Below are 57671 nucleotides of genomic sequence, written 5' to 3'. Positions count from 1 at the left end.
AGGGACGGCATGACGAAGGCGTCGAACGCTTTCACATACTGCAAGGCATCGTTTTTCGCCCCGAGAAGCAGAACACGCTCCTGCAGCCCCAACTCCACGATCAACGCTTCAAGCTCAGCTCGTGACCGCCCTTCACCAATGATCACCAGCAAGGCTGTCGGACTGGCATCCTTGATCTCAGCGAAAGCCCTTAACAGGGTGCCATGGCCCTTGACGGGCACCAGCCGGCCTATGGCGCCAAATACGAACGCATCGCCAGGAAGGCCCAACAAATTGCGGGCCTTTTCCCGTGGGTGCTGCAGACTTTCTGCACGCTCGATATCGATGGCGTTATTGATCTGCACGGTGTTCGACGTGTCAAAGCCTGCATCGCAACCGATCAGGTAGTCCCGCACCGCTCGCGAAACCCCGACGACCCGCCAGTTATCACTCAACAAGCGCCGAGCCTCCCAGCGACGGTAGGTGCGATCGAAATCGCCAATACCGTGCTGAACGCCAATGCACAGGGGAATGTGCAACACCCGGTTGAGCAACATCATCATGTTCATCGGCTTGAAGCGATGAGCGATCACCACATCGAAGCGCTCCGCCCGGATCAATCGATACAGGCACCAGAGCGCGCGCAGTCTCAACCCTTTCAGGTCCGACTGGCTGAAGTCCATGTAAATTGAACGGGCAGCCCGGCTTTCGGGCTCGCCCGGCCCCGGCCTGCCACGCAGGAAAACGGTAGTGACCTCGAAACGCTCCGCAGGAAGCCCCTGAATCACCTGCTCGGCCAGATCCGAGGCGTTGACGTTGTAGCGGTTCTGCATTTGCAGAACCTTGATCTTGCGATTCATACGCCCTTCCCAAGCCACAGGCGTATCGCCTTGCGCATATATGACCCTTTGAATATCACACGCCAGTCACAACGGAAGGCTGCACTGAAATACTGTTTGGCGGCATCTGCATCGCCCGCCAGGTACGCACTGCGAAACAGCGACAGGCTGCGCTGCACGTAAAATTCAGGCTTAAGCCCCTGAAAGCGCGCATCCAGTCGACGGGGAGAGAACACTTCATCGACCAGCGCCAGCCCGCCCGCCTTGGCGTGACTGAACTGGTGGCGCAGGCTGTCGTCATGCTTGTGAACCAGCGCCAAAGGCCGGTCGATCAATGAACAGGGGTAGTTGGCCAGCGCCTGGGCAAACACCGGAATATCTTCAGCACTGCGGAATTGTTCGGGGTAATCACCCCGCTCGAACACGTCGCGGTGCATGACACAGGCGCCGTTGGACAGGGCCAGGCGCTTGTCCAGCAGATAGGCGCGTAGCCGCTGTACCGGATCATCGGGAAGGTATTCCGGAACATGCTCACGGCGCTTGCCATCCGGCGATACGCCAATGTGGCCGCCAATGACCAATCGCGAATAAGGATGGGCAATCAGGTGTTCAGAAAGGGCCTGTAATGCGCCAGGCGCCAGCTCATCGTCGGCATCCAGAAACAGGAGGTATGTTCCTTTCGCCTCTCGGATACCGGCGTTGCGTGCAGAAGACGCTCCGCCGTTACCTTTGCGAAGCGCACGAAAGCGCTCCGGATAACGAACCAGCAGTTGTTCCAGCACCTCGACGGTGTCATCGGTCGAGCCGTCATCGACGACGAGCAATTCAACCGAGCCAGCGGATTCGGCCTGGGCCAGCACAGACTCGATTGCACGCGGAAGCACTGCCGCATAGTTGTAGGCAGGAATTACCACAGAAATCGTGACGCCCGGGCTGTCGCCAGCAATGCCCATCAAACATTTACCTCACTCGTGGCAACCAGCCGCTCGAATGCCCGCTCTACCTGTCCAACGCTCAAAAAATACATCCAGGCATTTTTCACCGCCCCAAGCGAAATGTATGGGCGTACCACCGCATTCGTTCCCCAGCCTGGCCGCCAGCAGAAACCATCTCGACGCTTGCGATACACCGTCAGCACCGGCACCCCAAGGGCTGCGGCCAGGTGTCCGACGCCGGAATCGTTACCGATTATATAGCCAGACTCGTAGAGGTAGGCCGCCAGCTCGCGGGCATTGGCGAAATGAGGAATCGGAAAGGCATCGCCCAGGTGCTCGCCCCACTCTGCTCGCTCCTTCGGCGAGAGAACGAACTGCGGATCGTAACCCTGCCGCTTGAGACGATGGGCGAGGCGCAGGTACTTGCGGGCCGGCCAGTTCTTTTTTCGATTGTAGGAGGTTGGGTGCAGCATGACGCGCTGGGGATGGCGGCGCGCTGCATGGTCGCCGGGAATCATGAAACCCGGATCGCATGACGCATTTTCGAGCCCCAACTTGGTCCGACAGAACGCCACGGCCTGCTCGACCATGGTCACGCACGGGTCGTCGATCACCCGCAACGGGCCGGAACAGCGGGACAGCGCCTGCAAAAGTGCCGCCTTTTCCGCCCCACAGCGCTGCAGAACGCGCGCGCTGTGGTCGTGGATCAAGGCCGGGGCGACCCGCAACGTACCCACGAACACATACTGCTTCGCCAGTTGCGCCATATCCTGGTCAAGGCCGACCACGATCCCGCCGCAATCGGACAGCACGAGGTCGTAGTCCTCAGCGAGGCTCTGCGTTTCCTCAGGCGGGGGAAACGGCAGAACGGCGAAATTCGGCAACCACTCGGCAAAATGCGCCAGGTGATTACTCAACATCGTCACGTGGTAGCCGGCCCGCGCCAGGTTATTGGCCACGACCAGGTAGATCAGGCTGTCGCCCAACCCGAGAGAGGGCACCAACGCGATGCGACAGTCGGAGTGACTGACTTGCGTTCCTTCGCGTGCCTGCAACGTCCCTTTATGCACGTCCACTGTCATCCACCCACTACTCTTTCACGACAAGAATGTCTTCCATGATCAGGTACTGCAGATCCGAGCCGTAGAACATGTTCAGCGCATCCGTCGGTGAACAGATCATGGGCTCGCCGCGGCGGTTGAGGGAGGTGTTCAGCGACACGCCGTTGCCGGTGAGTTTTTCCAGCTCCAGCATCATGTCGTAGTAGCGCGGGTTGTACTCGCGCTTGAGCACCTGGGCGCGGGAGGTGCCGTCTTCGTGCACGACCTCGCTCACGCGTTCTTTCCATTCTTCGTTCACTTCGAAGGTGAAGGTCATGAACGGCGAAGGGTGGTCGACCTTGAGCATCTGCGGGCCGACGGTGTCGAGCATCGACGGGCAGAAGGGGCGCCAGCGTTCGCGGAACTTGATCTGCTCGTTGATGCGGTCGGCCACGCCCGGGATGCTCGGGCAGCCGATGATCGAGCGGCCACCCAGGGCGCGCGGACCGAACTCCATGCGGCCCTGGAACCAGGCGACCGGGTTGCCGTCGACCATGATCTTGGCGATGCGCTGCGGCATGTCGTCGATCTGCTGCCATTTCGGCGCATTCGGGTGGCGCGCGCAGGCCGCGATGACGTCTTCGTTGCTGTAGGCCGGGCCAAGGTAGACGTGCTCCATCTTCTCCACCGGCACGCCGCGCTTGTGCGACACGTAGGCGGCCGCACCGACGGAGGTACCGGCATCACCCGAAGCTGGCTGGACGAACAGCTCCTTGACCTCCGGGCGCGCGATGATCTTCTGGTTCAGCTTGACGTTGAGTGCGCAGCCGCCAGCGAACGCGATCTTGCCGGTTTCCCGCAGGATGTCGCCCAGGTAGTGGTCCATCATCTGCAGTGCCAGTTTCTCGAACAGCGACTGCATGCTGGCCGCGTAGTGGATATACGGGTCGTCGGCGATATCGCCTTCACGCTTCGGCCCCAGCCACTCGATCAGCTTCTTGGAGAAGTAGAAACCCTTGCCGTTTTCCTTGTAGCGGCGCAGGCCGATGACGTTGGCGTACTCGGTGTTGATCACCAGTTCGCCATTCTCGAACGTCGCCAGACGGGAAAAATCGTACTTGGAAGCATCGCCATACGGCGCCATGCCCATGACCTTGAACTCGCCATCGAGCATCTCGAAGCCGAGGAACTCGGTGATGGCACCGTACAGGCCACCCAGCGAGTCCGGGTCGTAGAATTCCTTGATCTTGTGGATCTTGCCGTTTTCACCGTAACCGAAGAAGGTGGTGGCGTACTCGCCCTTGCCATCGATGCCCATGATCGCGGTCTTCTCGGTGAAGCCGGAGCAGTGGTAGGCGCTGGACGCGTGGGCCAGGTGGTGCTCGACCGGCTCGATCTTGATCTTCTTCGGGTCGAAGCCGAGTTGTTCCAGGCACCAGACGATTTTCTTGCGGTAGCGCTTGTAGCGGCGATTGCCCATCAGAATCGCATCGAGCGAACGGTCCGGGGCGTACCAGTAGCGCTTGGCATAGTGCCAGCGCGCCTTGCCGAACAGGCTGATCGGCGCGAACGGGATGGCCACCACGTCGACGTCCGACGGTTTGATACCGGCCTGCTCCAGGCAGAACTTGGCCGACTCGTAGGGCATGCGATTCTTCGCGTGCTTGTCACGTACGAACCGCTCTTCTTCGGCGGCTGCGATCAGCTTGCCGTCGATGTACAACGCCGCGGATGGGTCATGACTGAGAGCGCCGGAAAGGCCGAGAATCGTCAATGCCACAGGAAAAGCCTCTTCAAATCCGCCGCTGCATCAACACAGCGGCCTCCGTTAATTAGGGCCCCGTCTCGGGGCAGCACTGCCGGCTCACGCTTCAGGCGAAGGGCCGGTCAGGGGTATACGTGCATCGAGCAGACGGTACAGCACGCTGTCCGCCGGCCAGTTGCGCAAGAAGCGCGCCCGGTCACGGGCATACGCCGGCGCAAAGCTGCGGTCGCTGCGGTGCTGGCGCATGGCGTCCAGATCGATCAGTGACCAGCGGCCCGCCTGCCACAGCACGTTGGTCCCCTTGAGATCACCGTGACTGATGCGCTCGCGCAACAAGGCGCCAAACAGTTCATCCAGTGCTTCAAGCTCGGGCTCTGGCGGCGCGCAGGCCTCGTCCAGGTACGGCTTGAAACGCGCGATTATATCCTCACCGGCCGCATGTTCGGTAATCAGATACGCGCGGCGGCGTAACCAGAACGTCCGCAACTCCAGCATGCCGAGCGGCTTCGGGGTGGCGATGCCGACGAAACCCAGGCGATTGCCTTCGCGCCAGCTGTGCCAGGCACGGCTCGGCTGCAGGCAGCGCTTGAGCCAGTGCAGCAAGCCCTTGATGTTGTAGCGCTTGACCACCAGCCGGCGCCCTGCTGCTTCGACCAGCGCCACGGTGGACGAACCGCCCTGCTTCAGCGGCTGGCCGGCAGCGAGGGCTGCATCGGCCCGGTCCAGCAACGGCCCGACCAGGGCTTCGTCTTCGCGGCGCATCGCACGGAACATCGAGCTGCTGCGATGTACGCTGAACAGGCTGCAATCCCGAGCGATCTTGCGCAGATAATCGCGCAGCCGCCAGCGCCGCACGGCCGCCACTTCCTTGAGCAGCGCCTCCAGCGGCAGGGCATGCTCGCCATTGACCAGCAGGTAATGCACCAGCAGCTCTTCCAGGTGCGTATCGAGCTCGGCCGGCAACTGGCCGAAGAACACGCCGAGATTGCTCAGCACCTGATCCCGCGACAGCGGCTGCCCGGGCGTCTGCGCGCGCACGCCGCCGCCGTCAATCAGCCACAATTGGCCGTCATGACGCAGCAGGTTGTCCAGGTGCAGGTCATCCTGCCACAACCCTTTGAGGTGCAGCTGGGCGATAGCGGCCAGGGCCTCGCCCAGCAGTGCCTGGCGCTCATCGCTCAGACCGCTTTGCGGCGCCAGCGCCGCCCACTCATCACCCAGGCTCCGGGCGCTTTCGAGAAACTCGAACAACAGCCAGCCGCCATCAGCGCTCGTGCCCTGGGCCAGCAGTGCCGGCGTCTTCATACCCTGCTCGGCCAGCAGGCGTGCGCCCTCGACCTCCCGGGCGAAATGACGCTCGGCCTTGCTGCCCACCAGCAACTTGGCCAATACCGTGCGCCCCTGCCACTGCGCGCGGGCCACATAACGCTGCCCTGGCAGGACGCGCAGCAGCTGCTCCAGCCTCAGCGGCGCCTCGGCAATCGCGTCGATCGTCAGGGGCATGGCAGGCGTGCGCCCGGCCTGCTGCAACTCAGCCAGCTTCATCCACGCGACTCCTTGTTGCGCTGACGCCGTACCAGTTGCTCTTGCCACTGCTCCAGCTCCTGTTCCTGCGCAGAGTCCAGGTAGGCCTCCAGCAGGCCGCGTATGTCCTCGTTGCTCCAGGCCGACGCCCGCCGAACCAGGGGTTCGAGGTCTTTGACACGGTCACGCTTGCCCAGCAGCAACGAGCGCGTCTTTTCCAGGTCGATCAGCTGAGCCGCGAAGTTATCGCCCTGGGGTTGCAGAAAGATGTGCTTGGGGTAAAAGCAGCCGTGCACCTGGCCGCAGCCATGCACCTGGCGCGCAAGCTGCCCACAGGCTTCGACGATCCCCTGGCGGGTTTCGGCGGACAGCCCGGACCAGCCGTGCAGCCACTCGTGCAGGTCCTGCCAGCCATCCAGGGCCCGGGTCATCAGGATGGCCCGGTGCTCACCCGCCACCTTGCGCTCGGCGAAAAACACGGCCTGCAGGGCGGGGATGCCCAGTGCCTGGTAACGCTGAATATTGCGAAACTCGCGGGCGAAGGTCGGCTCGCCGAACGGGTGCGTCAGGCTGCGCGACAGGTAGTTGCTCTGGCGTTTGAGGTAGAACGCGGCGCCGTCCAGCTCCAGTCGGTACACACTGCTCCAGCCACCCCGGGCATTGTTCGGTTCGTCGACCGCTTCCAGCTTGAGTGCCCACAGCGCCTCGAAGCTCGCCAGACCATGCCGTTCGAGCAGAGCCTGCTCTTCCTTGGCGATAAAATCCTTCATTCGCGTCCCTCGAAAAATTTGACGATCCGCCGAATCCGCGGCTTGTCCTCGGGCGTCAGCGTCGGACGCCCACAGTATTGCAGGTAGAAACGCAGACGCTGCGTTCGTGACAGCTTGTACTTGGCCACTTTGTCCAGGCAGGCCAGGTCTTTGATGATGCGGTGGCGCAGCAGGCTGCCCCACCAGAAGCTGCCCGTCGGGCAGTCGATCAGGAACAGCCGCCCTTCGGTATCGACCAGCAGGTTGCGCCACTTGAGATCGTTGTGCGCAAAGCGCCGCTCGTGCAGGGTGCGCGTAGCAGCCGCCAACTGCCGACTGACGCGTTCGACCCAGCCACGATCGGCCAGCCGCGGGTCATTGCGCTGCGCCAGGTGCGCCAGGTCATCGGTGCCCACCAGTTCCTGGGTGATCAAGGCGCCACGCCCGAACGTCAACCCGTGGCGCTCCAGCCCGTAGGCCACGATGGGCGCGGTGGCGATGCCCCACTTGGCGAAGTACCGGAGGTTCTGCCACTCGGCCTTGACCCGCGGCCGGCCGATGAAGCGCCGCAGGCCCTTACCCGCACCGTGGTAGCGCTTGACGTAGTAGCGGATCCCTTCGATCTCGACGCGGATCACGTTGGACAGCGGGTCCTGGGTGATCGGCTCTCCCTGCAGGGCGAACACTGCATCCAGGCTGGCAAAGGCCTGCTGCACCGCCGGCGAGGCGCCCTCGACGACCCGCCACTCACTCATTGCCAGCTCCCGGTGCGTATTTGCGGGCGTATCGCTCCAGCAGCTTGTCAGCTCGCCGCTGCAGCCAGGTCAGCAACACCGCTTCTTCCGCCAGGATCTGGCGCAGGGGCTTCCGGAAGTACGCCCGCAGGAAGCGCAGTTTGTCTCGCTGGGTCAGACCGATGTTCAAGGCCGAGAAATACAGCCCGGCCAGGTCCTTGTCGCGCCAGCGGCGCGGCACCTGGTCCCGCACCTGGGCGCGGTGCAGATCGATGACCGACAGGCGCAAGGTATCAACCGCCAGTGGCACATCGGTGTGCAGCAGGAAATGGCAGATGTAGCAGTCGCGGTGATTGACCCCCGCACGGTGCATGGCACCGGTCATCTCGGCCACCCGCTGGATCAGCGCGCGCTTGAGGGTTGGTTGCGGCGGCTGCTCGAGCCAGTTCAGGGTCAGCTGTTCCAGGTCGGTGGTTGGCGCCAGCTCTTCGGTCACGATGAAGGAATGCTGCGCCGCCGGGTTGCTGCCGCGCTCGCCATAGGCCAAGGCGGTCATGGTCGGCACGCCGACCTCGGTCAGGCGCTGGATGGCGCGCCATTCCTGCCCGGCACCGAGCACCGGCAATCGCGTGGAGAGCAGGTTCTTGACGATCTCACCCCACCCGATGCCCCGGTGAATCTTCACAAAGTAGCCGCGCCCCGCAACTTCCGTGCGCAGCGTACGGCGCCCTTCCAGCTCGCGGTAGACCTGGCCCTGCAAAGCCTCCACGGCGACGAAGGGGTCCTGCCCGGCCCACAAGGTCTTGAACGGTTCGCTCAGCAGCAGCTTCATGGGCGCTCCGCGAGGATGACGTCGGCCGCCCGCTGCGGCATGGAATAAAGATCCGCGGTATCCGCGAACGCCAGGCCGTTCTGCTGCCAGCGCGCGCGCTGCGCATCGTCGGCGAGCATCTCCACCAGCAGGCGGTTGAGCCGTTCCTGCTCGAAGGGGCTGGCCAGCACTCGACCGGCATCGGCCTCGGCAATGTAGTGAGCGTAGCCGCAGACATCAGTCACCAGCACCGGCAGCCCGGCGACCAGCGCCTCGAGCAGCACAGTGCCGGTGTTCTCGTTATAGGCCGGGTGGATCAGCAGATCGGCCCCCAGCAGGAAACGCGGAATGTCGCTGCGCCCCTTGAGGATCTGCACGTTGTCGGAAATACCCAGGGCCTTGACCTGCAGCAGGAATGGCTTGGGGTCATCCTGGCCGATGACGATCAGCCGGGTGCGCTTGCGCAGCTCGCGCGGCAAGGCCGCGACGGCCTTTAGGCTGCGGTCCAGGCCCTTGGTCTTGAAACCCGAGCCGATCTGCACCAGCAGCAGGTCATCATCGGCCAGCTTGAACTCCCGGCGGAACTCGGCGCGGATCTCGGCGGCATTGGCCGGCGCCCGACGGTCTGCAGCAATCCCGGGCGGAAGCAGGTGAAAGCGCGCCGCCGGGGTGGCGTAATGTTTGACGAACAGCGGTTGCTGCACCTCGGAAATCATCAGGATTTCGGTCTTCGACTCCGGGGCGAACACCGCACGCTCGTAGTCGGCGAAATGCCGGTAGCGCCCCCAACGGCGGTACAGCGGGTTGCGCAACGTCTGCGCCTTGTCCTCGAAGCAGCCGTCGGCCGCGTAGTACACGTCCAGCCCGGGCATCTTGTTGAAACCGATGACGCGATCCACCGGGCGCCTGGCCAGGTCGGCCTCGACCCAGGCGGTCAGCTTCTCGTTGCGCTTGTGGTTGAACAGCGCCTTGACCGGCACCACCACGACCTCGAAACCCGCAGGAATCTCGCCTTCCCAGATCGGCGTGTAAACACGGATGCTGTGCCCGCGCTGCTGGCATTCCAGGGCGATGCGCATGAAGTCGCGCTGCAGGCCGCCGAAGGGGAAGTACTTGTACAGGATGAAGGCCAACTGCATCAGGCTTGTCCCTCGAACACGCTGGACGGCGCCAGCAACAATGCGTGCAACTCGGTCGCCACGCGCTCTGGCAACAGGTCATCGAAGCAGGGCTTGTGGCGATCACCCCGCCCTGCATCGGGGCCTGTCGCGCACAAGTGAATCTGCGAACGTCCGTAGGCTCCGACCCGGCCCGGCAGGGTCGGCCCGTACAGGGAAATGCTCGGTACGTCGAGGGCGGCAGCCAGGTGGCCAAGTCCGGTATCCACTGCCACACAGGCCGTGGCGCCAGCGATCACCCGTGCCACACCCGCCAGGTTCAGCTTGGGCAGCAACGCGGCGTGCTTGAGGCCGGCGACGATGCGCTCGGCCCTGGCCTTCTCGGTGTCGTTGCCCCAGGGCAGGCGTACCGCCCACCCCAGTGCGTCCATCCGCTCGGCGAGCTCGCGCCAGTAGGTTTCCGGCCAATGCTTGCTGGGCCAGGTGGTGCCGTGCAGAAACACCAGGTACGGCTGCTCGGCCGGCGCGGCCAACTGGGCGCGGTTCAGCCCGTAGTCGCCGATGGTCGACGGCACCGGGTAGTCCAGGGCCTGGGCGAACAGCTGACGCACCCGCTCCAGGGCGTGCTGGTCGCGCGCCACGGTGTAACGCCGGTCGTAGAAACGCGCCGCCACGGGTTCCCGGGCCGAATCACGGTCCAGGCCAGCGACCGGCGCCTTCACATAACGGGTCAGCCAGGCGCTTTTCAGCAGACCCTGGGCGTCGATCACCAGGTCGTAGTGCGTCTCGCGCAGGCGCGCCTTGAAGCGCGACCACTCGCCGGTTTTCAGGGTTTGCCACAGGTGCTTGCGCCAACGACGGATCGCCACCGGGATCACCTGGGCCACGGCGGGGTGCCAGGCCGGAATTTCGGCAAAGCCTTCTTCCACCACCCAGTCGAACTGGATGCCCGGGATCGCTCGCGCCGCATCGGTGAGCGCCGGCAGGGTATGAATCACATCGCCGAGCGACGAGGTCTTGATCAGCAACACCCGCATCAGTCGATCTCGACCGGATCGGGCGCCAGGCGGTTTAGGGCCTCGACCACCGGGCGTGGTTTCAGCTCACGCAGGCAGTTGTAGTGGCCGAACCGGCAGGTGCGGTCAAAGCAGGGGCTGCAATCCAGACCCAGGCGCACGATCTCCACCTGCTCCGCCAGCGGCGGGGTGAACTCCGGCGAGGTCGAGCCATACACCGAGACCAGTGGGCGGTTCAGCGCAGCAGCCACATGCATCAGGCCGGAGTCGTTGGACACCACGGCGCCAGCGCAGGATAGCAGGTCGATGGCCTCGGCCAGGCTGGTGTCGCCGGCCAGGTTGACCGCCTCTTCACGCAGCCCGGGAATCAGCCGCTCGCGAATCGCTTCGCCCACCGGGTGGTCGTTCTTCGAGCCGAACAGCCAGACCTGCCAGCCCGCGCGAATCTTCAACTCCGCGACCTTGGCGTAATGCTCGCTCGGCCAGCGCTTGGCCTCACCGAACTCGGCGCCCGGGCACAGGGCCAGGACCGGACGGTCCAGGGTCAGACCGAACTTGCTAAGCGCCGCATCGCGGGTAACCGGGTCGATGCGCAAGTCCGGGCGCGGGTAGACCGCCGGCAGCTCGGCGCCCGGCTCGTAGGCCAGCGCCATGAAGCGCTCGATCATCAGTGGGTAGCGGCTCTTGTCCAGGGTGCGCACGTCATTGAGCAGCCCGTAGCGCATCTCGCCCTTCCAGCCCGTGCGTTTCGGGATGCCGGCGAAAAACGGCACCAGCGCCGACTTCAGGGAGTTGGGCAAAAGAATCGCCTGATCGTACTGGCCAGCCAGGGACTTGCCGATCCGCCGACGGGTCGCCAGCTCGAGCACGCCATGGCCCAGGGGAAAGCTCAGGGCTTTGCGCACCTCGGGCATGCGTTCGAGAATCGGCCGGCTCCAGTCCGGCGCCAGCACGTCGATCTGGCAGTCGGGATGGCGCTGTTTCAGACACTGGAACAGGGTCTGTGCCATCACCATGTCGCCCACCCAACTGGGGCCCACGATCAGTATGTTCATACGGTATCCAGAAACGATCAGGGAGGCTTTCGCCTCCCGGACATGCTCGTCATGCAGGTCGTGGCAGTGTGAACCGGCCGGGGATCAGCCCGTCCGGGACACCGCCTGGACCGCGCTCGGCCTTACTTGACCAGCGTACGCCACTCGGCATGGGCACTGGTCTTGCCTGTTACCAGGTCGAAGTAGGCGGTCTGCAGTTTTTCGGTGACCGGGCCACGGCGGCCTTCGCCGATCTGACGGCCGTCGACTTCGCGGATCGGCGTCACTTCAGCGGCGGTGCCGGTGAAGAACGCTTCGTCGGCGATGTACACCTCGTCACGGGTGATGCGCTTCTCGACCACCGGGATGCCCAGCTCTTCAGCCAGGGTCAGGATGGTGTTGCGGGTGATGCCGTTCAGGCAGGAGGTGACTTCCGGGGTGTACACCACGCCATTCTTGACCAGGAAGATGTTCTCGCCGGAACCCTCGGCCACATAGCCTTCCGGGTCCAGCAGCATGGCCTCGTCGGCACCGCCGGAAATGGCTTCCTGCAGGGCCAGCATCGAGTTGATGTAGTTGCCGTTGGCCTTGGCGCGGGTCATCGAGATGTTGACGTGATGACGGGTGAAGGAGCTGGTGCGGACCTTGATGCCGACCTTCAGCGCTTCGTCGCCCATGTAGGCGCCCCAGTGCCAGGCCGCCACGATCACCTGGACCTTCAGGCCGCTGGCGCGCAGACCCATGGCTTCGGAACCGTAGAACGCCATCGGACGGATGTAGGCGCTTTCCAGGTTGTTCTCACGCACCGCGGCGCGGGTAGCCTCGTTGATCTCGTCCTTGGTGAACGGGATCTTCATGCCCATGATGTGCGCGGAATCGAACAGGCGGTCGGTGTGCGCTTCGAGGCGGAAGATGGCGGTGCCATCGGGGGTGTTGTAGGCACGCACGCCTTCGAACACGCCCATGCCGTAGTGCAGGGTATGGGTCAGCACGTGGGTGGTCGCGTTGCGCCACGGCACCAGTTCGCCGTCATACCAAATCACGCCATCACGATCGGCCATCGACATAGTTGCCTGCTCCTCAAATTGGGTTCTTGCACACCGAGCCGGGCGCCGCAGCACCCCACTCGCTCAATTCAGTCCCAGCTCACGCCAGATGCGCAACACGCTGCGACGCTCGTCGTGAAACTGGTCACCACTGACCACGCCCGGCTGCTTCTGCAGCGCCTGGCGGTGCGCGGCGGACCGGTAGGCCTTGTAGACCTCACGCAGCAGCCGGGCATCGTCACCGTTCAACAACCCCGTACGCTCCAGGCCTTCCAGGATGCGGATGTTGTCGGTGAACGCGTGCAGCTCCGGGTACTGGTGCGACCAGGCCAGGGCCGCGTATTGCACCATAAATTCAATATCGACGATACCACCGGCGTCCTGCTTCAGATCGAAGGGGGACGCGGCTTCGAAGGCATTCGCCGCCGTGCCGGCCGCCGTGATGGCAGTGCCCAGGCTGCTGCGCATCTTGGCCCGCATCTCGCTGACTTCCGTGCGCAGCCCATCCAGGTCGCGCTGGCGCTCCAGCACCGCCGCCCGGACCGCTTCGAAGGCCTTGCCGACCCGCGGGCAGCCCACCAGCACCCGGGCCCGCACCAACGCCTGGTGCTCCCAGGTCCAGGCCTCGTTCTCCTGGTAGCGCTGGAACGCCCCGAGCGAGCTGACCAGCAGGCCGGACGCGCCAGACGGCCGCAGGCGCATGTCGACCTCGTACAGCTGGCCGGAGTTGGTCTGGGTGGTCAGCAGGTGGATGATGCGCTGCCCGAGGCGGGTGAAGAACTGCGCGCCATCGATGGACTTGGCGCCGTCGGTCTCGGCCTGTGGGTCACCGTCATGGATGAACACCAGGTCCAGGTCCGAACCGTGCCCGAATTCCAGGCCACCGACCTTGCCGTAGCCGACGATGATGAAATCCGGGTCGCAGGCCGTGCCATCCGGCCGGCGCGGCGTTCCGTGGCGGGCCACCGTATGCCGCCAGGCCAGGGCCAGCACTTGGTCGAGGATGGCCTCCGCCAGCCAGGTCAGGTAATCGCTGACCTTCATCAGCGGCAACGTGCCGGCGATCTCCGAGGCGGCTACCCGCAGGCTGTGGGCCAGCTTGAAATGACGCAGGGCCTCCATCTGCTGCTCCAAGTCATCCTCGGGGATGCGGATCAGCCGCTCGCGCAACTCGGCCACCAGTTCCGGCGCCTGCGGCGGACTGAACAGACGCCCCTCGTTGAGCAGCTCGTCGAGCAGCAACGGGAAGCGAGTGATCTGCTCGGCGATCCACGGGCTGGCCGCGCATAGCGTCAGCAGGCGCTGCAGGGCGCTAGGGTTCTCGGTCAGCAGCACCAGGTAGGCCGAACGCCGCGCCACCGCTTCGACCAGGGGCAACACACGTTCCAGCACCAGGTCCGGGTCGTCGTGTTCGACCGCCTGGGCCAGCAGACGTGGAATAAAGGCATCGAGCCGCTCGCGGCCCAGGCGCTGCATGGCGCGGACCTGGTTGCCGTTGCGCAGGCCCGCCAGGCGCTGCCAAGCGGACTGGGCATTGACGAAGCCGGCCTCGGCCAACTGGCGGCAGGCGGCCTCTTCGTCCTGGGCATCGCTCCACAGCGGCATCCACTCGCCACCGACCGTTTCCTCGATGCAGCCCTCTTCGTCTTCGTCCGGGTCGGCGATCACTTGGCGGAAGTGCCAGTCGACACGCCCGCGCCAGTGCATCAGGCGCTCATGGAAGGCCTCCCAATTCTCGAAGCCGAGAATAAAGGCAACACGCGCGCGATCTTTCGGGTCATCCGGCAGCATCTGGGTCTGCCGGTCGTCGATGGCCTGCAGGGCGTGTTCGGTGTAGCGCAGGAATTCGTAGCCCTGGAGCAACTCGGCAACCACGGCCGGCGGCAGGTAACCCTGCCCTTCCAGGGTCGCCAGGACCTTCAGCAGCGAGCGTTGCTGCAGGCTCAGGTCGCGGCCGCCGTGAATCAGCTGGAACGCCTGGGCAATGAACTCCACCTCGCGGATACCGCCAGCGCCGAGCTTGATGTTCTCGGCCATGCCCTTGCGCCGGACCTCCTGCTGGATCAGCTGCTTCATGGTGCGCAGGGCTTCGATGGCGGAGAAGTCCAGGTAACGCCGGTAAACGAAGGGCCGTAGCATTTCCAGCAATTGCGCACCCGCGACCTGATCGCCGCCGACCACCCGCGCCTTGATCATCGCGTAGCGTTCCCAGTCGCGGCCCTGGTCCTGGTAGTACTGCTCCAGGGCATTGAAGCTGAACACCAGCGAGCCGGAGGAGCCGTACGGGCGCAGGCGCATGTCGGTGCGAAACACGAAACCATCGACGGTGATGGCGTCCAGCGCCTTGATCAGCCGCTGCCCCAGGCGAATGAAGAACTCCTGGTTGTCCAGGGGACGTTTGACGCCCTCGGTCTCGCCGCCCTCGGGGTAGCCGAAGATCAGGTCGATGTCAGAGGACAGGTTCAACTCGTGGGCGCCCAGCTTGCCCATGCCGAGGATGACCAGGTGCTGGGCCTGGCCGCTGCGGCGGCCGATGGGGGTGCCGAACTGGGTGCAGTGCCGGGGATAGAGCCACTGGTAGGCCAGGTCGATGCAGGTATCGGCCAACTCCGACAGGTCGCGGCAGGTCTCCACCAGATCGGCCTGGCGGCTGATATCGCGCCAGATGATGCGCAGTTGCTGGCGATTGCGGAAACGCCGCAGGGTACGGGAGAGGCTGTCCTCGTCCTCACAGGTTGCCACGCAGTCCGCCAGCTGGCCGCGAAGCTCGCCAGTCTGGAACGAGCGTTCAAGCTCACCACTGTCGGCCAGGTCCAGCAGCATCAGCGGGTCACGGGCCGCCTGCTGCACGACGAAATCGCTGGCGGCGCAGACCCGCTGCCAGGCGTCGCGGCGGGCACCGGACCAGGCATCGAAGCGCGCCGCGGCGCCGACATCGTGCTCGGCGAAGGCCGTACGCAGCGTCTGTTCGGCGCGCGCTGCCAGGGTATCGAGTTCGGCAGATAAAGGAACCAGCACTGGCAGACTCATGGTCTATCCTTTTTTGCGAGCTGCGCCTGGCACATGAAAGCCCCGTGGTATCACGCGTTGCGCGGCCGTCAGCCCGTTGAAATTGTAGTTTTGCTACGAATGATTGTATCCAAAGGGCTGAAATCGTCGTCCATATGTAGTAAAACTACACAGAGCCGGCACTACCCCCGGTAAATCCAAGAATTCACGTGACCCGCCCACAAAGCCGGCCACGCACCCTGGCCTCCGATTCTGGAAGCCTTTCCGCCCTGGAGCAAGCCATGCAAGACCTCGATCCCGTCGAAACCCAGGAATGGCTGGACGCCCTTGAGTCCGTTCTCGACAAGGAAGGCGAAGACCGCGCGCATTACCTGATGACCCGCATGGGCGAGCTGGCCACCCGCAGTGGTTCCCAGTTGCCTTATGCGATCACCACGCCTTACCGCAACACCATTCCAGTCACCCACGAAGCACGCATGCCTGGCGACCTGTTCATGGAACGCCGCATTCGCTCGCTGGTTCGCTGGAACGCACTGGCCATGGTCATGCGCACCAACCTGCAGGACCCGGACCTGGGCGGCCACATCTCCAGCTTCGCCTCCTCGGCCACCCTGTACGACATCGGCTTCAACTATTTCTTCCAGGCCCCGACCGACGAGCACGGCGGCGACCTGATCTACTTCCAGGGCCACGCCTCGCCAGGCGTCTACGCCCGCGCCTTCATGGAAGGCCGCATCAGCGAAGACCAGATGAAGAACTTCCGCCAGGAAGTCGATGGCAAGGGCCTGTCGTCCTACCCGCACCCATGGCTGATGCCGGACTTCTGGCAGTTCCCGACCGTTTCCATGGGTTTGGGCCCGATCCAGGCGATTTACCAGGCACGCTTCATGAAGTACCTGGAAGCCCGTGGCTTCATCCAGCCAGGCAAGCAGAAAGTCTGGTGTTTCATGGGCGACGGCGAGTGCGACGAGCCGGAATCCCTGGGTGCCATCTCCCTGGCCGGCCGCGAGAAGCTGGATAACCTGATCTTCGTCATCAACTGCAACCTGCAGCGCCTCGACGGCCCGGTTCGCGGCAACGGCAAGATCATCCAGGAACTCGAAGGCGTGTTCCGTGGCGGTGGCTGGAACGTCAACAAAGTGGTCTGGGGCCGTTTCTGGGACCCGCTGCTGGCCAAGGACACCGACGGTATCCTGCAACGCCGCATGGACGAAGTCATCGACGGCGAGTACCAGAACTACAAGGCCAAAGACGGCGCGTTCGTGCGTGAGCACTTCTTCAACACGCCCGAACTCAAGGCCATGGTCGCCGACCTGTCCGACGACGAGATCTGGAAGCTCAACCGTGGCGGCCACGACCCGTACAAGGTCTATGCGGCCTACCACCAGGCGGTCAACCACAAGGACCAGCCGACCGTCATCCTGGCCAAGACCATCAAGGGTTATGGCACTGGTGCCGGCGAAGCGAAGAACACCGCGCACAACACCAAGAAGGTCGATGTCGAGAGCCTGAAGTTGTTCCGCGACCGCTTCGACATTCCGGTCAAGGACGACGAGCTGGAAAACCTGCCGTTCTTCAAGCCGGAAGAAGGCAGTGCCGAGTACAAGTACCTGCACGAGCGCCGCAAGGCCCTGGGTGGTTTCGTACCGCAGCGTCGCCAGAAGAGCTTCAGCATCCCGACGCCGCCGCTGGACACCCTCAAGGCCATCCTCGACGGCTCCGGCGATCGCGAAATCTCCACCACCATGGCCTTCGTGCGCATCCTCGCGCAACTGGTCAAGGAAAAGGACCTGGGCCAGCGCATCGTTCCGATCATTCCGGACGAAGCCCGTACCTTCGGTATGGAAGGCATGTTCCGCCAGCTCGGCATCTACTCCTCGGTGGGCCAGCTGTACGAGCCGGTCGATAAAGACCAGGTGATGTTCTACAAAGAGGACAAGAAGGGTCAGATCCTCGAAGAAGGCATCAACGAAGCCGGCGCCATGAGCTCCTTCATCGCCGCGGGTACTGCCTATTCCAACCACAACCAGCCGATGCTGCCGTTCTACATCTTCTACTCGATGTTCGGCTTCCAGCGTATCGGTGACCTGGCCTGGGCCGCTGGCGACAGCCGCACCCGTGGCTTCCTGATCGGCGGTACCGCCGGCCGTACCACCCTCAACGGTGAAGGCCTGCAGCACGAAGACGGCCACAGCCACATGATGGCAGCGACCATCCCGAACTGCCGCACCTACGACCCGACCTACGGCTATGAGCTCGCGGTGGTCATCCGCGAAGGCATTCGCCAGATGGCCGAAGAGCAGCAGGACGTCTTCTACTACATCACCGTGATGAACGAGTCGTACCAGCAGCCCGCCATGCCGGCCGGTGTCGAGGAAGGCATCATCAAGGGCATGTACCTGCTCGAGGAAGACAAGAAGGAAGCGGCGCACCACGTCCAGCTGATGGGCTCCGGCACCATCCTGCGCGAGGTCCGCGAAGCGGCCAAGATCCTTCGTGAGCAGTTCAATGTCGGCGCCGACGTCTGGAGCGTTACCAGCTTCAACGAATTGCGTCGCGATGGCCTCGCCGTGGAACGCAGCAACCGTCTGCACCCGGGCCAGAAGCCGCAGAAGACCTATGTCGAAGAATGCCTGGGCGGCCGCAAGGGCCCGGTCATTGCCTCCACCGACTACATGAAGCTGTTCGCCGAGCAGATTCGTCAGTGGGTTCCGAGCAAGGAATTCAAAGTCCTGGGCACCGACGGCTTCGGCCGCAGCGACAGCCGCAAGAAGCTGCGTCACTTCTTCGAAGTCGACCGTCACTTCATCGTGCTGGCCGCCCTGGAAGCCCTTGCCGACCGTGGCGACATCGAACCCAAGGTAGTGGCCGAGGCCATCACCAAGTTCGGTATCGACCCGGAAAAACGTAACCCACTGGACTGCTAAGGAGCGAAGCGATGAGTGAATTGATTCGCGTACCCGACCTCGGCGGTGAAGGCGAGGTTATCGAACTGCTGGTCAAGGTCGGCGACCGTGTCGAAGCCGACCAGAGCGTACTGACCCTGGAGTCCGACAAGGCCTCCATGGAAGTCCCCTCGCCCAAGGCCGGCGTGGTGAAAGAACTTAAGGTCAAGATCGGCGATCGCCTGAAAGAAGGCGACGAACTGCTGGTGCTGGAGGTCGAAGGTGCTGCCGAAACAGCTCCTGCGCCCCAGGCCGCCGCGCCTGCCGAAGCACCGAAAGCTTCTGCGGCTCCGGCCGCGGCAGCTGCTGCGCCGGCTGCCAGCAGCGTGCAGGACGTGCACGTGCCGGACATCGGCACCGACGGCAAGGTCAAGGTCATCGAAGTCATGGTCAAGGTGGGTGACACCGTCGAGGCCGATCAGTCGCTGATCACCCTGGAGTCCGACAAGGCCTCCATGGAAATCCCCTCGCCGGCTGCCGGCGTGGTGGAAGAAGTCGTGGTCAAGCTGGACGATGAAATCGGCACCGGCGATCTGATCATCAAGCTCAAGACCGCTGGCGCCGCACCGGCTGCAGCGCCTGCCCAGGCGGCTGCCCCTGCCCAACCTGCCGCCCAGGCCGCCGCACCGGCTCCCGCCGCTGCGCCGACCGGCAGCAGCGTGCAGGACGTCCGCGTGCCGGACATCGGCACCGACAGCAAGGTCAAGGTCATCGAAGTCATGGTCAAGGTGGGTGACACCATCGAAGCCGACCAATCGTTGATCACCCTGGAATCCGACAAGGCCTCCATGGAAATCCCGTCGCCGGCTGCCGGCGTGGTGGAAGAAGTCGTGGTCAAGCTGGACGATGAAATCGGCACCGGCGACCTGGTCATCAAGCTCAAGGTGGCGGGGGCCGGCCAACCGGCTGCTGCGCCAGCACCAGCTCCTGCCAGCCAGGAAGTACACCGCGTACCGGAAGGCGCCGCACCGCAAGTGGCTGCTGAAGTGCGCGCCATCGCCTCGCTGTCGGCCGCTGCCGCCGCCGGCTCCGTAGCGCCCAAGCGCGACGGTGCCAAGGTGCATGCCGGCCCGGCCGTGCGCCAGCTGGCCCGCGAGTTCGGCGTCGAGCTGACCGCCGTACCGGGTACCGGTCCGAAAGGCCGCATCCTCAAGGAAGACGTGCAGGTCTACGTCAAGGCCATGATGCAGAAGGCCAAGGAAGCCCCGGCTGCTGCAGCGGGCGCGACCGGCGGCGCCGGCATTCCGCCGATCCCGACCGTGGACTTCAGCAAGTTCGGTGAAGTGGAAGAAGTGCCGATGACCCGCCTGATGCAGGTCGGCGCTGCCAACCTGCACCGCAGCTGGCTCAACGTGCCCCACGTGACGCAGTTCGATTCGGCTGACATCACCGAGCTGGAAGCCTTCCGCGTCGCGCAGAAAGCCGTGGCCGAGAAAGCCGGCGTCAAGCTGACTGTCCTGCCGCTGCTGCTGAAAGCCTGCGCCTACCTGCTCAAGGAACTGCCGGACTTCAACAGTTCGCTGGCCCCGAGCGGCAAGGCGGTGATCCGCAAGAAATACGTGCACATCGGCTTCGCCGTCGACACCCCGGATGGCCTGCTGGTACCGGTCATCAAGAACGTCGACCAGAAGAGCCTGCTGCAACTGGCTGCCGAAGCCGCTGCACTGGCTGAAAAAGCCCGCACCAAGAAGCTCTCGGCTGACGACATGCAGGGCGCCTGCTTCACCATCTCCAGCCTCGGTCACATTGGCGGCACCGGCTTCACGCCGATCGTCAACGCGCCGGAAGTGGCGATCCTCGGTGTCAGCAAGGCCACCATCCAGCCCGTCTGGGACGGCAAGGCCTTCCAGCCGAAGCTGATGCTGCCGCTGTCGCTGTCCTACGATCACCGCGTGATCAACGGGGCTGCTGCCGCACGCTTCACCAAGCGCCTGGGCGATGTCCTGACCGACATCCGCACGATGCTGCTGTAACACCCGCTTAGACTTTCGAGCACGCCACGCTCGTATCCTCAACCCCGCCCCAGTTGGCGGGGTTTTTTTTGCGCAGAATCCGGCGGACGGGACGGGAGGGTGTACGAAGGGCCTCAGCCCTTCTGCAGGTTGCGGATCAGAAAGCTCAGGGCCTTGGCCAGCTCGGCGGCGCCCTTGTGGTCACGCACGATGCTCAGCAGCGGGCGGTCATCGACGGGGTTGTGCAGCACGCAGCTGATGCCGGCCTGCGGGCAGTCGTAGCGGATGAACGGGTCGACGCCGAACAGCTCGACACGCTGGTTGCGCACGGCGATGTCGGTGCCTTTCTCGCCCCGCACTTCCTCGCGCAGAAGCAACTCCCCGGGGGCGCCGAGGCGCAGCTGGTAGAAGAGGTCCTGGCGCTGGGCCTGGCCGACCTGGTAGCCGGCGCGCAGGGCGTAGTTTTTCAGCAGGTCGTTGCTGTGCGCGAGCAGCGCCTGACGCTCGTCCTGGGTCAGGTACAACTGCTTGATTTCACGCAAATAATCGGCCTGCTCGGCGCTGCTCAGGCCACTGTCGGTCTCGTTCGCATGCAGCGGCATCGACAGCACGCCACACCCCAGCAACACGGCGGAAATTAGTTTTCTTGTCAGTCGCAATTGCATGATGCACCCTTACGGAACGCTATAGTGAAGTGGGCCCGGTTTTCGCCGCGGTCAGCATACTGGAAGCCAGCCATCCAATGAAAAGCCATCCCGATGCCGCAAGCCGTCTAGCGGCCGAGGTTGTGACGCAGTTGCCAGTGCCCTCGCGGCTCGGCATGCTGCGTTTCGAGCGGCTGAATGAAGCCAGTTGGACGCTGCTGTTTCTCGACCCTGCCTGCGAACGCCACATCGGCCTGCCCGCCAGCGACCTGTGTGCCCTGATCGACGCCCCCTACGCCAGCCTGATGGAGCCCGAAGCGCGCTATCGGCTGCACGACGCCATCCAGCAACAGCTGTCGCAACGCACCCACTACCTGGTGCATTACGTCCTGCACACGCCGAACGGCCCCCTGACCCTCATGGAGACTGGCGAGGCCTTCAAGCAGCGTGGGCGCCACCTGCTGCGCGGCTACCTGCTGGTGGCCGATGCCCTGACCCTGCCAGGCGAGGCGTCTCCTCAGGACCTCCTGCCGGTGAACAACCCGCAGCTGCAGCATTCCCTGGAGCTGTACCAGCGCAGCCAGACGGAACACCAGCAGCACCAGCTGCGCATCCGCGCCCAGCAGGGCTTGATCATGCGATTGGCCCGGCACCGCTACAACGGCAGCGACCCGCTGCGTGAAGCGGCAGAACTGATCACCCAGGCGGCCTGCGAAACCTACGACGTGGCGCGGGCCGGTATCTGGAACATCAACGACTGCGTGCTCGAACCCGTGGCCCTGTACCGCCACGAAACCGGCGTGCACGAACAAGCCCAGTCCATCGACGCCAGCCGCTACCCGAACTACCTGCATGCCCTGCAGGGCGGTCGCTCGCTCGACGCCCACGACGCACAGTTCGACGCCCGTACCCGTGAACTGAACGAGCAGTACCTCAAGCCCATGGGCATCAGTGCGATGCTCGACGCGAGTATTCGTATAGGCGGGGAAGTGGTCGGCGTGCTGTGCCTCGAACACACGGGTGGTCCCCGGGTCTGGCAGCCGGACGAAATCGCCTTTGCCGGCGAGCTGGCCGACCAGTACGCCCAGGTGCTGATCAACCAGCAACGGCGCCACGCCACCAGCGCCCTGCACCTGTTCCAGCGCGCCGTCGAGCAGAGCGCCAGCGCCTTCATCCTGCTCGACCGCGACGGCCTGGTGGAGTACGTCAACCCGAGCTTCACCGCCATCACCCAATACAGCGCCGATGAAGTGCAGGGGCGCCGCCTGTCGGAACTGCCGGCCCTGGAGAACCTCAGCGACCTGCTGTTCGACTCCGCCTCCAGCCTGTCCGACCACAACAGCTGGCAGGGCGAGTTCAAGAGCCGGCGCAAGAACCTGGAGCCGTACTGGAGCCACCTGTCGCTGTCCAAGGTGCATGCCGACGACGGCAGCCTGACCCACTACATCGGCATCTACGAAGACATCACCGAAGACAAGCACTCGCAGCAGCGCATCGAGCGCCTGGCCTACAGCGACAACCTGACCGGCCTGGGTAACCGCTACGCCTTCATCCGCGCCCTGGAAAACCGCTTCACCCACAGCAGCGGCAAACCGGCGAGCCTGCTGCTGGTCGACATCGACAACTTCAAGCGGATCAACGACAGCCTCGGCCACCAGACCGGCGACAAGCTGCTGATCAGCCTGGCCCGGCGCCTGCGCAACAGCCTGACCCCGAGCGGCATCCTCGCGCGCTTCGCCAGCAACGAATTCGCCATTCTCCTGGAAGGCACCAACGCCGAGGGTGGCCAGCGCATCGCCCAGCAAGTGCTGCACACCTTGGACAAGCCGCTGTTCGTCGACAACCAGTTGATCAGCATCACCGGCTCGGTCGGCCTGGCCTGCGCCCCGGAGCACGGCGACGACCCGCAGACGCTGATGAAGCACGCGGGCCTGGCGCTGCACAAGGCCAAGGCCAACGGCAAGCACCAACTGCAGGTGTTCACCGAAGCCCTGAATGCCGAAGCCAACTACAAGCTGTTCGTCGAGAGCAACCTGCGCCGCGCCCTGACCCAGAACGAGCTGGAAGTCTTCTACCAGCCCAAGCTGTGCCTGAAGACCGGCCAACTGCTCGGACTGGAAGCCCTGCTGCGCTGGCAGCACCCGGAAAAGGGCATGATCCGCCCCGACCAGTTCATCAGTGTCGCGGAAGAAACCGGCCTGATCATCCCCATTGGCAAATGGGTGGTGCGCCAGGCCTGCCGCATGAGCAAGCAGCTGGAAGCCATCGGCCTGGGTAGCCTGCAGGTGGCGATCAACCTGTCGCCCAAGCAGTTCTCCGATCCGGACCTGGTCGGCTCGATCGCCTCGATCCTGCAGGAGGAACAACTCAATCCGTCGCTGCTGGAACTGGAGCTGACGGAAAGCCTGCTGCTGGAAGCCACCGATGACACCCGGCACCAGCTCAGCCGCCTCAAGAGCCTGGGTCTGACCCTGGCGATGGACGACTTCGGGACGGGCTATTCGTCGCTCAGCTACCTGAAAAAATTCCCCATCGACGTGATCAAGATCGACCGCAGCTTCATCAAGGACATCCCGGAAAACCAGGACGACAAGGAAATCACCTCGGCGGTCATCGCCATGGCGCACAACCTCAAGCTCAAGGTCGTCGCCGAGGGCATCGAAACCGCGGCCCAGTTGAGTTTCCTGCGGCGCCAGCAATGCGATATCGGCCAGGGCTACCTGTTCGACCGCCCGATCGCCGGCCGCGAGCTGATGGACAGCCTCAAGCGCTATCCGTGCCGCCCACAGACCTGATCAGGGTGTACTATCGGAGGCCTGTCGAGGTCTCCGCTACGCATCGCCCTGCCACCGGATGCCCCACCAATGAACATGCTGAGGAAATGGCTCATGGCCCTGCGTTCAGAAATCCTGGTCAACAAAACCGAACTGCCCACCGCCGAGCAGGCGCTGCCCGGTCGCGACACCCCGCTGCCGGTGCCGGAAGCCCACTACGTCAACGGCAACCCACTGCAGGGCCCGTTCCCGGCCGGGATGCAGCAGGCAGTGTTCGGCCTGGGTTGCTTCTGGGGCGCCGAGCGACGCTTCTGGCAGCAGCCCGGCGTCTGGACCACAGCGGTCGGCTATGCCGGCGGTTTCACCCCCAATCCGACCTACGAAGAAACCTGCTCCGGCCTGACCGGCCACACCGAAGTCGTGCTGGTGGTGTTCGACCCGCAGCAGACCAGCTACGAAGCCCTGCTCAAGGTGTTCTGGGAAGCGCACAACCCGACCCAGGGCATGCGCCAGGGCAACGACATCGGCAGCCAGTACCGCTCCACGATCTACTGCCAGAATGCCGAACAGCTCGCTGCCGCCCGCGCCAGCCAGGCGCAGTTCCAGGCTGAGCTGGACAAGGCCGGCCTGGGCGCCATCACCACCGAAATCAGCGAAGCGCCGCCCTTCTACTACGCCGAGGCCTACCACCAGCAGTACCTGGCGAAAAACCCCGGCGGCTATTGCGGGCTCGGCGGAACAGGCGTATGCCTACCCGCCTGAGCCCATTCACTACCCGCCGGGCTGATGCCGGCAGGAGAGCGTCACCATGGAACTGAGCAGCCTGACCAGTCAGGTATCGAGCCAGGCCTCTGCGCAAATTTCTGCGCAGATGTCACTCCTGCTCCTGCGCAAGACCCTGGAGCTGCAAGCCTCCAGCATCACCGGCATGGTCCAGGCGGCGACACCGGCCAGCGTGCCGAGCAACCCGCCGCACCTGGGCAACAGCATCGACGTCATGGCGTGACCGGCGCCCCATAAAAGGGGCGCCTTGCGCGAACATTCTCCTCTGCCGCTTCGGGGCGCTAGACTGCAAGGCAAAGAGCCAGCAGCGCACGAGCCCGGCATGCCCACGAACACCGCCTACATATCCCCCGACCAACTCTGTGTCGGCCTCTACATCCAACTGGAGCTGGGCTGGTGGGAGCACGACTTCACCTTCAGCAATTTCAAGATCAAGGATGAGGGCCAGATCCAGGCCCTGCGGGCGCTGCGCCTGAAGCGTGTGCGCTACGACCCGTCGCGCAGCGATTGCGAACCCCTGCCCCTGACGCCGGTCGACGCACCCCAGGCGCCGGCCGAGCCCGAGCCGCCGGTCGATCCGGAAAGCGAAGCCCGCCAGCACCGCAGCGTACAGCTGCAGGCCCTGCGCAAACGCCTGGCGGAAGTGGACCGCCGCTTCCTGCAGGCCAGCCAGCAAGTGAAGGCGCTCAACCAGACCCTGCGCAGCCGCCCCGAAGAAGCCATGCAGCAGGCCGGTGTCATCGTCGGCGCCATGGTCGAGACGCTGCTCGGCTCGCCCGGCGTGGTGCTGCACAGCATCACCGGCAAGGCTGCCGAAGACAGTTACTACCACGCGCTGAACGTCACGGTCCTGGCGCTGCTGCTCGGCCGCCAGCTGGGGCTCGACAGCGAGGACTGCCACGTCCTGGGCCTCGGCGCGCTGCTGCATGACATCGGCAAGATGGAGGTGCCGAGCAAGGTGCTGCTCAAGACCGAGCCGCTGACCCGCCCCGAGCAGCAGCTACTGCACATGCACACCGATTTCGGCCTGAAAATGGGCCATCGCCTGATGCTCGATGACGAGGTGCTGCGCATCCTCCACGAGCACCATGAACACTGCGACGGCAGCGGCTACCCGCGCGGCCTGCGCGAGTCAGGCATCGGCCGGCTGAGCAAGCTGGTGGCCATCGCCAACCAGTTCGACAACCTGTGCAACCCGCTGGACCCGCGCCAGGCGCTCAGCCCGCACGAGGCCCTGGCCCTGATGTTCAAGCAGCAGCGTGCGCATTTCGATGAGGTGGCGCTGAAGGCCTTCATCCGCGCCATGGGGGTGTACCCACCGGGCAGCCTGGTGCAACTGGACGATGACCGCCATGGCATGGTGCTGGGCGCCAACCCGGCCCAGCCGATGAAACCGACGCTGATCCTCTACGACGCCAAGGTGCCCAAGCAGGAGGCGCTGATCCTCGACCTGGAGAAAGAACCCGGCGTCACCATCGCCCGCAGCCTGCGCCCGTCACAGGTGCCGCGAGAGGTGCTGGAATACCTCAGCCCGCGGCAGAACCTGAGTTATCACATCGAACCGACCAACGGCCGGAGCTGAGCGACTCAGGCGCCGGCCGGCTTTTCCTCGATCAGCCAGTCCAGGCGGAACGAGCCCTGGCTTTGCGCCAGGCGCGCCGACAGCCACGGCAATAGCTGGCGCAGTTCATCCTCCAGGCCCCATGGCGGGTTGCTGATCACCAGGCCGGAGCCAGCCAGGCGGCTGGCGTCGTCCGGCGCGTGCACGAACAGCTCGACCCGCAGCAATTTGGGCGCGGCCGAACGGCTGAGATCCTGGTAGAAACGCTTGAGCTGGCGCTCGTCCTTGATCGGGTACCAGATCGCCACGATCGCCTGGCGCATGCGGCCGATGGCCTCGTTCAGCGACTCGACACAGCGGATGTGTTCGTCGGCCTTTTCGAACGGCGGGTCGATCAGCAGCAGCACGCGCTTTTCGCGGGTCGGCAGCAGCGCCCGGGCGATGTGCCAGCCCTCGCCCAGGTGCACCGCCACGCGGCGGTCACCGGCCATGTTTTCCTTGAGCAGGCGCCCATCTTCCGGGTGCTTCTCGTTGAGGTGCAGGCGGTCCTGCTCGCGGCTCAACAAGCGCGCCAGTTCGGGCGAACCGGGGTAATGGCGCAGCACGCCATCCGGGTTCATCGCCCGCAGCACCTCGAGGTAATCGACCAGCGGATCGGGCAGGTCTTCGGCCTGCCACAGGCGGGCGATGCCATCGACCCATTCCTCGGTGCGGCTGGCCTGGTCGCCGGCCAGGTCGTACAAGCCGACACCGGCGTGGCTGTCGAGGTAGGCGAACGGCGCCTCCTTGCGCGACAGCAGGGCGATCAGGCGGCACAGGATCAGGTGTTTGAGCACATCGGCATGGTTGCCGGCGTGAAAGGCGTGACGGTAGTTCATGGGCAATCCTCGGACAGGCGCGAATTGTAGCCTGTCTGCTCACACAAGAAGCAGCGCACAGTTCTACTGCTTTATCACGCCTGTGGATGATGCTAGGCGGCCTTCATTCACAGACCTAGACTGATGCCATCCCATTGGAGGTGCATCCATGTCCGAGACCCTGCTCAGCTCCCGCAACCTGGCCTTCGAACTCTACGAAGTGCTGGATGCCGAAGCCCTGACCCAACGCCCGCGTTTCGCCGACCACAGCCGGGAAACCTTCGATGCGGCCATCGACACCGCCCGCAGCATCGCCGAGAACCTGTTCGCCCCGCACAACCGCAAGAACGACGAGCACGAGCCGGAGTACGTCGACGGCGCGGCCCGGCTGATTCCCGAGGTCAAACCGGCGGTCGACGCGTTTCTGGAGGCCGGCTTCCTCAACGCCACCCGCGAGTTCGACGTCGGCGGCATGCAACTGCCCAACCTGCTGTCCCAGGCCTGTTTCGCCCACTTCCAGTCGGCCAACGCGGCGACCACCTCCTACCCGTTCCTGACCATGGGCGCGGCCAACCTGATCGAGAGTTTCGGCAGCGAGGAACAGAAGCAGCGCTTCCTGCAGCCGATGATCGAGGGCCGCTTCTTCGGCACCATGGCGCTGACCGAGCCCCACGCCGGCTCGTCCCTGTCGGACCTGCGCACCCGCGCCGAGCCGGCCGCCGATGGCACCTACCGGATCAAGGGCAACAAGATCTTCATCTCCGGCGGCGACCACCCGCTGTCGGAGAACATCGTGCACATGGTCCTGGCCAAGCTGCCGGACGCCCCGCCCGGGGTGAAGGGCATCTCGCTGTTCATCGTGCCGAAATTCCTGGTCAACGACGACGGCAGCCTCGGCGCCCGCAACGACGTGGTCCTGGCCGGGCTGTTCCACAAGATGGGCTGGCGCGGCACCACCTCCACCGCCCTGAACTTCGGCGACGGTAACGAATGCGTGGGCTACCTGGTCGGCAAGCCGCACCAGGGCCTGTCCTACATGTTCCAGATGATGAACGAGGCGCGCATCGGCGTCGGCATGGGCGCGGTGATGCTCGGCTACGCCGGCTACCTCTACTCCCTCGACTACGCCCGCCAGCGCCCCCAGGGTCGCCTGCCGGACGGCAAGGACCCGACCTCGCCGCAGGTGGCCATCGTCGACCACGCCGACGTGCGGCGCATGCTGCTGACCCAGAAGGCCTACGTCGAAGGCGCGTTCGACCTTGGCCTGTACGCCGCCCGGCTGTTCGACGACACCCTGACCCTGGAAACAGAGGAGCAGCGCAAGAACGCCCTGGAACTGCTGGACCTGCTAACGCCCATCGTCAAATCCTGGCCCTCGGAGTTCTGCCTCAAGGCCAACGAGCTGGCGATCCAGATCCTCGGCGGCCACGGCTATACGCGGGATTACCCGGTGGAGCAGTACTACCGCGACAACCGCCTCAACCCGATCCACGAAGGCACCCACGGCATCCAGTCCCTGGACCTGCTCGGGCGCAAGGTGTCGATGAACGGCGGCGCGGCGCTCAAGCAACTGGTCAAGCTGATCCAGGACAGCTGCCAACGCGCCAGCCAACATGAATCCCTCAACACCCTGCGCCAGCCGCTGGAGCAACTGCTGGCACGCCTGTCGGCGGTGACCCTGGCCCTGCTCGGCGACCTGATGGCCGGCCGGGTCAACCAGGGCCTGGCCAACTCGGCGCTGTACCTGAAGGCCTTCGGGCACCTGGTGATCGGCTGGCGCTGGCTGGAACAGGCGATTCGCGCCGAACAGGGCCTGGCCCGTGGCGACGCCGCGGACGCCGACTTCTACCAGGGCAAACTGCAGGCCGCGCGCTACTTTCTGACCTGGGAAGTGCCGAGCTGCCACCACGACCTGGCCATTCTCGAAGCCCGCGACGACACCTGCCTGGCCATGCGCGACGCCTGGTTCTGATCCGGTGACGGGGCGGCGCCTTGGCCCGCCCCGTCTCGCTCGGTCTCTGCCGGCGCCTGACACCTGTTGCAACGCGGCCAAGGCCACATCGCAAATCATTGGTTACTAAAGCGTTATCAAATACCTACGCTTTTTTGACAGGTGGGCAAGTACACCGGTTAGAATCCCCTGGCACGCGCCATGCATACAAGGCGCACTCATTGCAGCCTTGGGGGGACGTGATTTGGATGCTGGCACCGTCAACAACCTGTTCTTGATCGGGGCGCTGCTCGTTGCTGCAAGCATCATGGTCAGTTCACTGTCCACCCGAATCGGCATCCCGATCCTGGTCATCTTCCTCGCAGTGGGCATGCTGGCGGGTGTCGACGGTATCGGTGGCATCGTCTTCAACGACTACTCCCTGGCTTATCTGGTCAGCAACCTGGCCCTGGCGGTCATCCTCCTCGATGGCGGCATGCGTACCCGCGCCGCCACCTTCCGGGTCGCCCTGTGGCCGGCACTTTCGCTGGCCACCACCGGTGTCGTGATCACGGCGGGCCTGACCGGCGTGGCGGCCGCCTGGCTGTTCGACCTGTCGCTCATCGAAGGCCTGCTCATCGGCGCGATCGTGGGCTCCACGGACGCCGCTGTCGTCTTCAACCTGCTCAATGGCAAAGGGCTGAACGAACGCGTCGGCTCGACACTGGAAATCGAGTCGGGCAGCAACGATCCGATGGCGATGTTCCTGACCGTGTCGCTGATCGCCATGCTGGCGGCGGGTCAGACGAGCTTCAGCTGGACCATCCTGGTCAGCCTGGTGCAGCAGTTCGGTATCGGCATCATCCTCGGTCTGTCGGGCGGCTGGCTGTTGCTGCAGCTGATCAACCGCATCACCGTGGCCGATGGCCTGTACCCGCTGCTGGCCGTCAGCGGCGGCATCATGATCTATGCCCTGTCCGGCATCATTGGCGGTAGCGGCATCCTGGCCGTCTATGTGTGCGGGCTGCTGCTGGGCAATTGCCCGATCCGCAATCGCCACGGCATTCTGCACATGTTCGACGGGCTGGCCTGGCTCAGCCAGATCGGCATGTTCCTGGTGCTCGGCCTGCTGCTCACCCCGAGCAATCTGCTGCCAATCGCGGTGCCTGCGCTTCTCCTGTCGCTGTGGATGATCCTCTTCGCACGACCGCTTTCGGTCTTCATCGGCCTGTTGCCCTTCAAGGGATTCAGCCTGCGTGAGCGGACGTTCATTTCCTGGATCGGCCTGCGGGGTGCGGTCCCAGTCATTCTCGCGGTATTTCCGCTCATGGCCGGCCTGGAGAATGCCCAGTTGTTCTTCAACGTGGCATTCTTCATCGTACTGGTCTCGCTTCTGCTTCAAGGCACCACCCTGGGGTGGGCGGCCCGCAAAGCGAAAGTGGAGGTCCCCCCGGTGCCGTCGCCGATTTCACGTGCCGGCCTGGAAATTCACCCGACCAGCCAGTGGGAACTCTTCGTCTATCGCCTCGGCGCAGAAAAATGGTGCATCGGCGCGCCCTTGAAAGCGTTGAACATGCCTGAAGGAACGCGGATCGCGGCGCTGTTTCGTGGCCATGAATTGCTTCATCCCTCTGGCAGTACGACGCTGGAAGCCCGCGATGTGCTCTGTGTGATCGGCCATGAGCACGACCTGCCCGCTCTGGGCGCGCTGTTCAGCCAGGCGCCCAAGCGCGCCAAGGACCTGCGTTTCTTCGGCGACTTCGTCCTGGAAGGCGATGCCGAACTGGGCGCCATTGCCGCGCTCTACGGCCTGAAGCTCGGCGATACCGATGGCCGGCAGCCGCTGGGGCGTTTCATCGCCCATCAACTGGGTAGCGAGCCCGTGATTGGCGACCATGTCGATTGGCAGGGCATGACCTGGACAATCGCAGCGATGGAAGGGAACAAGATCCGCAAAGTGGGCGTCAAACTGCCGGAAGGTCAGTCCCAGCCGGGCCTTTTCCTCTAACGTACGCGGCGAGAACCCTTCTCGCCGCCAGACTGGCATATCATCCCCCCTAACTTCTGTCCGAGTGGCTGAACGCGGTCATGCTCCCATTGCGCCCCTTGCTCGCTATCGCTCTGCTGTTTCTCTGCTCCGCCCTGGCAACGGCGCAGGCCTCCGCCCTTCCAAACCCGATGTCCTTGCAGAAAAGCCTGGACACCCTGGCCGAGCGCAAGCTGCCGGAACCCGAGCAGAAGAGCGTGCAGGCCGCCCTGGAGCAGACCCTCACCTTGTTGGCCGCCCAGGCCGACAGTGAAAAGCGCCTGGCCGACCTCAAGCGCCAGCTCAGTGAAGCCCCCGGCCAGACCACCGAGGCCCAGCGCGAACTGGCGCGCCTCAAGGCCAGCAAGCCGGTGGCCGCCAGCACCCAATACGGCAAATCCCCGCTGGAACAGCTGGAAAGCCTGCTGAACGAGCGCAGCACGCAGCTGGCGGACTGGCAGAAGGCGTTGGCCGAAGCCAACAGCCTGATCATCACCTCCCAGACCCGGCCGGAACGGGCCCAGGCGGAAATCAGCAACAACCAGGTCCGCACCCAGCAGATCAATACCATCCTCAAGACCGGTCGCGACGCGGGCAAGCCCATCATCAGCGAGCAGCGCGACCAGCTCACCGCCGAGCTCGCCGCCCTCGACGCGCAGACCCAGCTGCGCCGCCAGGAGCTGGCCGGCAACAGCCTGCTGCAGGACCTCGGCAACGCCCGCCGCGACCTGCTGATGGAACGCATCCGTCGCGCGGAGCAGGACAGCCAGGACCTGCAGTCGATGATCAACGAACGGCGCCGGGAAAGCTCCGAGCAGACTGTCGCCGAACTCGCCCGCGAGGCTCGCAATGCCACGCCGGACAGCGTCCTGGCCGAGGAAAGCGCGGTCAACGTCAAGCTCTCCGACTACCTGCTGCGTGCCACGGATCGCCTCAACGAATTGACCCAGCGCAACCTGCAGACCCGTCAGCAACTGGACACCCTCAGCCAGGCCGACCAGGCCCTGGAAGAGCAGATCAGCGTGCTCAAGGGCAGCCTGCTGCTGTCGAAGATTCTCTACCAGCAGAAACAGGCGCTGCCCCATCTCACGCTCGATGGCGACCTGGCCGACGAAATCGCCGATATCCGCCTCTACCAGTTCGAGTTGGGCCAGCAGCGCGAGGCGCTCAGCAACCCCCAGGCCTACGTCGAAGCGCTGCTGGCCAAGCAGCAACCGGAGCAGGTGACGCCCGAACTGCACGACACCCTGCTGAACCTGGCCACCACCCGCAGCGAGCTGTTCGACCGCCTCGGCCGCGAACTCAACAGCTTGCTCAACGAATCGATCACCCTGCAGCTGAACCAGAAACAGCTGCACGACACTTCCCAGGCCCTGCGCGCCACCCTGGAAGAACAGCTGTTCTGGATTCCCAGCAACAAACCCCTGGACCTGGCCTGGTTCAAGAGCATTCCGCAGCACCTGGAGCGCCAGCTCGCGGAGGTGCCCTGGGGCTCGGGCGTGGCTGAACTGGGCGAAGGCCTGGTCGATCGCCCCTGGCTGTTCATCCCGCTGCTGCTGGTGATCGGCGCCCTGCTGTGGAAGCGCAGCTACCTGTACGACAAGCTCACCGCCCTGCACCAGGACATCGGCCACTACAAGCTCGACAGCCAGCTGCACACCCCGCTGGCGCTGCTGCTGAACATCCTCCTGGCCCTGCCGGTGGCGCTGTTCCTGGCCCTCTGCGGGCTGGCCCTGCAGATCGACGCCCGGGGCCAGAACGCCACGCTGGGCGCCGGCCTGGTGGAAATGGCCCAGGCTTGGCTGGTGTTCTACACCCTGTACCGCATACTCGCGCCCAGCGGCGTGGCCGAGCTGCACTTCCACTGGCCGCGCCCCCAGGTCGCCCTGCTGAGCAAACAGATACGCCGCCTGGGCATCGTGGTCATGGCCCTGGTCGCGGTGGTCACCGTGGCCGAGCACCAGCCGGCGGCGCTGGCCGAGGACGTCATCGGGATTTTCGTGGTGCTGTCCTGCTATACCCTGATGGCGCTGATTCTCGGCAAGCTGCTGCTGGCCGAGCCGATGCGCGAGCACACCTCGCCGTTCCGCTTCCTGATCGGCCTGGGCTTCACCGCCCTGCCCCTGGTGTTCATCGTCGCGGTGGGCTTCGGCTACTACTACACCTCGCTGAAACTCACCGACCGCCTGATCAACACCCTGTACCTGCTGATCTTCTTCCTGATCATCGAGGCCACCTTCGTCCGTGGCCTGGCAGTGGCTGCACGGCGCCTGGCCTATGCCCGCGCCCTGGCCAAGCGCCAGGCGCAGACCCGGGAAAACGCCGAAGGCGAAGACGTGGTGATCGAGGAGCCGACCCTCGACATCGAGCAGGTCAACCAGCAGTCGCTGCGCCTGATCCGCCTGGCCCTGTTCGGCGTGTTCATCGCCTGCATGTACCTGGTGTGGGCGGACCTGATCAGCGTGTTCGCCTACCTGGATGAAATCACCCTCTACCAGTACGCCGCCGGTACCGGCGATGCGGCAACCCAGTTGCCCATCAGCCTGCTGGACTTCCTCGGCGCCCTGATCATCGCCGGCATCACCATCGCCCTGGCGCGCAACCTGCCGGGTCTGCTGGAAGTGCTGGTGCTGTCGCGGCTGTCCCTGGCCCAGGGCAGCGCCTACGCCACCACCACGCTGCTGTCCTATGCCATCGCCGGCATCGGCTTCGTCAGCGCACTGTCGACCCTGGGGGTGAGCTGGGACAAGCTGCAGTGGCTGGTCGCGGCCCTCTCCGTGGGTATCGGTTTCGGCATGCAGGCGATCTTCGCCAACTTCATTTCCGGTCTGATCCTGCTGTTCGAGCGCCCGGTGCGCATCGGCGACCTGGTGACCATCGGCACCGTGACCGGCACGGTCAACCGGATCCGCATCCGCGCGACCCACATCACCGACGGCGACCGCAAGGAAGTCATCGTGCCCAACCAGATCTTCCTCACCAGCCAGTTGATCAACTGGACCCTGACCGACACCATCACCCGCATCGTGCTGGTGTTCAACGTCAACCGCGGTGCCGACCTGGAGCTGGTGCGCAAGCTGCTGCTGCAGGCCACCCAGGAAAACGCCCGGGTGCTGCGCGATCCGGCACCCAGCGTGCAACTGAAGACCTATGGCGCCTCCACCCTGGAGCACGAGCTGAAGATTTACGTGCGCGAACTGGGCGACCGCGGCCTGGCCACCGACGAGCTGAACCGGCGCATCGACCAGCTGTTCCAGGAAAACGACATCAACGTCTCCTCGACGCCGAAGATGGAACTGACCTTCGCCAACCGCCGCGGGCAGGAGCACCGGGTCGAGCAAGGCGAACCAACGCCACCCGACCTGCCAGCCAACCAGCCCTGAGCCAAGGGTGCGCCGCCTCGGTGGCGCACCATTCATCCCGGCGGGTTCCCCCAAGCGGCCTCACCGTGTAAAGCTGAGCCCATGAAAACCCTCGACGACCTCCAGTTCGACAACCGCTTCGCCCGCCTGGGCGACGCCTTCTCCACCCCGGTCGAGCCCGAGCCGATCGACGAACCCCGCGTGGTCGTGGTCAGCGAAGCGGCCCTGGCCCTGCTCGACCTCGACCCGGCCGAAGCCGAGCGCGACGTGTTCGCCCAGTTGTTCACCGGCCACACCCTGTGGAGCGAGGCGCAGCCACGGGCGATGGTCTACTCCGGCCACCAGTTCGGCTCCTACAACCCGCGCCTGGGCGACGGCCGCGGCCTGCTGCTGGGAGAAGTGCTCAACGACGCCGGCGAGCACTGGGACTTGCACCTCAAGGGCGCCGGGCAGACGCCCTATTCGCGCATGGGCGATGGCCGTGCGGTGCTGCGCAGTTCGATCCGCGAGTTCCTCGCCTCCGAGGCCCTGCATGCCCTGGGCATTCCGACGTCACGGGCGCTGTGCGTCACCGGCTCGACCACCCCGGTGTGGCGCGAGAAGCAGGAGACCGCCGCCATGGTCCTGCGCCTGGCGCCCAGCCATGTGCGCTTCGGCCACTTCGAATACTTCTATTACACCCAGCAGCCGGAGCAGTTGAAGCAGCTCGCCGAGCACGTGCTGAGCAGCCACTACCCTCAGTGCCTGGAACAGCCCGAGCCCCATGCCGCGTTCTTCCGCGAGGTGGTGGAGCGCAACGCCGAGCTGATCGCCTACTGGCAGGCATACGGCTTCTGCCACGGGGTGATGAATACCGACAACATGTCGATCCTCGGCATCACCTTCGACTACGGCCCTTACGCCTTCCTCGATGACTTCGACGCCCATTTCATCTGCAACCATTCCGATGACGGCGGCCGCTACAGCTTCAGCAATCAGGTGCCCATCGCCCACTGGAACCTCGCGGCCCTGGCCCAGGCGCTGACGCCCTTCGTCAGCGTCGAGCAGTTGCGCGAAACCCTGGAGCTGTTCCTGCCCTTGCACCAGGCCCACTACCTGGACCTGATGCGCCAGCGCCTTGGGCTGCGTAACGGGGAAGACGGCGATGAGGTACTGGTGCAGCGCCTGCTGACGCTGATGCAGACCAGCGCGGTGGACTACACCGGTTTCTTCCGCGAACTGGGCGACAGTGCGCCCGATCAGGCCCTGTCTCGCTTGCGTGAGGATTTCGTCGACCTTGCCGGTTTCGATGCCTGGGCGGCGGACTACCGGCAGCGCATCGAACGCGACGGTGCCGACGACCAGGCACAGCGCCAGGCGCGCATGCATGCGGTCAACCCGCGCTACATCCTGCGCAACTACCTGGCCCAGCAGGCCATCGAGGCGGCGGAACGGGGTGATTACAAACCGGTGCGCGAGCTGCACCGGGTGCTGTCGAATCCCTTCACCGAGCAACCGGGCATGGAGCGCTACGCCGAACGGCCGCCGGAATGGGGCAAGCACCTGGAGATCAGTTGCTCCTCCTGAGGCCGGGTTTCAGGCGTCGGGTGCCGCCAGTATCCAATCCAGGCCCATGGCCACGTGCAGCTCCGTGCTGTCGAACAGCGTGAGCGGTGCGGGCGTGTTCTCCAGCAGCAGGCCGATTTCCGTACAGCCGAGGATCGCCGCCTCGGCCCCCTGCCCGGCCAGCGCCGACAGGCAATCGAGGTAGTAGGCGCGGGCGTCGTCGCGAAACACGCCCTGGCACAGTTCGGCGAAGATCACCCGGTCGACCTCGGCCATCTGCGCCGCATCGGGCACGATGACCTCGATCCCGAAACGTGCCGCCAGGCGCTCCCGGTAGAAGGCTTCCTGCATGGTGAAGCGCGTGCCGAGCAGGGCCACGCGGCGCACACCTTGGCGCTGCAGGGCCTGGCCTACGGCATCGCCGATGTGCAGCAAGGGAATCGCCACCGCCGCCTCGATGGCCGGGGCGACCTTGTGCATGGTGTTGGTGGCCAGCAGCAACGCCGTCGCGCCAGCCTGTTCCAGGCGTTGCGCGATGTCGGCGAGCACGGCACCAGCCTCGTCCCAGTCACCGGAGGCCTGGAGCGCCGCGATCTCGGCGAAATCCACCGAATGCAGCAACAGTGGCGCCGAATGCAGGCCACCACGCTGCTCGCGCACGCCCTGGTTGAGCAAGCGGTAATAGCTCGCCGTCGACTCCCAGCTCATACCACCCAGAACGCCCAGCTGACGCATGGCACACCTCCATCGGGAAAACCCCGAGCCTAGCCGGCAGCAGGTTCGGCGCCCAGTTACAGTGCCCCGGCAGTCGAGCGGTACAGCCTTATCTGTTAAATCGAAAAGGCATATCAACCTTCTCAAACATTCTTAGACTCTCTAAGCAAAGCAGCTTATCTTGCCCCCGCTGCTTATTCCGGCCTGTTCTACCGCAAACTGTCAGGCGCCTCACTGCATGAAAATTCGCGATCTCGACCTCAGTGCCAGCCCGCTCAATGCCGAGCACGAAGCGCTGGGCCTGCCCCCCGTCGAAGACTACGTCAGCCACCCCGACAACCACCCGATCCTGCGTTCGGCCATGTGGTTCGCCGCCCTGGTACTGATCGGCCTGTTGCTGTTCCTCGCCTGGCGCCTGTTCTTCGGCGACAACGGCGGCAGCAGCGGCTTCGAGATCATCGAGCGCACCCTGCACAGCCCGGCCTTCTGGAGTGCGGTCGCCGTGGGCTTCTTCGCCCAGGTGATCGACGGCGCCCTGGGCATGGCCTATGGCATCACCGCCACCACCTTCCTGCTCAGCGCCGGCGCCACGCCTGCGGCGGCCAGCGCCAGCGTGCACATCGCCGAGGTGTTCACCACCGGGCTCTCGGGCATTTCCCACGTGAAACTGGGCAACGTCAGCAAATCGCTGTTCCTGCGCCTGCTGCTGCCGGGGATCATCGGCGCCGTGCTCGGCGCGGTGCTGATCACCAGCTTCGACGGCGACGTGATGAAGCCCTTCATCTCCGCCTACCTGCTGCTGATGGGCCTGTACATCCTGCGCAAGGCTTACCGCCACGTGAAACAGCAACCCCGCGAGCCGAAGCACGTGGCCAAGCTGGCGCTGTTCGGTGGTTTCGTCGACGCCGCCGGCGGTGGCGGCTGGGGCCCTGTGGTCACCAGCAGCCTGCTGGGCTCGGGCAGCGACCCGCGCACCACCATCGGTTCGGTCAACTTCGCCGAGTTCTTCCTGACCATCACCAGCGCCGCCTCGTTCATCCTCCTGGCCGGCCAGCCGGACACCTGGATGATGGTCGCCGGCCTGGTCTTCGGCGGCATGTTCGCTGCGCCACTGGCTGCGCTGCTGTGCAAGAAGCTGTCGGCCCGCACCCTGCTGACCATCGTCGGCTGCCTGATCACCCTGATCAGCGCCTACAACATCTACTCGTCCCTGGTCTGATGCGCGCGGCCAGCGCTTGATTTTCGGCGATCCGACTCCAGATCAGGGGTATCCATCTGGAGTCGACCATGAGTGAACCCCTGCTGATCCCCTGCCCCCATTGCAACGGCCTTAACCGCATTCCCGCCGAACGCCTGGGCGACGCCCCGCGCTGTGGCCGTTGCAAGGCCGAAGTGCTGCCTGCCGAACCCATCGAGCTGACCCAGGCCAACTTTGCCAGCCAGTTGAAAGGCGACCTGCCGCTGCTGGTCGATGTGTGGGCCGCCTGGTGCGGCCCCTGCCAGGCCTTCGCCCCCACCTTCGCCCAGGCGGCGAAGCAGCTGCAGGGGCGCTATCGCCTGGCCAAGCTGGACAGCGAAGCGCACACGCAACTGGCCGGGCAACTGGCGATCCGCTCGATCCCGAGCCTGCTGCTGTTCAAGGGCGGCCGCGAAGTGGCCCGGCAGAGCGGCGCCATGCCGCTGCCGCAGCTGCTGGCCTGGCTCAACGCCCAGGGCGCCTGAGCAGAAGGGTCAAGCGCGGCGGGCGCTCCGGTCACTGGCAAGCTGACGGGCGCCCGCTAGGCTGACGGGCACCCCTTCAGCCCAGGTACCGACCATGTCCCTGCCCGTCGAAATCGCCCGCCAGCTCACCGAAGAACAGATCGCCTTCGTCAAACGCAGTGGCCTCAAGGCCGAGGTGCTGGAGCCGGGCCATGTGCGGCTGCGCATGCCGCTGGCGGGCAACGAGAATCACATTGGCAGCATGTACGCCGGCGCCCTGTTCACCCTCGCGGAAATCCCCGGCGGCGCGCTGTTTCTCACCAGCTTCGACGTGCAGCGCTTCTACCCGGTGATCAAGGAGATGAACCTGCGCTTTCGCCGCCCGGCCACCGGCGACATCCAGGTCGAGGCGCGTCTCGACGCCGCGCAGATCGAGCAATTGCAGACGCAGGCGGCCGAACAGGGCAAGGCCGAGTTTCCCCTGGAGCTGCAACTGACCGACGCCAGCGGCGAGGTGGTGGCGTACAGCCACGGTCTTTACCAATTGCGCGCCCGCTGACGCCTGACCTTGCCGTGGATCAAAACAGCAGCTAAGCATGAGGGAATAATAAAGTACGCCGACAGGCATCGGCCGGAGATGCTCATGTTCTCTCACATCCTCATTGCCCATGATTTGCGCGACACGGCGGACATGGCCCTGTGCCGGGCCACGCAACTGGCCCGCCAGCACAATGCCCGGCTGACCATCCTGCACGTGCTCGACCCCAGCCAGAGCAGCCAGCAACATGACCAGGCACAACAGGCGCTCGACCGCAGCCTGACCCAGTACGCCCCATCGGGCAGCGAGCTGCGCCTGCGCAGCGGCAAGCCCTCGGAGGTGGTGCTGCAACAACTGAACGAACTCGGTTGCGACCTGCTGGTACTGGGCGCCCACCACAAGCGCCATGACTTCTTTTCCGGCACCAGCCTGGACCGCATCGCCCGCAGTTGCCCCGTGCCCCTGCTGCTGGTGGCGCGCAACGACTTCCAGCCCTACCAGCGGGCCCTGTCGGCCATCGACTTCTCGCTCTGCGCCTGCAGTGCGCTGGCCCAGGCCTGCCAGCTGCTGCCCGACACCGCCGAACTGCATGCGCTGCACGTGTTCGAGCCGGAAAAGGGCACCCCCAAGCAGGTCGAAGAGCACCTGCACCTGCAGACCGCGCTGATCGATCGGCTGATGTCGGACGAAGCCCAGAACCTGCCACCGGGCAGCCCGAACCTGAGCCATTCGGTGCAGCAGGGAGGCATCCTGCGAGCGTTGCAGGAGCAACTGAAAGTGCGGCGCAGCGAACTCATGGTGCTCGGCAGCCACGGCCGCAGCGCGCTGTCACAGGCCCTGCTCGGCAGCCTGGCCCAGCACTTCCTGCACAAGGCGCCTTGCGACATCCTGGTGGTTCGCTGATTACGCCACCCATGAAAAAAGGCGCCCATTGGCGCCTTTTTTCATGGGGCGAATGTTCAGTCCGCCGCGTTCAACAGGTCATGCAGCTCCACGTACTGCTGCGTCAGCTTGTGCCGTGCATCCAGGTAGATCAGCGGCGTGCAGGCCTGGTGCGACTCGCGCATCCGCACCGAACTCATCAGGTTCACCGGCAGCACCGGCAGCCCCTCGGCAATCAGCTCGTCGAGCAGTTGCTGGGGCAGCGAAGCCCTGGGCTGGAACTGATTGACCACGATCCCTTCGACCGCCAGGTCTTCGTTGTGGTCTTCACGCAGCTCTTCGATCTCTTGCAGCAGGCCATACAGGGCGTTGCGCGAGAAACTGTCGCAATCGAAGGGAATCAGCACGCGGTCGGCGGCGATCAGCGCGGAAACCGTATAGAAGTTCAGCGCCGGCGGGGTATCCAGGTAGATCCGCTCGTAATCCTCGGCCAGGTCCTCGAGCAGCTTTCGCAACTTGTTGATCTTGTGCTTGGCTTCGAGCTTGGGCTGCAGGTCCGCCAGTTCAGCGGTGGCGGTGATCACGTGCAGGTTGTCGAACGGGGTCTCGTAGATATCCACCTTACCCTTCTTGGCGAACGGCCCGCTGGACAGCGTCTGCTTGAAGAACTCGGCGATCCCCATGGGAATCTCGTCGCCGGTCAGGCCGGTGAGGTAGTGCGTCGAGTTGGCCTGGGCATCGAGGTCGATGAGCAGGGTCCGGTACCCTTGCGAAGCGCTCACGGCTGCCAGGTTGCAGGCGATGCTGGACTTGCCCACCCCGCCCTTCTGATTGAACACCACACGCCGCATATCACCTCTCCCTATCCGCCCGAAATCCGCACTGGCTGTTTGTAGCGCACTCGCGGCACAGACGCAAACGCCGACGGATAGCGTTTTGATATCACTCCTGTTAGGCTGCGCGCCCGCGAACGACCGCGGCGAAGGAAAACACCCCCCGAAGGAGTTACACGTGTTCATCGTACGTTTCATTGCTTTGCTGACTGTCCTGGCGCTCTCCACTGGCTGTGCCTCGGGCCTGAACTCGATGCAGAAATCGGAAATGCGGCATTTCGAAGCCCGCAACATGACCGTCAAGGAGAAGAGCCCGGGCGCAGCGGCGGCACTGGGCCTGCTGCCTGGCGGCGGCTCCTTCTACGGGCGCGAGTACGGCTTTGGCGTGGTCAACCTGCTGCTGTGGCCCCTCTCGATCCTCTGGGACCCGGTCAGCGGTTACGACGCCGCCCAGGTGATCAACTACGAAGCCACCAAGGCCCACCTGATGCAGTCCCAGGAAAAGGACATGCGGGTGCTGGATGACCAACTGAGCAGCGGCGAGATCGACATGGTCAGCTACACCATCCAGAAGCGCAAAGTCGAAGCCAAGTACCGCTACAACTGATACCGGCTCGAATGAAAACGCCGCCTCCCGTGACCGGGTAGGCGGCGTTTTCGTTTGGGCGCGACGGACGCGCCCGCCGAGGCGAACGCATCAGCCGTGATAGCGCGCCGACAGCTCGTGCACCGCCTCGAAGAACGCAGCGGCATTGGCCGGGTCGACCTCGGGGGTGATGCCGTGGCCGAGGTTGAACACCTGACCGCTGCCCTGGCCGTATGCCGCGAGGATACGCGCGACTTCGGCACGGATGGCCTCGGGGCTGGAGTAGAGCACCGCCGGGTCCATGTTGCCCTGCAGGGCAACCTTGTCGCCGACGCGGGCGCGGGCGCTGCCGATATCGCAGGTCCAGTCCAGGCCCAGGGCTTCGGCGCCGCTGTCAGCCATGGACTCGAGCCACAGGCCGCCGCCCTTGGTGAACAGGATCACCGGCACGCGGCGCCCATCGTGCTCGCGAATCAGGCCATCGACGATCTTCTGCATGTAGGCCAGGGAGAATTCCTGATAGGCCGCCGCAGAGAGCGAACCGCCCCAGGAATCGAAAATCTGCACCGCCTGGGCACCCGCGCGGATCTGCCCGTTGAGGTAGGCAGTGACCGACTGCGCCAGCTTGTCGAGCAGCGCGTGCATGGCCTGGGGGTTGGTGTAGAGCATCGCCTTGGACTTGCGGAAATCCTTGCTGGAGCCGCCTTCGACCATGTAGGTGGCCAGGGTCCAGGGGCTGCCCGAGAAGCCGATCAGCGGCACGCGGCCATTCAGCTCACGACGGATGGTGCGCACGGCATCCATCACATAACCCAGGTCACGCTCCGGATCAGGGATCGGCAGCGCCTCGATGTCGGCCAGGCTGGCGACCACTTTCTTGAAGCGCGGGCCTTCGCCGGTTTCGAAGTACAGGCCCTGGCCCATGGCGTCGGGGATGGTGAGGATGTCGGAGAAGAGGATCGCCGCGTCGATCTGCGGGTAGCGGTCCAGCGGCTGCAGCGTCACTTCGCAGGCCAGCTCGGGGTTCTTCATCAGGCTGACGAAGTCACCGGCCTTGGCGCGTGTGGCGCGGTATTCCGGCAGGTAGCGACCGGCCTGACGCATCATCCACACCGGGGTGACATCGACAGGTTGCTTGAGCAGGGCACGCAGGAAACGGTCGTTCTTCAGGGCAGTCATAACAATTCCCGAGACATAGGACGGCAACAAAAAAGTGCGGGCATTTTCGCAGACCGCAAAACAAAAGGCACGGCGAGTGCCGTGCCTTTTGTCTACCGGGTCAATTTGTCGCGGTCAGCGCGGCACTCAGTCAGCCCGCGCCAGCGCTTAGACGCCCAGGTAATCGAGGATACCTTCGGCGGCGTTGCGGCCTTCGAAGATCGCCGTCACCACCAGGTCGGAACCACGCACCATGTCGCCGCCCGCGAAGATCTTCGGGTTGCTGGTCTGGTGCTTGAATGTGTTCTTCTCCGGTGCCACGACGCGGCCCTGGTTGTCGGTCTGGATCTCGAACTGCTCGAACCAGGACGCCGGGCTCGGGCGGAAACCGAAGGCGATCAGCACGGCTTCGGCCGGGATGATTTCCTCGGAACCCGGGATCGGCTCGGGGCTGCGACGGCCGCGGGCGTCCGGCTCGCCGAGACGGGTCTCGACCACCTTCACGCCTTCCACCTTGTCTTCACCGACGATGGCGATCGGCTGGCGGTTGAAGAGGAATTTCACACCTTCTTCCTTGGCGTTCTTCACCTCTTTGCGCGAGCCCGGCATGTTCTCTTCGTCACGACGATAGGCGCAGGTCACGCTCTTGGCGCCCTGGCGGATCGAGGTGCGGTTGCAGTCCATGGCCGTGTCGCCACCGCCGAGCACGACGATGCGCTTGCCCTTCATGTCGATGAAGTCTTCCGGGTTCTTCTCGAAACCCAGGTTGCGGTTGACGTTGGCGATCAGGAAGTCCAGCGCGTCGTAGACGCCTGGCAGGTCTTCGCCGGCGAAACCGCCCTTCATGTAGGTGTAGGTGCCCATGCCCATGAACACGGCATCGTACTCATCCAGCAGCTGCTGCATGGTGATGTCGGTGCCGATCTCGGTGTTCAGGCGGAACTCGATGCCCATGCCGGTGAACACTTCACGGCGGCGGCTCAGCACGCTCTTTTCCAGCTTGAACTCGGGGATGCCGAAGGTCAGCAGGCCGCCGATTTCCGGGTTCTTGTCGAATACCACCGGGGTCACGCCGTTGCGCACCAGCACGTCGGCACAGCCCAGGCCCGCCGGGCCTGCACCGATCACGGCAACACGCTTACCGGTCGGCTTGACCTTGGACATGTCCGGGCGCCAGCCCATGGCGAAGGCGGTGTCGGTGATGTACTTCTCCACCGAACCGATGGTCACCGCGCCGAAGCCGTCGTTGAGGGTGCACGCACCCTCGCACAGACGGTCCTGCGGGCACACGCGGCCGCAGACTTCCGGCAGGGTGTTGGTCTGGTGCGACAGTTCGGCGGCCGCGAGGATGTTGCCCTCGGACACCAGCTTCAGCCAGTTGGGAATGAAGTTGTGCACCGGGCACTTCCACTCGCAATACGGGTTGCCGCAGCCCAGGCAACGATGCGCCTGGTCCGCGGCCTGAGCCGGCTTGAAGTTGTCGTAGATCTCGACGAACTCTTTCTTGCGTTGACGCAACAGTTTCTTCTTCGGGTCTTTGCGCCCGACTTCGATGAACTGGAAGTCGTTATTCAGACGTTCAGTCATTTCAAAACCTCATCAAACTACTGCAGGCGCACATTACTGCGGGTTGGCTCGGGTGCTGGAAAGCAGCGACTTCAGGCTTGCGGCCTTCGGTTTGACCAACCAGAACTTACGCAGGTAGTCATCCAGGTTATCCAGGAGGTTGCTACCCCACTCGCTCGCGGTCTCTTCGACGTACTCGGCGAGCACGCGCTGCAAGTGACTGCGGTAGGCTTCCATCGATTCGTTGTTGATCCGCTGGATCTCGACCAGCTCGTGGTTGACCCGGTCGTAGAAGCTGTTGTCCAGGTCCAGCACGTAGGCGAAACCGCCGGTCATGCCCGAGCCGAAGTTGTAGCCGGTCTTGCCCAGTACGCAGACGAAACCGCCGGTCATGTATTCGCAGCAGTGGTCGCCCACACCTTCCACGACCGCATGCGCACCGGAGTTGCGCACGGCGAAACGCTCGCCCGCGGTGCCGGCAGCGAACAGCTTGCCGCCAGTGGCGCCGTACAGGCAGGTGTTGCCGATGATGGCGCTGTCCTGGGTCTTGAACGGGCTGCCTTTCGGCGGAACGATCACCAGCTTGCCGGCGGTCATACCTTTGCCGACGTAATCGTTGGCGTCGCCTTCGAGGTACAGGTTCAGGCCACCGGCGTTCCACACGCCGAAGCTCTGGCCGGCAGTGCCTTTGAAGCGGAAGGTGATCGGCGCCTTGACCATGCCCTGGTTGCCGTGGACGCGGGCGATTTCGCCGGAGACACGGGCACCGATGGAACGGTCGCAGTTGCAGATTTCCAAGTCGAATTCCGCACCGCTGGCGCTGTCGATCGCCGATTTGGCCATCTCGACCATTTTCTCGGCCAACAGGCCCTGGTCGAAGGGCGGGTTCTTCTCCACTTCGCAGAACTGCGGCTTGTCGGCCGGGATGTGGTCGCTGCCCAGCAGCGGCGTCAGGTCCAGGTGGTTCTGCTTGGCGCTTTCGCCCGGCAGCACTTCGAGAAGGTCGGTACGGCCGATCAGCTCTTCCAGGCTGCGAACGCCCAGTTTGGCCAGCCACTCGCGGGTTTCTTCGGCAACGTAGGTGAAGAAATTCATCACCATTTCGACGGTGCCGATGAAGTGGTCCTTGCGCAGCTTGTCGTTCTGCGTCGCCACGCCGGTGGCGCAGTTGTTCAGGTGGCAGATGCGCAGGTACTTGCAGCCCAGGGCGACCATCGGCGCGGTACCGAAGCCGAAGCTCTCGGCGCCGAGAATCGCGGCCTTGATCACGTCCAGGCCGGACTTCAGGCCACCGTCGGTCTGAACCCGCACCTTGCCGCGCAGGTCGTTGCCACGCAGGGTCTGGTGGGTTTCGGCCAGGCCGAGTTCCCATGGCGCACCGGCATAACGGATCGAGGTCAGCGGCGAGGCGCCGGTGCCACCGTCGTAACCGGAGATGGTGATCAGGTCAGCGTAGGCCTTGGCCACACCGGCGGCAATGGTGCCCACGCCCGCTTCGGATACCAGCTTCACCGACACCAGCGCGCTGGGGTTGACCTGCTTGAGGTCGTAGATCAGCTGGGCCAGGTCTTCGATGGAGTAGATGTCGTGGTGCGGCGGCGGCGAAATCAGCGTCACGCCCGGCACCGCATAGCGCAGTTTGGCGATCAGGCCGTTGACCTTGCCACCCGGCAGCTGACCACCTTCGCCCGGCTTGGCGCCCTGGGCGACCTTGATCTGCAGCACTTCGGCGTTGACCAGGTATTCCGGGGTCACACCGAAACGGCCGGTGGCGACCTGCTTGATCTTGGAGCTCTTGATGGTGCCGTAACGCGCCGGGTCCTCACCGCCCTCACCGGAGTTCGAGCGGCCGCCCAGGCGGTTCATCGCCTCGGCCAGGGCCTCGTGGGCCTCCGGCGACAGGGCGCCGAGGGAAATACCGGCCGCATCGAAACGCTTGAAGATCGCCTCCAGCGGCTCGACTTCATCCAGCGACAGCGGCGTGTCGGCCAGCTTGACCTGCAGCAGGTCGCGCAGCATCGACACCGGACGGGTGTCCACCAGCGCGGTGTATTCCTTGAATTTCTCGTAGCTGCCCTGCTGCACGGCAGCCTGCAGGGTGTTGACCACGTCCGGGTTGTAGGCGTGGTACTCGCCACCGTAGACGAACTTCAACAGGCCACCTTGCTGGATCGCCTTGCGGTTGTTCCAGGCTTCGTTGGCCAGGGCCTTCTGCTCGGCTTCCAGGTCGACGAAACGCGCGCCCTTGAGGCGGCTGGCCACGCCACGGAAGCACAGTTCGGTGACTTCGTCGGACAGGCCGACCGCTTCGAACAGTTGCGCGCCGCGGTAGGAGGCGACGGTGGAGATCCCCATCTTCGAGAGGATCTTCAGCAGGCCCTTGGAGATGCCCTTGCGGTAGTACTTGAAGACTTCGTACAGGTCGCCCAGCACTTCGCCAGTGCGGATCAGGTCGCCCAGCACTTCGTAGGCCAGGAACGGGTAGACCGCCGAGGCACCGAAGCCGAGCAGCACGGCGTAGTGATGCGGGTCGCGCGCAGTAGCGGTCTCGACCAGGATGTTGCAGTCGCAACGCAGGCCTTTCTCGGTCAGGCGGTGGTGCACGGCACCGGTCACCAGCGCGGCGTGGGCCGGCAGTTTGCCCGGGGCGATGTGACGGTCGCTCAGGACCAGCAGCACCTTGCCGCTGCGTACCGCTTCTTCGGCCTGGTCGGCCATGTTGCGCACGGCCGCTTCGAGCCCGATGGACTCGTCGTAGTTCATGTCGATCAGCTGGCGCTCGAAGCCTGGGCGATCCAGAGTCATCAGGGCGCGCCACTTGGCCGGCGAAATCACCGGCGAGCTGAGGATCACGCGGGACGCGTGCTCCGGCGACTCTTCGAAGATGTTGCGCTCGGCACCGAGGCAGATCTCCAGCGACATGACGATCGCTTCACGCAGCGGGTCGATCGGCGGGTTGGTCACCTGGGCGAACTGCTGGCGGAAGTAGTCGTACGGCGAACGCACGCGCTGGGACAGCACGGCCATCGGCGTGTCGTCACCCATGGAGCCGACCGCTTCCTGGCCCTGCTCGGCCAGCGGACGCAGCACCTGGTCACGCTCCTCGAAGGTGACCTGGTACATCTTCATGTACTGCTTGAGCTGGTCGGTGTCGTAGAAAGCCGAACCGTGGTCGCGGTCTTCCAGGGTCGCCTGGATGCGCTGGGCGTTCTTGCGCAGCCATTGCTTGTAGGGGTGGCGCGACTTCAGACGGTTGTCGATGTCGTCGGTGGCCAGCACCTGACCGGTCTCGGTATCGACCGCGAGGATCTGCCCCGGACCGACACGGCCCTTGGCGATCACGTCCTCTGGCTGGTAGTTCCACACGCCGATTTCCGAGGCCAGGGTGATGTAGCCGTTGGTGGTGGTAACCCAGCGCGCCGGGCGCAGGCCGTTGCGGTCGAGCAGGCAGACCGCGTGGCGACCGTCGGTCAGCACGACACCGGCCGGACCGTCCCACGGCTCCATATGCATGGAGTTGTATTCGTAGAACGCACGCAGGTCGGCGTCCATGGTTTCGACGTTCTGCCAGGCCGGCGGAATGATCATGCGCACGCCGCGGAACAGGTCGATGCCACCGGTGACCATCAGCTCCAGCATGTTGTCCATGCTCGAGGAGTCGGAACCCACGCGGTTGACCAGCGGGCCCAGTTCGTCCAGGTCGGGGATCAGACCATTGGCGAACTTCAGGCGACGGGCCTGGGCCCAGTTGCGGTTGCCGGTGATGGTGTTGATCTCGCCGTTGTGGGCAAGGAAGCGGAACGGCTGAGCCAGCGGCCACTTCGGCAGGGTGTTGGTGGAGAAACGCTGGTGGAACACGCAGATCGCGGTTTGCAGGCGCTCGTCACCCAGGTCCGGGTAGAACTGCTGCAAATCGGCCGGCATCATCAGGCCTTTGTAGATGATGGTCTTGTGCGAGAAGCTGCAGATGTAGTGCTCGCTGTCGTCGGCGTTGGCCACCGAGGAGCGGCGACGGGCGCTGAACAGCTTGATGGCGAACTCCTGGTCGGAGAGCCCTTCGCCACCGATGAAGACCTGCTCGATCTGCGGCAGCCGCTCGAGGGCCAGACGCCCGAGCACGCTGGTATCCACAGGCACCTTGCGCCAGCCGACGAGCGTCAGCCCGGCCGCCAGGATCTCGCGGTTCATGTTCTCGCGGGCACGCTCGGCCTTGGCGTCGTCCTGGTTGAGGAACACCATGCCTACGGCGTATTGCTTGGGCAGATCGACAGAAAAATGCTCGCGCGCCATCGCACGCAGGAACAGATCGGGCTTCTGGATCAACAGACCGCAGCCATCACCTGTCTTACCGTCGGCGTTGATCCCGCCGCGGTGGGTCATGCATGTCAGCGCTTCAATAGCGGTCTGCAGCAGGTGGTGGCTTGCCTCGCCCTGCATATGGGCAATCAGGCCGAAGCCGCAGTTATCCTTGAACTCATCAGGACGGTACAAACCTGCTTTCATAGGGACTCTCACCAGGCTGCCTTTTTCAAGGCAAATTGCTTTCTAATTCAACCACTTACCATGCGCGCAGGACGAAGCGCCAGCTTTGCGCAGGCAAAAGGGAGGTCATTGTACATATCCGCCCAAGCCGTCACAAATTTTCGTGACGAGGGGATGAAAAAAAATGTCGCTAAAACGAACGAATAGACCAGCAGGTCGTGCTAACGACCTACTGGTCACACAATCAGTCAGCGGGCCTGACCGATTTCCTGGCGGATACTGGCGAAGGTACGCGGCCAGGGTTTGCCTGCCTGCACCTTGGCGGGCAGGTTCTTCAGCGCGGCCTGGGCTGCATCACGGGTGGCGAAACTGCCGTAGGTGACCACGTACAGCGCCTGGCCCTGGTGCTGCTTTCTGAAGTAGTGGTAGTCACTGCCGTGCTCACGCACGAACGCCTGGGCACTGCTCTCGGCCCTGGCGCCAAGGACCTGCAGGGTATAACGCGAACCGGCCTGCGATCCATACCAGCTGGAGCCAGCCGCAGCGGGGGCCGACGAAGGCGTCGGCGCTGGAGCTGGAGCGGGCTTGGGCGCTGGAGCCGGAGCAGGTGTTGGCGCAGGCGCAGGCGCCTTCATCACGGGCTCGGCAGGTTTCGCCGGTGCCGGCTCGGCCGGGGGCGTTGCCGCCACGACGGGTACCGCCGGCACAGCAGGCGCAACCGGTACCGGTGTTACGGGCGCAGGAGCCTGGGCTGGCACATCCGCAGCACTGGCGGCCCCGGCAGTGTCCGACTCTTCGGCACCGGTCAGGCCAGCGGCCTGTGCCAACGGCTCTCGAATCACCGGCTGCGCCTCGCCGACCAGAGGCAGTGGCAGCGGCTGGTTGGAGCCGGCGAACTCGATGGCCGGAGCAGACGGCGCTGTCGGCGCAGCAGGTTGGGGGGCGGCGGGCTGCGCTGATTGGTCCAGCGGCAATTGCGCGGTCGCAGGCGGCGCTACATCCGGAGTACGCCCCTGCATCAACCAGGCGGCCAGCACACCTACTGCCACGACCCCAAGGGCCAGCAAATGCTTCTTCGGCAGATTGAGGGCAAAACCGCCGCGCTTCTGAGCGCCGCGCTGGGCCAGCATTTCTTCTACCAGGGTCTCGCGCGCCACGGCGTTGATCGCCCCCGGCCAGCCTTCGGAGCGTTCGTGAATCGAGGCGATCTGCTCATCCGTCAGCAGATCCAGCCCTTGGGCCGCACCTTCCAGACGCTGCGCCAGGTATTCACGGGTTTCTTCTTCGCTATAGGGCTGCAACTCGATGGCATGGAAGCACTCTTCGCCGTCGGCCAGCAGCTCAAGGCGAGGAATCAGCTCGGGGTCGGCGAACAGGAACACGTGTGCACGCCCCTCTCCATCCCCCTCGGCCAACTTCAGCAGGCTCGCCAGAGCGGCGTCGGCCAGGGCCTCGGCATCGTCGACCAGGATGTAGACTTCCTGACCGGTCAGCGCCAGCTGGGCGACTTGCGCCAGGATCGAGCGCGTGTCGGGCTGCTGCACCTGCAGCCCCTGCGCGACCTGACGCAGCAGGCCGGCGGAATCGCTCGCCCCCTGGGCAGCCACCACCACGCTGTGTACGGCCTGCTTGTTGGTGCTCGCCACCAGCGCCTGGCGCAGCAGGGTCTTGCCGCTGCCTACGGGGCCACTGACGACCAACAGCAACTGGCTGTATCGGGCCAGGTGGTGCAATTGCCCCAGCACGGGCTTGCGCTGTGCCGGGAAGAACTTGAACCCGGGCACACGTGCCGCGAACGGGTCATGCGTGAACTGGTAATGATCGAGAAACGCCTCGTCGGCATGCAAACTGGTCATGATGCACTCATTAATGTTCTAGCGAATTCAGCAGCGCAGCGTAATCTGCGCCGAGCGTGGCATCCAAAACGTCGCGCGGAAAATCCCCGGTGACCACCGCCTCACCCAGGGAGCGCAGCAACACAAGCCGCAGACGACCATCCATGACTTTCTTGTCGACCGCCATGTGCTGCATGAAGTGCTCTGCGGTCATGTCTGCCGGCGGTACCACGGGCAAACCTGCCGCCAGGAACAGGCGGATGGCGCGATCGCGATCGGCCGGGGAAATCCAACCCAGGCGCACGGACATCTCCAGCGCCATGACGGTGCCCGCCGCGACCGCCTCGCCATGCAACCAGACGCCGTAGCCCTGCTGCGTCTCGATGGCATGGCCAAAGGTATGGCCGAGGTTCAAGGTGGCGCGCACCCCGGACTCGCGCTCGTCTGCGGCCACGATACGCGCCTTGGCCGCACACGAACGCTCGATGGCCGTGGTCAGGGCAGCCTGGTCGAGGGCCCGCAGCGCCTGCATGTTCTCTTCGAGCCAGGTGATGAAGGGCTCATCGCAGATCAGACCGTACTTGATCACCTCAGCGAGGCCGGCGGAGAGTTCACGCGCTGGCAGCGTCACCAGGCTGGCGGTGTCGATCAGAACGGCCTGGGGCTGGTAGAAGGCCCCCACCATGTTCTTGCCCAGCGGATGGTTGATGCCGGTCTTGCCCCCCACCGACGAATCGACCTGGGACAGCAGCGTAGTAGGGATCTGAATGAAATTGACGCCACGCTGGTAACAGGCCGCCGCGAATCCCGCCATGTCGCCGATGACACCGCCGCCCAGGGCAATGACCGTGGTACGGCGATCGTGCCGCGCCGTCAGCAACCCGTCGAAGATCAGTTGCAGGGTTTCCCAGGTCTTGAACGCCTCACCATCGGGCAGCACCACCGACGTCACGGCATAGCCTTCCAACGCTCGCTCAAGGGCGCTCAGGTACAGCGGTGCCACGGTTTCGTTGGTGACGATGGCGACCTGACGGCCGACGATATGGGGCGCAAGAAACTCGGCACGCAGCACATCCGCACCGATATAGATGGGATAACTGCGTTCGCCGAGATCGACCTGAAGAGTTTGCATGGAGCCCCCGGATTTTAAAGGGCCATAGAATAGCGCAGTTCTGCCTGCGCTTTAACGGGGCGGTAACGCTTCGAGACGTTCCAGTATCTCCTGCACCACCAGCCGCGGCGGCCGCTCATCCGTCTCGATGATCACATCCGCGATTTCACGATAAAGCGGGTCCCGGATCGTCAACAGATCACTGAGCACCTTGCCGGGGTTGGGACCGCGCAACAATGGGCGATTGCGGTCCCGTGCCGTGCGGTCTATCTGCTGCTCGACCGACGCATGCAGGTACACGACACGACCACCGCGCCGCAGGGCGGCCCGGTTGTCTTCGCGCAGTACCGCTCCGCCACCGGTGGCCAACACCAAGCCTTCGACCTCGCACAGCTCGGCGATCACCGCCTGCTCACGCTCACGAAAACCTTGCTCACCCTCGACATCGAAAATCCAGGGAATATCGGCGCCGGTACGCTGCTCTATCTCCTTGTCGGAGTCCTTGAACGGCAACCGCAACTCTTTTGCAAGCAGACGCCCGATGGTGCTTTTACCAGCACCCATCGGGCCAACGAGGATCAGATTACGCACTTCATCAACGATTCACGGCAATGGCCTGATTGTTCATGATACGCGGAGTCAGGAAGACAAGCAGCTCGGATTTCGAATCACGCACCACGTCGCGGCGGAACATGCGACCCAGGTACGGCAGGTCACCGAGGAACGGAACCTTGTCGACAGTCGCACTCTGCGTGTTGGAGAACACGCCACCGATCACGATGGTCTCGCCGTCGCTGACCAGAACCTTGGCATTCACTTCGTTCTTGCGGATTGGCGGCACGCCCAGTACGGCGTTTTCATAATCCGGCTCATCCTTGTTCACCTTCACTTCCATGATGATGCGGTTGTCTGGAGTGATCTGCGGCGTCACTTCGAGGGACAGCGCCGCCTCCTTGAACGAAACGGTTGTTGCGCCGCTGGAGCTCGACTCTTGGTAGGGCACCTCGGTACCTTTCAGAATCTTTGCGGTTTCTTTATCGGCAGTCACGACCTTTGGCTGGGATACGACCTCCCCGTTGCCAGTCTTTTCCATGGCTGACAATTCGAGGTCCAGGATGGTGTTATCGGTGATGAAACCGATACCGATACCCGAGGTACGCTCGGCCACACCCATATCGACGAACGGAACGTTCATGGTCATGTCATCGCCAGTATTGCCACCTTCGTCGCCCTGGTCATCGTTACCGTAAATGTTCCATTTGCCGCCGCCCAGGATCTTGGCACCACCCCAGCGGACGCCCAGTGCCTTGTCGTAGTCGACGTTGGCTTCGACGATGCGCGCTTCGATCATCACCTGACGTACAGCGACGTCCAGCTGAGCGACGATACGGCGCAGCTCATCCAGGCGCTCCTGGGTCTGGTAGGCGATGATGCTGTTAGTGCGATCATCCACGGTAATGGAGCCACGTTCCTCGGAAGCACCTTCCTCGGAACCGCTGCCGGTAACAGACTGGAACAGCTTGGCCATGTCCGATGCCTTGGCATAGTTCACCTGGATCAGTTCGCGGCGCAATGGTGCCAGTTCGGCAATCTGCTTCTGGGCTTCCAGCTCCTGGCGTTCACGGGCAGCGATCTCATCAGCCGGCGCGACCAGCAGGACGTTACCGACCTTGCGCTTATCCAGGCCCTTGGTTTTCAGCACCAGGTCCAGCGCCTGATCCCATGGCACGTTCTGCAGACGCAGGGTGATATTGCCGGACACCGTGTCGCTGGCCACCAGGTTCAGGTCGGTGAAGTCCGCAATCAGCTGCAGGACCGACCGAACGTCGATGTCCTGGAAGTTCAGCGACAGTTTTTCACCGCTGTAGGCGAAACGCTCCGATTTACGCTTCTCGACTTCATCCTGGGTCAGCGGCTTGATGCTGAGGGTCAGTTTGTTGTCGGTCTGGTAAGCGAGGTAATCATAGAAACCGGTCGGTTCGATCACCACGCTCGCCTTGCCGGCGGAACCCGTGGCACTGACGAACTGAACCGGCGTTGCGAAGTCTTTTACGTCCAGGCGAACGCGCAGCGACTCGGGCAATTCGGTCTTGGCGAAGTCGAGGCGAATCTTGCCACCCACTTCCTGAATATCGGGGCTGACCGACGCATCGGACAGGGTAATGACAACATTGCCTTCACCCTGCTCGCCACGCTGGAAATCGATGTTGCTGATCGCCTTGCTCTGGGCGGCGTAGGCCTTTACCGGAGCAGGAGCCGCCACCGGAGCCGGAGTCGGCGCAGCGGCGGTACGGGCGGCAGCCGACGAGGCAGCACCTTCCCCCACGATCACGAACAAATTGTTGCCTTCAGCACGGGTGTTATAGGGCTGAAGATTGGTCAGGTTGATGATCAGGCGAGTACGGTCCTTGGCCTCGACCACGGTCACGCTACGCGCATTACCGACACCCAGGTCACGGTTCTTCGTGCCCAACTTATTGGAAACGCCCGGCAGGTCGAGCGCGATGCGCGCCGGCTGTTCGATGGTGTAACCACGCGGAGCGAGAACCGGCTCGTCGAAAGACAGCTTCAGTTCGACCCGGTCACCTGGCAGCGCGGCTACATCGAGCGCCTGCAGGTTGGCGGCCAACAGTGCCGGCGAAAACAATACCGCCAACAATGAAAGACCGAGATGGGAAATGGGGCTCTTCATTTTCAAATTCCGTTGGGCAGACCGGTTATTTTTTTTCATGTTCACTCCGCTCTATCAAGAGCGCTCCTTGAGAGAGAGGCTTCGCGGCCGTTCGAGCCAACCGCCCTCGCCATCGGGCACGATTTCCATTACATCGACCTTGGATTCTTCGATGGCCAGGACGCGTCCATGGTTGCGCCCCAGGTAATCGCCGACCTTGATGCGATGGACCCCACCCGCGCCACTGACCAATGCGAACTTTCCTGCGTCATTGGACAAGGTGCCGACCATTTCGAAGGACTCGATATTGAACCCCTCCAGGAATTGCTTGACCCGTGTTTCATCGGGCTTGATTTCCTGCGAGCCCTTCTGCCGATTGGCCATTTCGATTTTGATCGGCGGTTGGAACGGACTGCGAAGGGACGCAGCGCTGTAAGTGAAGCTCTCATAAGGCTGAAACTTCGGCAGCGGCTCGATGGACCCCTTCGGCCGAGCGCGAACTTCATCCATGTATGCCTGCAGGTCGCTGAAATCCCCACCAGAGCCACAGCCAACCAGCCCAACGCTGGCAAATAACAATACGAGGCAAGAGCGCTTCATTGTTTCAGCCCCTTATCGTTGTAGCGGTAGGTCTTGGCCAGGATGCTCATACGCAACTGGGAGGTGGTTTCAGCGGTTGCCGGCAGCATTTCGAAATCATGCAGCGTGACGATACGCGGCAGGCTGGCCACGCCACTGACGAACGTCGCCAGGTCGTGATAGGTGCCCACCACCTTAATTTCTATCGGCAGCTCGATGTAGAACTGTTGCACCACTTCTGGCAGCAACTTGATCTCTTCGAACTCAAGGCCACTGCCCAGACCGGTACGGGTGATGTCTTCCAACAGCCCCGGCACTTCGGTGTCGCTGGGCAACTGACGAAGCAGCGCACCAAAAGACACTTCCATTTCCTGCATCTGCTCTTTGTAGGCATCCAGATTCGCTGCTTGGAATGCCTTGGCGGAAAACTGCTCCTTCAAGGTGACTTCTTCGCTGCGCTGCCGCTCCAGCTGCGACTGCAAATCCTTCAGGTGAAAGTTGTAACCCAGTCCCAGAACCAGGATCAGCAGCAACACGCCCGCAATGAACTTGACCGGCGCCGGCCAGGAGCCGACGTTGTTGAGATCAAGCTCATTCAGATCGACCTTGCGGAGGCTTTCAAGCGATTCGCTCAAGCTCATTTCTTGGCCTCCTCTGCCGTATCAAGATCCGGTTGCGTTTGCTGAACGGTCAGCTGGAATACGTTTGCCTGATCGACAGCACCCGCAGTTACCGCCTTGACCTCGGTCAGATTCGGCGCTTCCAGCCAGTCGGAGGCATCCAGGTTACGCATCAGGTTGGAGACCCGATTGTTCGACTCGGCAGCACCGACCACGGAGATACTCTTGCCTTCCATCTTCAAACCTGTGAAGTACACGCCATCGGGCAAGGTTCTGACCAACTGGTCGAACACACGACCGATGATGGGCCGGTTGCCCTGCAAGTCCTGAATGATCTTCATCCGCTCGAGCAGTTGCTGGCGACGGGTCTTCAGCTCGCTGATTTCCTTGATGCGCGCATCAAGCACAGCGATTTCCTTGCGCACGAACTCGTTGCGTGCGTTCTGCTTCTCGATTGCGCCACTGAGGTACTGGTCACCGAGGAAGACCGCGCCGGCAGCCACCACCAGCACGCCCGCCAGGGTGACCAGGAAACGCTGCTTGCGCTCCTCGCGCAGCTGCTCGCGCCAGGGAAGTAGGTTAATCCGCGCCATCAGTCGAAACTCCTCATTGCCAGACCGCAGGCGATCATCAAGGCGGGCGCATCGCTCGCCAGCGCCCCGGCATTGACCTTGCCACTCAATGCCATATCAGCGAAGGGATTGGCCACGATGGTTTGTGTACCGATCTTTTGCTGGATCAGGCGATCGAGGTCTGGAATGGATGCAGTTCCACCAGCCAGCAGGATGTAATCGACGTCGTTGTACTGCCCCGCCGCGAAGAAGAACTGCAGCGAACGGGAAACCTGTTGCACAACCGCTTCTTTGAACGGTTGCAACACTTCACTGTCATAGTCATCCGGAAGACCGCCCTGTTTCTTGGCGAGACCAGCTTCCTCGACCGACAGGCCATAACGACGCTGGATTTCTTCCGTCAGCTGCTTGCCACCGAACAGTTGCTCACGGGTATAGATGGTCCGGCCGTTGTGCAGAACACTGAGCGTGGTCATGGTGGCGCCGATGTCGACCACCGCCACGGTCAGCTCATCATGGCCGCTGCCCAGTTGCTCGGAGAGCAGGCCATAGGCGCGCTCCAGCGCATAGGCTTCGACATCGACGACCTTGGCAGTCAGGCCGGAAAGCGCGAGCGCGGCTTCGCGCACTTCGACGTTTTCCTTGCGGCAGGCGGCCAGCAGCACTTCGACACGCTCCGAATTGCGCAGGGATGTCCCTTGCACTTCGAAGTCGATGGCGACTTCTTCCAGTGGATAAGGGATGTATTGATCAGCCTCGATCTTCAGCTGGTTCTCCAGCTCGTCGTCCGAGAGCCCCGCTTCCATCTCGATGGTTTTGGTGATCACCGCTGAACCGGCCACGGCAACAGCCACTGTACGAACGCCTGTCTTGGCCTTGGCCAATACGCGCGACAGTGCCTGACCGACACCTTCCAGTTCGGCAATATTTTTCTCGACCACCGCGTTTGGTGGGAGTGGCTCGACAGCGTACGCCTCTACCTTGTAGCGGCTTCCTGAGCGACTCAATTCGAGGAGCTTGACCGAGGTCGAACTGATATCGATCCCCAGCAGCGTATTCGCTTTCTTATTGAAGAGCCCTAGCACGACCGATTTCCTATTGGCATCCGCGACTTACGGACTATTTATGTTTTTTCACATTAAATAACAGTCTTGACAGAAGCGCAAATGGCTCCCCGGTAAAAAAAACGCTTATAATGTGAACAGTTTTTCCCTTTTAGCTTTGCCTTCCACTTAACTCATTCTTTTATCTGGAAATCCAAAAATTTTGATGCGTCTGCTGAAGTTCTTCTGCTGGTCTTGTGTCGCCATTTTTTGTGGGCTGCTACTCAGTTTAAGCGGCGCGTTTCTCTATCTTAGCCCCAGCCTGCCGTCCGTCGAATCGCTGCGCAGCATTCAGCTGCAGATCCCTCTGCGGGTGTTCAGCAGCGACGGTAAGCTGATTGCCGAATTCGGCGAGATGCGTCGTTCCCCGATAGCCTTTTCAGACATCCCCAGCGACTTCACGCACGCGCTTCTTGCAGCGGAAGACGATAATTTCGCAAACCATTATGGCGTCGACGTTAAAAGTCTGATGCGCGCTGCCACGCAAATATTGAAAAGCGGCCAGATCCAGACTGGCGGCAGCACCATCACCATGCAGGTCGCGAAGAACTTCTTCCTCACCAGCGAGCGCAGTTTCTCCCGCAAGATCAATGAGATCCTCCTGGCCCTGCAGATCGAACGCGAGCTGAGCAAGGACGAAATCCTCGAGCTGTACGTCAACAAGATCTACCTGGGTAACCGGGCCTACGGCATCGAGGCCGCCGCCCAGGTCTACTACGGCAAATCGATCACTCAGCTGAGC

General features: G+C 63.8%; 44 protein-coding genes (2 of these 44 only partly in view). 16 read left to right on the top strand and 28 right to left on the bottom strand.

Translation table 11 applies throughout. The annotated features are described in order from the left end of the window. From N5C28_RS14505 to glnE, 13 genes are all read right to left on the bottom strand, one after another. On the bottom strand, positions 1–839 hold the 5' portion of the coding sequence (locus N5C28_RS14505; protein WP_279823326.1) for a glycosyltransferase. The gene continues 304 nt to the left of window position 1, outside the view; 839 of the gene's 1143 nt are visible here — the first part of the coding sequence; the start codon lies at positions 837–839; its stop codon lies beyond the left edge, outside the window. After that, complete coding sequence (locus N5C28_RS14500) at positions 836–1771, bottom strand: glycosyltransferase family 2 protein (protein WP_279823325.1); 936 nt, start codon at positions 1769–1771, stop codon at positions 836–838. The genes N5C28_RS14505 and N5C28_RS14500 overlap by 4 nt, the downstream gene beginning before the upstream one ends. Continuing rightward, positions 1771–2835: a glycosyltransferase family 9 protein gene (locus tag N5C28_RS14495; protein WP_279823322.1), complete on the bottom strand. Its 1065-nt coding sequence runs from the start codon at positions 2833–2835 to the stop codon at positions 1771–1773. Before N5C28_RS14495 ends, N5C28_RS14500 begins: the two co-directional genes overlap by 1 nt. 7 nt (positions 2836–2842) lie before the next feature. Then, complete coding sequence (locus N5C28_RS14490) at positions 2843–4573, bottom strand: carbamoyltransferase (protein ID WP_279823320.1); 1731 nt, start codon at positions 4571–4573, stop codon at positions 2843–2845. An 84-nt stretch (positions 4574–4657) separates the two neighbouring features. Further along, entirely contained in the window at positions 4658–6103 is a 1446-nt protein-coding gene (locus N5C28_RS14485; protein WP_279823319.1) for a lipopolysaccharide kinase InaA family protein, read from the bottom strand. After that, complete coding sequence (locus N5C28_RS14480) at positions 6100–6852, bottom strand: lipopolysaccharide kinase InaA family protein (RefSeq protein ID WP_279823318.1); 753 nt, start codon at positions 6850–6852, stop codon at positions 6100–6102. The genes N5C28_RS14485 and N5C28_RS14480 overlap by 4 nt, the downstream gene beginning before the upstream one ends. Continuing rightward, positions 6849–7586, bottom strand: a complete 738-nt coding sequence (locus N5C28_RS14475) for a lipopolysaccharide kinase InaA family protein (RefSeq protein WP_279823317.1) — start codon at positions 7584–7586, stop codon at positions 6849–6851. Before N5C28_RS14475 ends, N5C28_RS14480 begins: the two co-directional genes overlap by 4 nt. Continuing rightward, positions 7579–8397: a lipopolysaccharide core heptose(I) kinase RfaP gene (gene rfaP, locus N5C28_RS14470; protein ID WP_279823316.1), complete on the bottom strand. Its 819-nt coding sequence runs from the start codon at positions 8395–8397 to the stop codon at positions 7579–7581. Before rfaP ends, N5C28_RS14475 begins: the two co-directional genes overlap by 8 nt. Then, the gene (locus N5C28_RS14465) at positions 8394–9515 is read right to left on the bottom strand and encodes a glycosyltransferase family 4 protein (protein WP_279823314.1); all 1122 of its coding nucleotides are present in this window, start codon (positions 9513–9515) and stop codon (positions 8394–8396) included. Before N5C28_RS14465 ends, rfaP begins: the two co-directional genes overlap by 4 nt. Further along, positions 9515–10531, bottom strand: a complete 1017-nt coding sequence (gene waaC, locus N5C28_RS14460; RefSeq protein ID WP_279823312.1) for a lipopolysaccharide heptosyltransferase I — start codon at positions 10529–10531, stop codon at positions 9515–9517. The genes N5C28_RS14465 and waaC overlap by 1 nt, the downstream gene beginning before the upstream one ends. Further along, positions 10531–11565: a lipopolysaccharide heptosyltransferase II gene (gene waaF, locus N5C28_RS14455; RefSeq protein WP_279823311.1), complete on the bottom strand. Its 1035-nt coding sequence runs from the start codon at positions 11563–11565 to the stop codon at positions 10531–10533. The genes waaC and waaF overlap by 1 nt, the downstream gene beginning before the upstream one ends. Before the next feature lie 122 nt (positions 11566–11687). Continuing rightward, the gene (locus N5C28_RS14450; RefSeq protein ID WP_279823310.1) at positions 11688–12611 is read right to left on the bottom strand and encodes a branched-chain amino acid transaminase; all 924 of its coding nucleotides are present in this window, start codon (positions 12609–12611) and stop codon (positions 11688–11690) included. A gap of 63 nt (positions 12612–12674) precedes the next feature. After that, positions 12675–15620, bottom strand: a complete 2946-nt coding sequence (gene glnE / locus N5C28_RS14445; RefSeq protein WP_279823307.1) for a bifunctional [glutamate--ammonia ligase]-adenylyl-L-tyrosine phosphorylase/[glutamate--ammonia-ligase] adenylyltransferase — start codon at positions 15618–15620, stop codon at positions 12675–12677. Between the two features lie 260 nt (positions 15621–15880). On the opposite strand from glnE, the gene aceE reads away from it, so the two are divergent. Together aceE and aceF are read left to right on the top strand one after the other, a co-directional pair. Then, positions 15881–18526 carry a pyruvate dehydrogenase (acetyl-transferring), homodimeric type gene (gene aceE, locus N5C28_RS14440; protein ID WP_279823306.1) on the top strand — a complete coding sequence of 882 codons (2646 nt, stop codon included), beginning with the start codon at positions 15881–15883 and terminating at the stop codon, positions 18524–18526. Positions 18527–18537: 11 nt separating this feature from the next. Next, positions 18538–20517: a dihydrolipoyllysine-residue acetyltransferase gene (gene aceF, locus N5C28_RS14435; protein WP_279823304.1), complete on the top strand. Its 1980-nt coding sequence runs from the start codon at positions 18538–18540 to the stop codon at positions 20515–20517. A gap of 113 nt (positions 20518–20630) precedes the next feature. Here the strand turns inward: aceF and N5C28_RS14430 are convergent, their stop codons facing one another. Next, positions 20631–21161, bottom strand: coding sequence for a hypothetical protein (locus N5C28_RS14430; RefSeq protein ID WP_279823302.1), 531 nt, complete (start codon positions 21159–21161; stop codon positions 20631–20633). 77 nt (positions 21162–21238) lie between these two features. On the opposite strand from N5C28_RS14430, the gene N5C28_RS14425 reads away from it, so the two are divergent. The 4 genes from N5C28_RS14425 (at position 21239) to N5C28_RS14410 (ending at position 26279) form a co-directional block, all read left to right on the top strand. Further along, a complete protein-coding gene (locus N5C28_RS14425) occupies positions 21239–23935 on the top strand; it encodes an EAL domain-containing protein (RefSeq protein ID WP_279823299.1) in 2697 nt (898 codons plus the stop codon). Between the two features lie 93 nt (positions 23936–24028). Next, complete coding sequence (gene msrA / locus N5C28_RS14420) at positions 24029–24676, top strand: peptide-methionine (S)-S-oxide reductase MsrA (protein ID WP_279823298.1); 648 nt, start codon at positions 24029–24031, stop codon at positions 24674–24676. 46 nt (positions 24677–24722) lie between these two features. Then, a complete protein-coding gene (locus tag N5C28_RS14415; RefSeq protein ID WP_279823297.1) occupies positions 24723–24920 on the top strand; it encodes a putative motility protein in 198 nt (65 codons plus the stop codon). Positions 24921–25019: 99 nt separating this feature from the next. Continuing rightward, positions 25020–26279, top strand: a complete 1260-nt coding sequence (locus N5C28_RS14410; RefSeq protein ID WP_279823296.1) for an HD-GYP domain-containing protein — start codon at positions 25020–25022, stop codon at positions 26277–26279. A 5-nt stretch (positions 26280–26284) separates the two neighbouring features. On the opposite strand, the gene rlmJ is transcribed toward N5C28_RS14410, so the two are convergent. After that, a complete protein-coding gene (gene rlmJ, locus N5C28_RS14405) occupies positions 26285–27136 on the bottom strand; it encodes a 23S rRNA (adenine(2030)-N(6))-methyltransferase RlmJ (protein ID WP_279823295.1) in 852 nt (283 codons plus the stop codon). 148 nt (positions 27137–27284) lie between these two features. Here rlmJ and N5C28_RS14400 point away from each other — a divergent pair, with 148 nt between their 5' ends. The 4 genes from N5C28_RS14400 (at position 27285) to selO (ending at position 35999) form a co-directional block, all read left to right on the top strand. Then, positions 27285–29087 (top strand): acyl-CoA dehydrogenase, encoded by a 1803-nt coding sequence (locus tag N5C28_RS14400; protein ID WP_279823292.1) that lies wholly within the window; start codon positions 27285–27287, stop codon positions 29085–29087. Between the two features lie 223 nt (positions 29088–29310). Next, positions 29311–31053, top strand: coding sequence for a potassium/proton antiporter (locus N5C28_RS14395; RefSeq protein WP_279823291.1), 1743 nt, complete (start codon positions 29311–29313; stop codon positions 31051–31053). Positions 31054–31133: 80 nt separating this feature from the next. Beyond that, positions 31134–34454 (top strand): mechanosensitive channel MscK, encoded by a 3321-nt coding sequence (mscK, locus tag N5C28_RS14390; protein ID WP_279823290.1) that lies wholly within the window; start codon positions 31134–31136, stop codon positions 34452–34454. A gap of 81 nt (positions 34455–34535) precedes the next feature. Further along, complete coding sequence (gene selO, locus N5C28_RS14385; protein ID WP_279823288.1) at positions 34536–35999, top strand: protein adenylyltransferase SelO; 1464 nt, start codon at positions 34536–34538, stop codon at positions 35997–35999. Between the two features lie 9 nt (positions 36000–36008). Here the strand turns inward: selO and N5C28_RS14380 are convergent, their stop codons facing one another. Continuing rightward, on the bottom strand, positions 36009–36713 hold the full coding sequence (locus N5C28_RS14380; protein ID WP_279823287.1) for an aspartate/glutamate racemase family protein: 705 nt from the start codon (positions 36711–36713) through the stop codon (positions 36009–36011). Positions 36714–36930: 217 nt separating this feature from the next. Here N5C28_RS14380 and N5C28_RS14375 point away from each other — a divergent pair, with 217 nt between their 5' ends. The 4 genes from N5C28_RS14375 (at position 36931) to N5C28_RS14360 (ending at position 39834) form a co-directional block, all read left to right on the top strand. Beyond that, a complete protein-coding gene (locus N5C28_RS14375; RefSeq protein ID WP_279823285.1) occupies positions 36931–37911 on the top strand; it encodes a sulfite exporter TauE/SafE family protein in 981 nt (326 codons plus the stop codon). A 68-nt stretch (positions 37912–37979) separates the two neighbouring features. Continuing rightward, positions 37980–38414, top strand: a complete 435-nt coding sequence (trxC, locus tag N5C28_RS14370) for a thioredoxin TrxC (RefSeq protein WP_279823284.1) — start codon at positions 37980–37982, stop codon at positions 38412–38414. A 94-nt stretch (positions 38415–38508) separates the two neighbouring features. Then, positions 38509–38952, top strand: a complete 444-nt coding sequence (locus N5C28_RS14365; protein ID WP_279823282.1) for a YiiD C-terminal domain-containing protein — start codon at positions 38509–38511, stop codon at positions 38950–38952. 84 nt (positions 38953–39036) lie between these two features. Then, complete coding sequence (locus tag N5C28_RS14360; protein ID WP_279823280.1) at positions 39037–39834, top strand: universal stress protein; 798 nt, start codon at positions 39037–39039, stop codon at positions 39832–39834. 56 nt (positions 39835–39890) lie between these two features. On the opposite strand, the gene N5C28_RS14355 is transcribed toward N5C28_RS14360, so the two are convergent. After that, positions 39891–40664: a ParA family protein gene (locus tag N5C28_RS14355; RefSeq protein WP_279823279.1), complete on the bottom strand. Its 774-nt coding sequence runs from the start codon at positions 40662–40664 to the stop codon at positions 39891–39893. Between the two features lie 160 nt (positions 40665–40824). Between N5C28_RS14355 and N5C28_RS14350 the strand changes: the two genes are divergently transcribed. Then, complete coding sequence (locus N5C28_RS14350; RefSeq protein WP_279823278.1) at positions 40825–41253, top strand: hypothetical protein; 429 nt, start codon at positions 40825–40827, stop codon at positions 41251–41253. Positions 41254–41343: 90 nt separating this feature from the next. On the opposite strand, the gene hemE is transcribed toward N5C28_RS14350, so the two are convergent. The 11 genes from hemE to N5C28_RS14295 all read right to left on the bottom strand — a co-directional run bounded on the left by hemE (position 41344) and on the right by N5C28_RS14295 (position 56911). Continuing rightward, positions 41344–42411: a uroporphyrinogen decarboxylase gene (hemE, locus tag N5C28_RS14345; protein WP_279823276.1), complete on the bottom strand. Its 1068-nt coding sequence runs from the start codon at positions 42409–42411 to the stop codon at positions 41344–41346. Between the two features lie 147 nt (positions 42412–42558). After that, positions 42559–43977 (bottom strand): FAD-dependent oxidoreductase, encoded by a 1419-nt coding sequence (locus N5C28_RS14340; RefSeq protein ID WP_279823274.1) that lies wholly within the window; start codon positions 43975–43977, stop codon positions 42559–42561. Positions 43978–44010: 33 nt separating this feature from the next. Further along, positions 44011–48459, bottom strand: coding sequence for a glutamate synthase large subunit (gene gltB / locus N5C28_RS14335; RefSeq protein ID WP_279823272.1), 4449 nt, complete (start codon positions 48457–48459; stop codon positions 44011–44013). A gap of 227 nt (positions 48460–48686) precedes the next feature. Beyond that, entirely contained in the window at positions 48687–50294 is a 1608-nt protein-coding gene (locus N5C28_RS14330; protein ID WP_279823270.1) for an AAA family ATPase, read from the bottom strand. A gap of 10 nt (positions 50295–50304) precedes the next feature. Next, positions 50305–51405, bottom strand: coding sequence for a 3-dehydroquinate synthase (gene aroB / locus N5C28_RS14325; RefSeq protein ID WP_279823268.1), 1101 nt, complete (start codon positions 51403–51405; stop codon positions 50305–50307). Between the two features lie 51 nt (positions 51406–51456). Beyond that, positions 51457–51975: a shikimate kinase AroK gene (aroK, locus tag N5C28_RS14320; RefSeq protein WP_279823266.1), complete on the bottom strand. Its 519-nt coding sequence runs from the start codon at positions 51973–51975 to the stop codon at positions 51457–51459. A gap of 4 nt (positions 51976–51979) precedes the next feature. Further along, the gene (gene pilQ / locus N5C28_RS14315) at positions 51980–54076 is read right to left on the bottom strand and encodes a type IV pilus secretin PilQ (RefSeq protein WP_279823265.1); all 2097 of its coding nucleotides are present in this window, start codon (positions 54074–54076) and stop codon (positions 51980–51982) included. 54 nt (positions 54077–54130) lie between these two features. Continuing rightward, positions 54131–54655 carry a type 4a pilus biogenesis lipoprotein PilP gene (gene pilP / locus N5C28_RS14310; RefSeq protein ID WP_279823263.1) on the bottom strand — a complete coding sequence of 175 codons (525 nt, stop codon included), beginning with the start codon at positions 54653–54655 and terminating at the stop codon, positions 54131–54133. Beyond that, positions 54652–55275 carry a type 4a pilus biogenesis protein PilO gene (pilO, locus tag N5C28_RS14305; protein ID WP_279823262.1) on the bottom strand — a complete coding sequence of 208 codons (624 nt, stop codon included), beginning with the start codon at positions 55273–55275 and terminating at the stop codon, positions 54652–54654. The genes pilP and pilO overlap by 4 nt, the downstream gene beginning before the upstream one ends. Continuing rightward, positions 55272–55847 (bottom strand): type 4a pilus biogenesis protein PilN, encoded by a 576-nt coding sequence (pilN, locus tag N5C28_RS14300; RefSeq protein ID WP_279823260.1) that lies wholly within the window; start codon positions 55845–55847, stop codon positions 55272–55274. Before pilN ends, pilO begins: the two co-directional genes overlap by 4 nt. After that, the gene (locus tag N5C28_RS14295) at positions 55847–56911 is read right to left on the bottom strand and encodes a pilus assembly protein PilM (protein ID WP_279823258.1); all 1065 of its coding nucleotides are present in this window, start codon (positions 56909–56911) and stop codon (positions 55847–55849) included. Before N5C28_RS14295 ends, pilN begins: the two co-directional genes overlap by 1 nt. 181 nt (positions 56912–57092) lie before the next feature. Between N5C28_RS14295 and N5C28_RS14290 the strand changes: the two genes are divergently transcribed. Further along, positions 57093–57671, top strand: partial view of a penicillin-binding protein 1A gene (locus N5C28_RS14290; RefSeq protein WP_279823255.1) — the start only. Its footprint extends 1863 nt past the window's final position; only the first 579 of its 2442 coding nucleotides appear in the window; its start codon is at positions 57093–57095; its stop codon lies off the right edge, out of view.

It is taken from the genome of Pseudomonas sp. GD03944, assembly GCF_029839275.1.
Classification (GTDB): domain Bacteria; phylum Pseudomonadota; class Gammaproteobacteria; order Pseudomonadales; family Pseudomonadaceae; genus Aquipseudomonas.
Note: the sequence above shows the minus strand (reverse complement) of the source record. Positions and strands in the feature narration are given on the sequence as shown.

Coding starts and splice junctions, on each gene's coding strand:
- N5C28_RS14500 (WP_279823325.1), bottom strand. CDS start 1,771: ATGGGCATTGCTGGCGACAGCCCGGGCGTCACGATTTCTGTGGTAATT.
- N5C28_RS14495 (WP_279823322.1), bottom strand. CDS start 2,835: ATGACAGTGGACGTGCATAAAGGGACGTTGCAGGCACGCGAAGGAACG.
- N5C28_RS14485 (WP_279823319.1), bottom strand. CDS start 6,103: ATGAAGCTGGCTGAGTTGCAGCAGGCCGGGCGCACGCCTGCCATGCCC.
- N5C28_RS14480 (WP_279823318.1), bottom strand. CDS start 6,852: ATGAAGGATTTTATCGCCAAGGAAGAGCAGGCTCTGCTCGAACGGCAT.
- N5C28_RS14475 (WP_279823317.1), bottom strand. CDS start 7,586: ATGAGTGAGTGGCGGGTCGTCGAGGGCGCCTCGCCGGCGGTGCAGCAG.
- rfaP (WP_279823316.1), bottom strand. CDS start 8,397: ATGAAGCTGCTGCTGAGCGAACCGTTCAAGACCTTGTGGGCCGGGCAG.
- N5C28_RS14465 (WP_279823314.1), bottom strand. CDS start 9,515: ATGCAGTTGGCCTTCATCCTGTACAAGTACTTCCCCTTCGGCGGCCTG.
- waaC (WP_279823312.1), bottom strand. CDS start 10,531: ATGCGGGTGTTGCTGATCAAGACCTCGTCGCTCGGCGATGTGATTCAT.
- waaF (WP_279823311.1), bottom strand. CDS start 11,565: ATGAACATACTGATCGTGGGCCCCAGTTGGGTGGGCGACATGGTGATG.
- N5C28_RS14450 (WP_279823310.1), bottom strand. CDS start 12,611: ATGTCGATGGCCGATCGTGATGGCGTGATTTGGTATGACGGCGAACTG.
- glnE (WP_279823307.1), bottom strand. CDS start 15,620: ATGAGTCTGCCAGTGCTGGTTCCTTTATCTGCCGAACTCGATACCCTG.
- aceE (WP_279823306.1), top strand. CDS start 15,881: ATGCAAGACCTCGATCCCGTCGAAACCCAGGAATGGCTGGACGCCCTT.
- aceF (WP_279823304.1), top strand. CDS start 18,538: ATGAGTGAATTGATTCGCGTACCCGACCTCGGCGGTGAAGGCGAGGTT.
- N5C28_RS14430 (WP_279823302.1), bottom strand. CDS start 21,161: ATGCAATTGCGACTGACAAGAAAACTAATTTCCGCCGTGTTGCTGGGG.
- N5C28_RS14425 (WP_279823299.1), top strand. CDS start 21,239: ATGAAAAGCCATCCCGATGCCGCAAGCCGTCTAGCGGCCGAGGTTGTG.
- msrA (WP_279823298.1), top strand. CDS start 24,029: ATGGCCCTGCGTTCAGAAATCCTGGTCAACAAAACCGAACTGCCCACC.
- N5C28_RS14415 (WP_279823297.1), top strand. CDS start 24,723: ATGGAACTGAGCAGCCTGACCAGTCAGGTATCGAGCCAGGCCTCTGCG.
- N5C28_RS14410 (WP_279823296.1), top strand. CDS start 25,020: ATGCCCACGAACACCGCCTACATATCCCCCGACCAACTCTGTGTCGGC.
- rlmJ (WP_279823295.1), bottom strand. CDS start 27,136: ATGAACTACCGTCACGCCTTTCACGCCGGCAACCATGCCGATGTGCTC.
- N5C28_RS14400 (WP_279823292.1), top strand. CDS start 27,285: ATGTCCGAGACCCTGCTCAGCTCCCGCAACCTGGCCTTCGAACTCTAC.
- mscK (WP_279823290.1), top strand. CDS start 31,134: ATGCTCCCATTGCGCCCCTTGCTCGCTATCGCTCTGCTGTTTCTCTGC.
- selO (WP_279823288.1), top strand. CDS start 34,536: ATGAAAACCCTCGACGACCTCCAGTTCGACAACCGCTTCGCCCGCCTG.
- N5C28_RS14380 (WP_279823287.1), bottom strand. CDS start 36,713: ATGCGTCAGCTGGGCGTTCTGGGTGGTATGAGCTGGGAGTCGACGGCG.
- N5C28_RS14375 (WP_279823285.1), top strand. CDS start 36,931: ATGAAAATTCGCGATCTCGACCTCAGTGCCAGCCCGCTCAATGCCGAG.
- trxC (WP_279823284.1), top strand. CDS start 37,980: ATGAGTGAACCCCTGCTGATCCCCTGCCCCCATTGCAACGGCCTTAAC.
- N5C28_RS14365 (WP_279823282.1), top strand. CDS start 38,509: ATGTCCCTGCCCGTCGAAATCGCCCGCCAGCTCACCGAAGAACAGATC.
- N5C28_RS14360 (WP_279823280.1), top strand. CDS start 39,037: ATGTTCTCTCACATCCTCATTGCCCATGATTTGCGCGACACGGCGGAC.
- N5C28_RS14355 (WP_279823279.1), bottom strand. CDS start 40,664: ATGCGGCGTGTGGTGTTCAATCAGAAGGGCGGGGTGGGCAAGTCCAGC.
- hemE (WP_279823276.1), bottom strand. CDS start 42,411: ATGACTGCCCTGAAGAACGACCGTTTCCTGCGTGCCCTGCTCAAGCAA.
- N5C28_RS14340 (WP_279823274.1), bottom strand. CDS start 43,977: ATGACTGAACGTCTGAATAACGACTTCCAGTTCATCGAAGTCGGGCGC.
- gltB (WP_279823272.1), bottom strand. CDS start 48,459: ATGAAAGCAGGTTTGTACCGTCCTGATGAGTTCAAGGATAACTGCGGC.
- N5C28_RS14330 (WP_279823270.1), bottom strand. CDS start 50,294: ATGACCAGTTTGCATGCCGACGAGGCGTTTCTCGATCATTACCAGTTC.
- aroB (WP_279823268.1), bottom strand. CDS start 51,405: ATGCAAACTCTTCAGGTCGATCTCGGCGAACGCAGTTATCCCATCTAT.
- pilQ (WP_279823265.1), bottom strand. CDS start 54,076: ATGAAGAGCCCCATTTCCCATCTCGGTCTTTCATTGTTGGCGGTATTG.
- pilP (WP_279823263.1), bottom strand. CDS start 54,655: ATGAAGCGCTCTTGCCTCGTATTGTTATTTGCCAGCGTTGGGCTGGTT.
- pilO (WP_279823262.1), bottom strand. CDS start 55,275: ATGAGCTTGAGCGAATCGCTTGAAAGCCTCCGCAAGGTCGATCTGAAT.
- pilN (WP_279823260.1), bottom strand. CDS start 55,847: ATGGCGCGGATTAACCTACTTCCCTGGCGCGAGCAGCTGCGCGAGGAG.